Source organism: Rhizobium moroccans (assembly GCF_057559155.1).
In genome coordinates this window covers 299,472-356,931 of the sequence record NZ_JBHFJG010000048.1, presented here as the reverse complement: position 1 = coordinate 356,931, position 57,460 = coordinate 299,472, and the positions used below count along the sequence as shown (strand labels likewise).

At 61.8% G+C, this 57,460-nt stretch carries 50 protein-coding genes and 1 other RNA gene (1 of these 51 running past the window's edge); 14 read left to right on the top strand and 37 right to left on the bottom strand.

Annotated elements, in window-relative coordinates:
* The 7 genes from recN to ACE04I_RS24425 all read right to left on the bottom strand — a co-directional run.
* A protein-coding gene (recN, locus tag ACE04I_RS24455; RefSeq protein ID WP_046795209.1) for a DNA repair protein RecN crosses the window boundary here: on the bottom strand, positions 1–238 show its 5' end (the start). 1,436 nt of this gene lie to the left of the window's left edge; 238 of the gene's 1,674 nt are visible here — the first part of the coding sequence; the start codon lies at positions 236–238; its stop codon lies beyond the left edge, outside the window.
* Positions 239–255: 17 nt separating this feature from the next.
* Positions 256–1,122: an outer membrane protein assembly factor BamD gene (locus tag ACE04I_RS24450; protein WP_082118372.1), complete on the bottom strand. Its 867-nt coding sequence runs from the start codon at positions 1,120–1,122 to the stop codon at positions 256–258.
* 204 nt (positions 1,123–1,326) lie between these two features.
* The gene (lpxC, locus tag ACE04I_RS24445; protein WP_046795211.1) at positions 1,327–2,280 is read right to left on the bottom strand and encodes a UDP-3-O-acyl-N-acetylglucosamine deacetylase; all 954 of its coding nucleotides are present in this window, start codon (positions 2,278–2,280) and stop codon (positions 1,327–1,329) included.
* 265 nt (positions 2,281–2,545) lie between these two features.
* Positions 2,546–4,300, bottom strand: a complete 1,755-nt coding sequence (gene ftsZ / locus ACE04I_RS24440; protein ID WP_046795212.1) for a cell division protein FtsZ — start codon at positions 4,298–4,300, stop codon at positions 2,546–2,548.
* A gap of 89 nt (positions 4,301–4,389) precedes the next feature.
* On the bottom strand, positions 4,390–5,721 hold the full coding sequence (gene ftsA, locus ACE04I_RS24435; RefSeq protein WP_046795213.1) for a cell division protein FtsA: 1,332 nt from the start codon (positions 5,719–5,721) through the stop codon (positions 4,390–4,392).
* A complete protein-coding gene (locus ACE04I_RS24430; RefSeq protein WP_046795214.1) occupies positions 5,718–6,647 on the bottom strand; it encodes a cell division protein FtsQ/DivIB in 930 nt (309 codons plus the stop codon). The genes ftsA and ACE04I_RS24430 overlap by 4 nt, the downstream gene beginning before the upstream one ends.
* Positions 6,635–7,561, bottom strand: a complete 927-nt coding sequence (locus ACE04I_RS24425; RefSeq protein ID WP_046795215.1) for a D-alanine--D-alanine ligase — start codon at positions 7,559–7,561, stop codon at positions 6,635–6,637. Before ACE04I_RS24425 ends, ACE04I_RS24430 begins: the two co-directional genes overlap by 13 nt.
* Before the next feature lie 397 nt (positions 7,562–7,958).
* On the opposite strand from ACE04I_RS24425, the gene ACE04I_RS24420 reads away from it, so the two are divergent.
* Positions 7,959–9,263 (top strand): MFS transporter, encoded by a 1,305-nt coding sequence (locus tag ACE04I_RS24420; RefSeq protein ID WP_046795216.1) that lies wholly within the window; start codon positions 7,959–7,961, stop codon positions 9,261–9,263.
* 82 nt (positions 9,264–9,345) lie between these two features.
* Here the strand turns inward: ACE04I_RS24420 and aqpZ are convergent, their stop codons facing one another.
* The 19 genes from aqpZ to ACE04I_RS24325 all read right to left on the bottom strand — a co-directional run bounded on the left by aqpZ (position 9,346) and on the right by ACE04I_RS24325 (position 29,887).
* Positions 9,346–10,074: an aquaporin Z gene (gene aqpZ / locus ACE04I_RS24415; protein ID WP_487207662.1), complete on the bottom strand. Its 729-nt coding sequence runs from the start codon at positions 10,072–10,074 to the stop codon at positions 9,346–9,348.
* Between the two features lie 242 nt (positions 10,075–10,316).
* Complete coding sequence (gene murB, locus ACE04I_RS24410) at positions 10,317–11,291, bottom strand: UDP-N-acetylmuramate dehydrogenase (protein WP_046795217.1); 975 nt, start codon at positions 11,289–11,291, stop codon at positions 10,317–10,319.
* Positions 11,292–11,293: 2 nt separating this feature from the next.
* Positions 11,294–12,703, bottom strand: coding sequence for a UDP-N-acetylmuramate--L-alanine ligase (gene murC / locus ACE04I_RS24405; protein WP_046795218.1), 1,410 nt, complete (start codon positions 12,701–12,703; stop codon positions 11,294–11,296).
* The gene (gene murG, locus ACE04I_RS24400) at positions 12,700–13,824 is read right to left on the bottom strand and encodes an undecaprenyldiphospho-muramoylpentapeptide beta-N-acetylglucosaminyltransferase (protein ID WP_046795219.1); all 1,125 of its coding nucleotides are present in this window, start codon (positions 13,822–13,824) and stop codon (positions 12,700–12,702) included. The genes murC and murG overlap by 4 nt, the downstream gene beginning before the upstream one ends.
* A 7-nt stretch (positions 13,825–13,831) precedes the next feature.
* Positions 13,832–14,986, bottom strand: coding sequence for a putative lipid II flippase FtsW (gene ftsW / locus ACE04I_RS24395; protein ID WP_046795220.1), 1,155 nt, complete (start codon positions 14,984–14,986; stop codon positions 13,832–13,834).
* Positions 14,987–14,989: 3 nt separating this feature from the next.
* Positions 14,990–16,396, bottom strand: a complete 1,407-nt coding sequence (gene murD, locus ACE04I_RS24390; protein WP_046795221.1) for a UDP-N-acetylmuramoyl-L-alanine--D-glutamate ligase — start codon at positions 16,394–16,396, stop codon at positions 14,990–14,992.
* Between the two features lie 5 nt (positions 16,397–16,401).
* Complete coding sequence (mraY, locus tag ACE04I_RS24385) at positions 16,402–17,505, bottom strand: phospho-N-acetylmuramoyl-pentapeptide-transferase (protein WP_046795222.1); 1,104 nt, start codon at positions 17,503–17,505, stop codon at positions 16,402–16,404.
* A gap of 23 nt (positions 17,506–17,528) precedes the next feature.
* The gene (locus ACE04I_RS24380; RefSeq protein WP_046795223.1) at positions 17,529–18,962 is read right to left on the bottom strand and encodes a UDP-N-acetylmuramoylalanyl-D-glutamyl-2,6-diaminopimelate--D-alanyl-D-alanine ligase; all 1,434 of its coding nucleotides are present in this window, start codon (positions 18,960–18,962) and stop codon (positions 17,529–17,531) included.
* Positions 18,959–20,434 (bottom strand): UDP-N-acetylmuramoyl-L-alanyl-D-glutamate--2,6-diaminopimelate ligase, encoded by a 1,476-nt coding sequence (locus tag ACE04I_RS24375; RefSeq protein ID WP_046795224.1) that lies wholly within the window; start codon positions 20,432–20,434, stop codon positions 18,959–18,961. Before ACE04I_RS24375 ends, ACE04I_RS24380 begins: the two co-directional genes overlap by 4 nt.
* Before the next feature lie 69 nt (positions 20,435–20,503).
* Entirely contained in the window at positions 20,504–22,252 is a 1,749-nt protein-coding gene (locus ACE04I_RS24370) for a peptidoglycan D,D-transpeptidase FtsI family protein (RefSeq protein ID WP_046795225.1), read from the bottom strand.
* Positions 22,252–22,722 (bottom strand): cell division protein FtsL, encoded by a 471-nt coding sequence (gene ftsL, locus ACE04I_RS24365; protein ID WP_046795226.1) that lies wholly within the window; start codon positions 22,720–22,722, stop codon positions 22,252–22,254. Before ftsL ends, ACE04I_RS24370 begins: the two co-directional genes overlap by 1 nt.
* A gap of 3 nt (positions 22,723–22,725) precedes the next feature.
* Entirely contained in the window at positions 22,726–23,751 is a 1,026-nt protein-coding gene (rsmH, locus tag ACE04I_RS24360; protein ID WP_046795227.1) for a 16S rRNA (cytosine(1402)-N(4))-methyltransferase RsmH, read from the bottom strand.
* Between the two features lie 14 nt (positions 23,752–23,765).
* Positions 23,766–24,200: a division/cell wall cluster transcriptional repressor MraZ gene (gene mraZ / locus ACE04I_RS24355; RefSeq protein ID WP_046795228.1), complete on the bottom strand. Its 435-nt coding sequence runs from the start codon at positions 24,198–24,200 to the stop codon at positions 23,766–23,768.
* 428 nt (positions 24,201–24,628) lie between these two features.
* An RNA gene (gene rnpB / locus ACE04I_RS24350) (RNase P RNA component class A) lies at positions 24,629–25,060 on the bottom strand.
* Between the two features lie 54 nt (positions 25,061–25,114).
* Positions 25,115–26,305 carry an FAD-dependent oxidoreductase gene (locus tag ACE04I_RS24345; protein ID WP_046795541.1) on the bottom strand — a complete coding sequence of 397 codons (1,191 nt, stop codon included), beginning with the start codon at positions 26,303–26,305 and terminating at the stop codon, positions 25,115–25,117.
* 14 nt (positions 26,306–26,319) lie between these two features.
* Complete coding sequence (locus ACE04I_RS24340; RefSeq protein WP_487207661.1) at positions 26,320–27,507, bottom strand: NAD(P)/FAD-dependent oxidoreductase; 1,188 nt, start codon at positions 27,505–27,507, stop codon at positions 26,320–26,322.
* Between the two features lie 105 nt (positions 27,508–27,612).
* Complete coding sequence (locus ACE04I_RS24335; protein ID WP_046795230.1) at positions 27,613–28,140, bottom strand: lytic transglycosylase domain-containing protein; 528 nt, start codon at positions 28,138–28,140, stop codon at positions 27,613–27,615.
* A 239-nt stretch (positions 28,141–28,379) separates the two neighbouring features.
* Positions 28,380–29,147, bottom strand: coding sequence for an N-acetylmuramoyl-L-alanine amidase (locus tag ACE04I_RS24330; RefSeq protein WP_487207660.1), 768 nt, complete (start codon positions 29,145–29,147; stop codon positions 28,380–28,382).
* Positions 29,144–29,887 carry a J domain-containing protein gene (locus ACE04I_RS24325; RefSeq protein WP_046795232.1) on the bottom strand — a complete coding sequence of 248 codons (744 nt, stop codon included), beginning with the start codon at positions 29,885–29,887 and terminating at the stop codon, positions 29,144–29,146. Before ACE04I_RS24325 ends, ACE04I_RS24330 begins: the two co-directional genes overlap by 4 nt.
* 367 nt (positions 29,888–30,254) lie before the next feature.
* On the opposite strand from ACE04I_RS24325, the gene ACE04I_RS24320 reads away from it, so the two are divergent.
* The 3 genes from ACE04I_RS24320 to ACE04I_RS24310 all read left to right on the top strand — a co-directional run bounded on the left by ACE04I_RS24320 (position 30,255) and on the right by ACE04I_RS24310 (position 33,254).
* A complete protein-coding gene (locus tag ACE04I_RS24320) occupies positions 30,255–31,466 on the top strand; it encodes a pyrophosphate--fructose-6-phosphate 1-phosphotransferase (protein ID WP_046795233.1) in 1,212 nt (403 codons plus the stop codon).
* A 47-nt stretch (positions 31,467–31,513) separates the two neighbouring features.
* Positions 31,514–32,149: a LysE family translocator gene (locus ACE04I_RS24315; RefSeq protein WP_046795234.1), complete on the top strand. Its 636-nt coding sequence runs from the start codon at positions 31,514–31,516 to the stop codon at positions 32,147–32,149.
* A gap of 100 nt (positions 32,150–32,249) precedes the next feature.
* Positions 32,250–33,254 (top strand): lytic transglycosylase domain-containing protein, encoded by a 1,005-nt coding sequence (locus ACE04I_RS24310; protein WP_046795235.1) that lies wholly within the window; start codon positions 32,250–32,252, stop codon positions 33,252–33,254.
* Positions 33,255–33,268: 14 nt separating this feature from the next.
* On the opposite strand, the gene ACE04I_RS24305 is transcribed toward ACE04I_RS24310, so the two are convergent.
* A complete protein-coding gene (locus ACE04I_RS24305; protein ID WP_046795236.1) occupies positions 33,269–34,615 on the bottom strand; it encodes a serine hydrolase domain-containing protein in 1,347 nt (448 codons plus the stop codon).
* Positions 34,616–34,782: 167 nt separating this feature from the next.
* Here ACE04I_RS24305 and ACE04I_RS24300 point away from each other — a divergent pair, with 167 nt between their 5' ends.
* The 5 genes from ACE04I_RS24300 to ACE04I_RS24280 all read left to right on the top strand — a co-directional run bounded on the left by ACE04I_RS24300 (position 34,783) and on the right by ACE04I_RS24280 (position 39,952).
* Complete coding sequence (locus tag ACE04I_RS24300; RefSeq protein ID WP_137326503.1) at positions 34,783–36,027, top strand: BtaA family protein; 1,245 nt, start codon at positions 34,783–34,785, stop codon at positions 36,025–36,027.
* Complete coding sequence (locus ACE04I_RS24295) at positions 36,027–36,695, top strand: class I SAM-dependent methyltransferase (protein WP_046795238.1); 669 nt, start codon at positions 36,027–36,029, stop codon at positions 36,693–36,695. The genes ACE04I_RS24300 and ACE04I_RS24295 overlap by 1 nt, the downstream gene beginning before the upstream one ends.
* Before the next feature lie 126 nt (positions 36,696–36,821).
* Entirely contained in the window at positions 36,822–37,604 is a 783-nt protein-coding gene (locus ACE04I_RS24290) for a glycoside hydrolase family 25 protein (protein WP_046795239.1), read from the top strand.
* Positions 37,605–37,723: 119 nt separating this feature from the next.
* Positions 37,724–38,923, top strand: a complete 1,200-nt coding sequence (locus ACE04I_RS24285; protein ID WP_046795240.1) for a lytic murein transglycosylase — start codon at positions 37,724–37,726, stop codon at positions 38,921–38,923.
* A 99-nt stretch (positions 38,924–39,022) separates the two neighbouring features.
* Positions 39,023–39,952 (top strand): DMT family transporter, encoded by a 930-nt coding sequence (locus tag ACE04I_RS24280; RefSeq protein ID WP_082118373.1) that lies wholly within the window; start codon positions 39,023–39,025, stop codon positions 39,950–39,952.
* Between the two features lie 415 nt (positions 39,953–40,367).
* Here the strand turns inward: ACE04I_RS24280 and metF are convergent, their stop codons facing one another.
* The 3 genes from metF to ettA form a co-directional block, all read right to left on the bottom strand.
* Positions 40,368–41,261: a methylenetetrahydrofolate reductase [NAD(P)H] gene (gene metF, locus ACE04I_RS24275; RefSeq protein ID WP_046795241.1), complete on the bottom strand. Its 894-nt coding sequence runs from the start codon at positions 41,259–41,261 to the stop codon at positions 40,368–40,370.
* Between the two features lie 3 nt (positions 41,262–41,264).
* Positions 41,265–42,275 carry an ArsR/SmtB family transcription factor gene (locus ACE04I_RS24270; protein WP_046795242.1) on the bottom strand — a complete coding sequence of 337 codons (1,011 nt, stop codon included), beginning with the start codon at positions 42,273–42,275 and terminating at the stop codon, positions 41,265–41,267.
* Positions 42,276–42,452: 177 nt separating this feature from the next.
* Complete coding sequence (gene ettA, locus ACE04I_RS24265) at positions 42,453–44,102, bottom strand: energy-dependent translational throttle protein EttA (RefSeq protein ID WP_046795243.1); 1,650 nt, start codon at positions 44,100–44,102, stop codon at positions 42,453–42,455.
* 90 nt (positions 44,103–44,192) lie between these two features.
* On the opposite strand from ettA, the gene ACE04I_RS24260 reads away from it, so the two are divergent.
* The 4 genes from ACE04I_RS24260 to ACE04I_RS24245 all read left to right on the top strand — a co-directional run bounded on the left by ACE04I_RS24260 (position 44,193) and on the right by ACE04I_RS24245 (position 49,068).
* Positions 44,193–45,137: an alpha/beta hydrolase gene (locus ACE04I_RS24260; protein ID WP_046795244.1), complete on the top strand. Its 945-nt coding sequence runs from the start codon at positions 44,193–44,195 to the stop codon at positions 45,135–45,137.
* A gap of 106 nt (positions 45,138–45,243) precedes the next feature.
* The gene (locus ACE04I_RS24255; protein ID WP_046795245.1) at positions 45,244–46,209 is read left to right on the top strand and encodes a DMT family transporter; all 966 of its coding nucleotides are present in this window, start codon (positions 45,244–45,246) and stop codon (positions 46,207–46,209) included.
* Positions 46,210–46,216: 7 nt separating this feature from the next.
* Positions 46,217–47,422: a succinate--glutarate CoA-transferase gene (gene caiB / locus ACE04I_RS24250; RefSeq protein ID WP_046795246.1), complete on the top strand. Its 1,206-nt coding sequence runs from the start codon at positions 46,217–46,219 to the stop codon at positions 47,420–47,422.
* Positions 47,419–49,068 carry a thiamine pyrophosphate-binding protein gene (locus ACE04I_RS24245; protein WP_487207659.1) on the top strand — a complete coding sequence of 550 codons (1,650 nt, stop codon included), beginning with the start codon at positions 47,419–47,421 and terminating at the stop codon, positions 49,066–49,068. The genes caiB and ACE04I_RS24245 overlap by 4 nt, the downstream gene beginning before the upstream one ends.
* Before the next feature lie 169 nt (positions 49,069–49,237).
* Here ACE04I_RS24245 and ACE04I_RS24240 read toward each other — a convergent pair whose 3' ends face one another.
* From ACE04I_RS24240 to ACE04I_RS24230, 3 genes are all read right to left on the bottom strand, one after another.
* A complete protein-coding gene (locus tag ACE04I_RS24240; RefSeq protein ID WP_046795248.1) occupies positions 49,238–49,579 on the bottom strand; it encodes a RidA family protein in 342 nt (113 codons plus the stop codon).
* Between the two features lie 67 nt (positions 49,580–49,646).
* On the bottom strand, positions 49,647–49,985 hold the full coding sequence (locus tag ACE04I_RS24235; RefSeq protein WP_046795543.1) for a protein tyrosine phosphatase family protein: 339 nt from the start codon (positions 49,983–49,985) through the stop codon (positions 49,647–49,649).
* 82 nt (positions 49,986–50,067) lie between these two features.
* The gene (locus ACE04I_RS24230; RefSeq protein WP_046795249.1) at positions 50,068–50,907 is read right to left on the bottom strand and encodes a DUF4432 family protein; all 840 of its coding nucleotides are present in this window, start codon (positions 50,905–50,907) and stop codon (positions 50,068–50,070) included.
* A 196-nt stretch (positions 50,908–51,103) separates the two neighbouring features.
* Between ACE04I_RS24230 and ACE04I_RS24225 the strand changes: the two genes are divergently transcribed.
* A complete protein-coding gene (locus ACE04I_RS24225) occupies positions 51,104–52,486 on the top strand; it encodes a L,D-transpeptidase (protein ID WP_046795250.1) in 1,383 nt (460 codons plus the stop codon).
* Between the two features lie 72 nt (positions 52,487–52,558).
* On the opposite strand, the gene ACE04I_RS24220 is transcribed toward ACE04I_RS24225, so the two are convergent.
* The 4 genes from ACE04I_RS24220 to ACE04I_RS24205 all read right to left on the bottom strand — a co-directional run bounded on the left by ACE04I_RS24220 (position 52,559) and on the right by ACE04I_RS24205 (position 57,420).
* A complete protein-coding gene (locus ACE04I_RS24220) occupies positions 52,559–53,278 on the bottom strand; it encodes an AAA family ATPase (RefSeq protein WP_046795251.1) in 720 nt (239 codons plus the stop codon).
* Between the two features lie 206 nt (positions 53,279–53,484).
* Entirely contained in the window at positions 53,485–54,630 is a 1,146-nt protein-coding gene (locus ACE04I_RS24215; RefSeq protein WP_046795252.1) for an iron-containing alcohol dehydrogenase, read from the bottom strand.
* The gene (locus ACE04I_RS24210) at positions 54,627–56,012 is read right to left on the bottom strand and encodes an aldehyde dehydrogenase family protein (protein ID WP_046795544.1); all 1,386 of its coding nucleotides are present in this window, start codon (positions 56,010–56,012) and stop codon (positions 54,627–54,629) included. Before ACE04I_RS24210 ends, ACE04I_RS24215 begins: the two co-directional genes overlap by 4 nt.
* Positions 56,013–56,049: 37 nt before the next feature.
* Positions 56,050–57,420: a glutamine synthetase family protein gene (locus ACE04I_RS24205; protein WP_046795253.1), complete on the bottom strand. Its 1,371-nt coding sequence runs from the start codon at positions 57,418–57,420 to the stop codon at positions 56,050–56,052.
* Between the last annotated feature and the right edge of the window lie 40 nt (positions 57,421–57,460).

The window sequence follows — 57,460 nt, the reverse complement described above, 5'->3', positions numbered from 1 at the left end:
GAAGCAGCCGTGCGGCATGGCCCGGCGGAACGTCGAAGACCGCCGTCACCTGCCCCTTCTCCTCCCCGTGGCGAACGAGGCCGCCATCGCCGCGCCCGCCGAGGGCAAGCGAAAGACTGTCGAGAAGAATGGATTTGCCGGCGCCCGTTTCGCCGGTCAGTACCGAAAGGCCGGATTCGAAGGCAAGATCCAGCCGCTCGATCAGAACGATATCCCGGATCGACAACTGGATCAGCATGTTTCCTCGATCTTGGCTTATGCGCCGATGAGACGAGCCCCGGCACGCGAAATCCAGGAACCGCGGTTCTCACGTGGCTCTACGCCGCCGGTCTGCAGAAGCTTGTAGGAATCCGCATACCACTGGCTGTCCGGATAGTTGCGCCCGAGAATGGCAGCAGCCGTCTGCGCCTCCTCGACGATGCCCATCGCAAAATAGGCTTCCGTCAGACGAGCCAGGGCCTCTTCCACCTGATTGGTATTGGAATACTGCTCGACCACGGTGCGGAAACGCGTAATCGCGGCGAGGTATTCCTTGCGCTCAAGATAATAGCGGCCGACCTGCATTTCCTTGCCGGCGAGCTGGTCGCGAGCGAATCGGATCTTGGCCTGCGCGTCCTCGACATATTCCGAATCCGGATAGTCGTTGACGACCTTGCTCATCGCTTCGATGGTGCGGCCGGCAGCGCGCTGGTCCTGCGTCACGTCAGCGATCTGCTTGGAATAGGAAAGCCCGACGAGATACTGCACATAGGCAGTATCCTTGGATTGCGGATATTGGGCCAGATAACGGTTACCGGTCTTGATGGCCTCGTCGTTCTGGCCGAGCCGGTACTTGCTGAAAGTGCTCATCACCAGAGCCTTGCGCGCCCATTCGGTGAACGGATGCTGCCGGTCGATGGAGTCGAACTTGCGGCTCGCTTCGGCGATGTTGCCCGCCTTCATATTGGCGAGACCCTGGTTATACAGGGTTTCCGGCGGATCGCTTTCAAAGCCGAGCTTGGTGATGTCGATGTCCTTGTCGGACTGGCACGCGGTCACGCCGAAACCGGCGCCCATGAGCATCAGCGAAACGAGCGCCAACCGCGCCGTTCCACGCATTCCAGCAGACCTTGCATAAGTCATTCGATACTTCCCGCTCGTCCCGCGCTTAAAAGCCCTCTGCTCTAGCCATAAAAGCAAAGAGAGAGCAACGCAATGATGGCGCATTAACGCAATTTTGTGGCATTCGTAACCCTTTGAGGCCTCAAATGGCTACATCCAAATACTTCCACACAAAAGAAAAGGCCGCTTCCGGGGAAGCGGCCAGGTCTACTGCGGCGAAACTTATCAACCCGCCCAGGGGGCGAATTCCGGCATGCTGACCGGCACGAACTCCCCTGCCCGCACACGCTGGCTGCGCGACGGAGCCTCGACCACCTCGTAAGCGGTCGGGTCGCTCAGCAGCGCCTTCAATGCATTGGCGTTCATCTTGTGGCCGCCGCGATAGGAACGGTAGCAGCCGATGAACTGCGCGCCGGCAAGTGCCAGGTCGCCGACGGCATCGAGCGTCTTATGACGCACGAATTCGTCCTCGAAACGCAGGCCTTCGATGTTGACGACCGTATCGTCGTCGGAGATCACGACGGAATTCTCAAGCGAAGAGCCGAGCGCATAGCCGGCTGCCCACAGGCGCTCGACATCACGCATGAAGCCGAAGGTACGGGCGCGGGCCAGTTCCTGCTTGAAGGTTGCCGCCGTCAGGTCACCCTTCCACGTCTGCCGGCCGATCAGCGGGGACGCAAAATCGATCTCCACCTCGAAACGGGTGCCGTCATAGGGACGGAACTCCGACCAGGATGCGCCCGATTCGATACGCACCGGCTTCACGACGCGAATGTAGCGCCGCTTGATGCCGAGATTGACGATTCCGACCTGCTCGATCGCCTCGATAAAGGGATGGGAACTGCCGTCCATGATCGGCATTTCGCCGCCATCTACCTCCACGACGACATTGTCGATGCCGAGCGAATAGAGGGCGGCCATCACGTGCTCGATGGTCGCAACCGAGCGAGCCAGCGAAGTGCCCAATACGGTGCAAAGATCGGTGTTGCCCACCTGCGAGGAAACCGCGCGATATTCGGCGACGCTGCCATCTTCGAAGTTACGGCTGAAGACGATGCCGGTACCGGCTTCCGCAGGCTGGAAGGTAATGCCGACGGAGCTTCCCGAATGAACGCCGATTCCCGTCAAGGTGACAGGTGCGGCGATTGTCGTCTGGAAACCAAGTAGTCCGATGGTCATTACTTACTGCCTTCTTTTTGCCGGCCCGAGAGCCGGAATTCTTGTCACCCGGTAATCACCCCAATCTGAGGACTTGCTTTTCCGGGCCCTTTTTCAGGCTCCTACATACGCACCCGCTTCGGACATTCCAAATCACTGTTCGTTTCGGATTGTAACGTTGCTAACCCACGAAGCCGGCTTTGCTTTTCGGCGTGGGCGAAAGCTTCAATGACAAAGGCCCGGATACGTGATCCGGGCCTTTGCGCAATAGCGGAGAAGACGTTTCTCAGTTCGACTGGCGGCGCAGGAACGCCGGGATTTCGAGCTGGTCGTCATCGTGATGGCTGGCCGCCCGCGGAACCGCCCGGCCCTGATCGTCGAGCTGGCCGCGACGAGGAGCGTAAAGGCTCGCTTCCGGAGAAAGCGACCGGCGTTGCTGGGAGGCGGCGCTCGGAGCCGGAGCAGTCATGTCGGCGTTGACCGGCTCGTCCTCGCGGCGTCCGAGCGAATTCGTGATTCGCTTCAGGAGGCCCATCGGACCACGCTCTTCCTGAACATGCTGCACGGGATGAGCGCGATGCTCCATCTCAGCCTTAACCACCGGCGGGAAGTCCTCCACCTTCGGCATGCGGACCGGCTCCACGACCTGCGAGACAGGAGCCGTAGCTTGCTCATGATACGGCTGAGCCATCCGCGGAGCCGGCTGCGCCTGCATGTGATGAGCCTGAGCAACGGAAGGCTGCGGTGCCGGACGGTTCATGACCGGAGCCGGTGCGGGAGCTTCGGCCGGAGCCGCGGCAGCGAAGATCCGGCTTTGCGGACGGAACTCTTGCTGCGGCTGCTGCATGACGGGCTGCGGTGCGGCAGGCTGAGATGCTGCGGCGATGGCAAGCTCCCGTTCCATGTCGGCCTCTGCCTGACGGATGGTTTCGGCAATCGGGTCGACGGTCTTGGGTGCCTGCGTCATCGTTGCAGGCTGCACTGCGGCCGATGCCGGAGCAACGGCCGCGGAAGGACGGATAATCGGCTTGGCGGCCGCACGCATTTCCATCGCGTGGAGATCGTTTTGGCTGGCGTTGCGATCGATGCCGGTTGCAACGACGGAGACGCGGATCAGGCCTTCGAGCGCCTCGTCGAAGGTCGCGCCGAGGATGATGTTGGCATCCGGGTCGACTTCTTCGCGGATACGGGTCGCGGCTTCGTCGACTTCGAAGAGGGTGAGGTCGCGACCGCCGGTGATGGAGATCAGCAGGCCCTGAGCGCCCTTCATCGAGGTTTCGTCGAGCAGCGGGTTGGCGATTGCGGCTTCCGCGGCCTGCAGCGCACGGCCCTGGCCGGATGCTTCGCCGGTACCCATCATCGCGCGGCCCATTTCACGCATCACCGAGCGAACGTCGGCGAAGTCGAGGTTGATGAGGCCTTCCTTGACCATGAGGTCGGTGATGCAGGCGACGCCCGAATAGAGCACCTGGTCCGCCATCGCGAAGGCATCCGCGAAGGTGGTCTTGTCGTTGGCGATACGGAAGAGGTTCTGGTTCGGAATGACGATCAGCGTATCGACCGACTTCTGCAGTTCCTGAATACCCTCTTCGGCGAGACGCATGCGGCGGCCGCCTTCGAAGTGGAAAGGCTTTGTAACGACGCCGACCGTCAGAATGCCCTTGTTCCGGGCCGCCTGCGCAACGACCGGAGCCGCGCCCGTGCCGGTGCCGCCGCCCATGCCGGCGGTGACGAAGCACATGTGCGTGCCGGAGAGGTGATCGATGATCTCATCGAGGCATTCTTCGGCTGCAGCGCGGCCGACTTCCGGCTGGGAGCCGGCGCCGAGACCCTCGGTAACCTGCACGCCCATCTGAATGATGCGCTCGGCCTTCGTCATGCTGAGCGCCTGAGCATCCGTGTTGGCGACGACGAAATCGACGCCCTCAAGGCCTGCGGTGATCATGTTGTTGACGGCGTTCCCGCCGCCACCGCCGACGCCGAAAACGGTGATCCGTGGCTTCAGCTCGGTAATATCAGGCTTCTGCAGCTTGATGGTCATGTTACCAGTTCCTTCTTTTTTCTGGCCGCGTCGCCAATCGGGCCAATTCGTTCAACTCTTCTCTGACGTCCGAACGCCACTCCGGCACGTCAAAAACTCTCTTTCAGCCATTGGCCCATGCGAGCCAGCCGGCCGTTCCCGTTGCCGAGCGAGGCGATGAGCCCGCTCTGCGAAGCATGTGTTTCCAGTTCCGCGACCTGCGGATAGATCATCAGCCCGACGGCCGTCGAAAACGCCGGCCCCTTGGCGGCAGCCGGAAGACCCGAGACGCCCATCGGACGGCCGATTCGGACATTGCGGGCCAAAATCCTGCGGGAGGTTTCCGCAAGGCCGGTCAACTGGCTCGCTCCTCCGGTCAGCACCACGCGCTTGCCGACGATCGGGCTGAAACCCGACTTCTGGATGCGGTCGCGAATGAGCTCCAGCGTTTCCTCGATGCGGGCACGAACGATCCGCGTCACCAGCGACCGCGGAACCTGGGTCGGCTGATCGCGATCGTCCTCGCCGATCGGCGGAATGGAGATCAGGTCGCGCTCGTCCGCACCGGCGGAAAGCGCCGAACCATGAACGACCTTCAGACGCTCCGCATCCTCGATGCGGGTCGACAGGCCGCGCGCGAGATCGGTCGTCACGTGGTGACCACCAAGACCGATGGCGTCGGTGTGAACGAGCCGGCCTTCTGCAAAGACCGAGATCGTCGTCGTTCCGGCACCCATGTCGATCGCCGCGCAGCCAAGCTCGACTTCGTCATCCACGAGTGCCGCAAGCCCGCTTGCGTAAGGCGTGGCCACGATGCCCTCGACCGAGAGATGCGCACGGTTGACGCAGAGCTCCAGGTTCTTGAGCATGGCCTGTTCGGCCGTCACCACATGCATGTCTACGCCCAGGATATCGCCGAACATCGACTGCGGATCGCGAATGCCGCGCTCGCCGTCGAGAGAAAAGCCGGTCGGCAGCGAATGCAGTATCGCACGCTCCTGGCGGCGCGACTGCTGGCTGGCGGCCACCAATACCTTGCGCAGGTCGGCCGCTTCGACCTCCTGTCCGCCGAGATCGATAGTGGCGGTGTAGACGTCGCTCGCCAGACGGCCGGCCGAAACATTGACGATGAGACTGTCGACGGTGAGCCCGGCCATGCGCTCGGCGGTGTCCACCGCCAGCCGCACGACGCCTTCCACCGCATCGAGGTCAGCGATCACGCCGGACTTCACGCCCCGCGAACGCTGGTGCCCGATGCCGATGATCTCGACGCTATGCGTGCGACCGGGCAGGATTTCGCTTTCCTGGCGCGGCGTCAGCCGACCGATCATGCAGACGATCTTGCTCGAGCCGATATCGAGTACGGAGACCACGTGGCTGCGCTTGGAAGACAGCGGCTTCAAGCGCGGCAGACCGAAATGGGAAGACCCGAAAAGGCTCATGACTGCCCCGCCTTCTTGAGTGCCTTGGTACGCGCGTCGAGCGCCTGCTTGCGCCGCTCGTCGGCACTCGCCGTCAACTGCACGGTCGTGCGGTCGTCGAGCCTGAGATCCACGGCCGCGATATCACGCTCCAGAACCCCCTGCTCCGCCTCCAGGCGGGAGAGAACGGCAAGCGCCTTGTGGATGTTGCTTTCCGGCAGCTTCAGGACGATGCCGTTGTCGAGATGCAGATCCCAACGGCGGCCGGCGACGCGAACATAGGCGCGCACCCGCTGCCTGATTTCCGGCCACCCGGCCAGCTCCTCCTCGAAGGAGGCCGCAGCCTGCTCCGCATCGCGGCCGACGAAAAGCGGCAGGGAAGCGAACTTGCTGTCCCGCAGCGGCGCGATCACGCTGCCATTGCGCTCGATCAGCGAAAGCTCGGAGCCGTGCTGCCAGATCCCGAACGCCTGACGCTCCTTGAGGGTGACCTCGATGGTCCTGGGATAAACCTTGCGAACCTCCGCATACTCTACCCAGGGAAGCTCCGAAAGCTTGCGGCGCGCAGCCTCGACATCGAGAGCCAGCAGCGACGTCGTGCCGTCGAGCCCGAGAAGCTGGAGAATATCGATCTCCGAAGTCTCGTTGTTGCCGGAAACCCGAACGTCTTCGATGGCGAACCCGGCCGAAGCGGTCAAAGCCTGAGCAACAGACTGACCATGCCCGCCGACCGACATGCCATAGAGACCAGTCGCGCCGAGAAAGGCAAACGTGGCAACGGTTCCGGTATGCGCCGGGATATGGATGCGGCCAGTCGCGAGGCTGACACAGAAGCGAACGACGCGACGCAGCGGACGCGGCAGAACCCGACGATCCTCACCACCCACATAGGCCTCTCGATTACGGCTGCGCGGTCCGCCCGCCCTTTTGCCGATCAACGCAAGCACGACGCGTCCTCCACCATCCAACGGACAAGTTCACCAAAGGAGTGGCCAGCATGAGCGGCCATTTCAGGCACCAGCGACGTCGGGGTCATGCCGGGCTGCGTATTAATCTCCAGCCAAATGACCTCACCACTCTCGGAGAAACGGTCGTCGTAGCGGAAATCGGAGCGGCTCACGCCCCGGCAACCCATCGCCTGATGCGCCTTGAGAGCCAGTGTTTGTATCTTTTGGTAAATATTCGGTGAAATCTGCGCCGGAATGACATGCTTCGAGCCACCCGCCGCGTATTTCGCATCGTAATCGTAGAAGGCGTTGCCGACCGGCACCACCTCGGTGACACCGAGCGCCACGTCACCCATGACGCCGCAGGTCAACTCGCGCCCATAGATGTAGCGCTCGACAAGGACGCGATCGCCGTAGCGCCACTCCGACGAGGTAATGACCTGCGGCGGATGAGACTGATCTTCCTTGACGATCACGACGCCGAAGGAAGACCCCTCCCGGACCGGCTTCACCACATAGGGAGGCTTTATCGGATGGGTATTGCCGATATCGAAGCGGCTCATCGCCTTGGCCTCAGCAACCGGAACACCCGCCGCCCTGGCAACATGTTTCGCCTGATGCTTGTCCATGGCGAGCGCCGAGGCGAGCACGCCGGAATGCGTATAAGGAATTTCGAGATATTCGAGGATGCCCTGGATCGTCCCGTCCTCTCCGAAAGGACCATGCAGCGCATTGAACGCGACATCCGGCTTCAGTTCGGAAAGAACCGCCGCAACGTCGCGACCGACATCGACGCGGGTGACGCGATAACCTTCTTCCTCCAGCGCCTTTGCGCAGGCATTTCCCGATGACAGGCTGACGGGCCGCTCGGAGGAAAAGCCTCCCATCAAAACAGCCACATGCTTGTCAGTCATCGATCACTCCCCGAGAAAAAAGGACCACGCTTGTACGCTGCCGCTCTTGCGTCAACCTGTCCGGAGATTGCGATTCCCGCCGCCCTTCAGACATGGCTGCATTAGTGCCCGAATATGGTTAACAAATCGTTTACCTTGGTTAACCACGCACCCGAAGCCAATGAAATGAAAGGGCAAATTCCGCACCGTTCAGACGAGACCTTAAATGGGAACCGCCAGGAGCGGTCGAATCCCTCAAGGCAGGGCCCGCGCATGTGCCGGAGCGATTCCTGACACGATCGCGCGCTTTTTCTTTTCTCTTATTGCGTCTTTTCTATTTTGGTTTTCGAAAAATTGCGCTATGGCCGACCCGGCCCTCCCAAGAGCCGCCTACAATCCCTCTTAATTGGATACAGCGATGACCAATGCGATACCGACAGTATCGCCGTCCGCTGAGCCGTTAGAACCTGTTGCATTGAACTCCCCTGCACGAGTCCTGACGGCCAGTCTGGTCGGCACGACGATCGAATTTTTCGATTTCTATGTTTACGCCACGGCCGCAGTGCTGGTTTTCCCGACCCTGTTCTTCCCGAACAGTGACCCGACCACCGCACTTCTCGCCTCCTTCGCGACATTCTCGATCGCTTTCTTCGCCCGCCCGCTCGGCGCGATCGTCTTCGGGCACTTCGGCGACCGCATCGGTCGCAAGACGACACTCGTGGCCGCCCTGCTCACCATGGGTATTTCCACGGTCGTGATCGGCCTTCTGCCGTCCTATGAGACGATCGGCGTGGCCGCGCCTCTGCTTCTGGCGCTTTGCCGGTTCGGTCAGGGCTTCGGCCTCGGCGGAGAATGGGGCGGCGCAGTTCTGCTCGCCACGGAGAACGCACCTCCCGGCAAGCGGAGCTGGTACGGCATGTTCCCGCAGCTCGGCGCGCCGGTCGGCCTCTTCCTCTCCTCGGGTATGTTCTGGGTGCTGCTGCACTTCATGTCGCAGGAAGCGCTTCTGAGCTGGGGCTGGCGCGTGCCCTTCCTGGCCTCCATCCTCCTGATCGTGCTTGGCCTGTGGGTCCGGCTTTCGATCACCGAAACGCCGGCCTTCCAGAAGACGATCGACAGGCAGGAGCGCGTGGAAGTGCCGGTCGCGGAACTCTTCCGCAATCACAAGCGCAGCCTCGTGCTCGGCACTTTCGTGGCGCTCGCCACCTTCGTGCTCTTCTATATCGGTTCGGCCTATCTGCTCTCCTACAACGTCAAGATATTGCAGATGCCGTTCATCGAGGCGCTCGAGGTCCAGATCCTCGGCTCCATCGTCTTCGGCATCTTCATCCCCATCATCGGCAAGCTGGGCGATCGCTTCGGCCGTCGCGAGATGCTGATTCTCACGACCGTCCTGATCGGCATCTTCTCGTTCTTCCTGCCGGGGCTGATGACTGGCGGTGAAGCATCGATCTTCGCCTTCTCGGCGCTCGCCATGCTGCTGATGGGTATGACCTACGGCCTGATCGGGACGGCGCTCGCCGCACCTTTCCCCACCGCCGTGCGCTATACCGGCTCGTCGATCACCTTCAACTTCGCCGGCATCTTCGGCGCCTCGCTGGCGCCCTATGTCGCCACCTGGCTGCAGGCGAATTACGGCATGACCTATGTAGGCTATTATCTCGGCCTTTCGGCGGTCATCACGCTCGCCTGCATCCTGCTCTCCGGCAAGGACGAAGTCTAACTCAAAGCCGGATTCAAGATAAAAGAAAAGCCCGCGAAACCATTGGTATCGCGGGCTTTTTTCTTTAAGCGGAGCGCCTTCTTCAAGCGGAGCGTGGAGCCCCGGTAACCTTCGCAGCCGCCACTTCTTCGCTATCATCCACCAGTTTCCAAGCCACCGCGCCGAGCACCGCACCGACGATCGGCGCAACCCAGAACAGCCAAAGCTGGCCGAGCGCCCAGCCTCCGGCAACCACCGCCACACCGGTCGACCGAGCCGGATTGACGGAGGTGTTGGTGACCGGGATCGAGATCAGATGGATCAGCGTCAAAGCGAGGCCGATCGCGATCGGAGCAAAGCCGGCCGGAACCCTGGAGCCCGTAGCCCCGAGGATGATGAAGATGAAGAAGCCTGTAAGGACTACTTCCGCCACCAGCGCGGAGGTCAATGAATAGCCACCGGGCGAATGTTCGCCATAGCCATTGGACGCAAAACCGCCGAGCTGGAAATCGGCCTTACCCGAAGCGATCAGGTAGAGCACGAAAGCTGCGACCACAGCCCCCACCACCTGGGCGATGATGTAGGGTACGAGGCTAGCTGCCGGAAATCTGCCGGCCACCGTCAGACCGACCGATACCGCAGGATTGAAATGACCACCGGAAATGCCGCCGACGGCATAGGCCATGGTCAGGACTGTGAGGCCGAAAGCCAGGGATACGCCTACAAAACCGATACCCAGATCGGGATAGGCGGCGGCCAAGACGGCGCTCCCGCATCCCCCGAATACAAGCCAGAATGTACCAAAGAACTCAGCAGAAAGCTTCTTAAACATCGAGAACCCCCACATAGTGTGCCCCTCCGGCTCACGCCGGGGAGAGGGCACGAGTCGTCACTGCCTCATGACTATGCAACAAGATTGACGAAATGCAACTTGGACAGGCAGCGGGTGGCTTTCGGCGAAGCGGAAACTTGGAAAAGTGCTAAGGAGTTTCGTTAAGAAACCCCGGCAACGAACTGATTCGATTCATCTAAGAATTATCGATGCCCCGGTAACCGAGGCATCGGCAGCGTTACTTATTCGCTGGTCGCGCCCTGGAACGGCTTCACTTCACGCCCCGGCATGAAGATACCGAGTCGCCTGATCTCCCATTCGAGCTTGATTCCCGAATGTTCGAAGACGCGCTGGCGCACCGTCTCCCCGAGATATTCGAGATCGTAACCGGTGGCGTACCCGATATTGATCATGAAGTTGCAGTGAAGCGAGGACATCTGCGCTCCACCGCTCATGAGCCCGCGCCCGCCAGCTTCGTCGATGAGCTTCCAGGCAGAATGGCCCTCTGGATTCTTGAAGGTCGAACCGCCGGTCTTTTCCTTGATTGGCTGCACCGTTTCGCGATGTTGACGGACAGCATCCATATCAGCGCGGATCTTTGCACGATCTTCGGGATAGCCCTCGAAGACCGCATGGGTGAAAATCATGTCCGTGGCAGCCGAGGAATGGCGATAGCTATAGCCCATGTCGGCGTTGGTGAGCACATGCTTGTTGCCCTTGCGGTCGACCGCATGGACCTCGACGACCCGTTGGGAGGTCTCGCCGCCGTTGGCACCGGCATTCATGCGCAGCGCTCCGCCGATCGATCCGGGAATGCCGTAGTAGAATGCGAACCCGCCGATACCATTGTCCATCGCCATGGCGGCAATGTGCTTGTCGGGGCAGATCGCACCCGCCTGGATGCGGTTCTCGCCGGCGAGATCGACCTGGCCGAACCCCTTGGCGGAAAGCCGCAGGACCACACCCGGAATACCACCGTCGCGAACCAGCAGGTTGGAGCCGACGCCCACGACCGTCAGCGGTACGTCTTTGGGAAGAATTTTGAGAAAAGCGACGAGGTCATCGACGTCGTGCGGCTGGAACATCAGCTCCGCAAGGCCGCCCGCCTGGAACCAGGTCACGCGATCCATGGGAGCGTCCGGCGTCAGACGTCCACGCAATTCCTTGACGCCTTCTCCAAGCGACGCCAGCAGTTTTTCCCCGTTCACCTGTTTCATTCTCACTGTCCCGAAATACTTTCCAGTTCCCTTGGCAATGCCGCCGCCCACTGCGTGATATTGCCAGCCCCCAGAAGAACCACGAAATCACCCGGTTCCGCAATGCCTGATACAATCGATGCGAGTTCCGCCGGAGAGGATATATATCGCACATCGCGATGACCGCCCGATCGGATACGCGTGACCAGCGCTTCGGAATTGGCGCCTTCGATCGGCTCCTCGCCGGCCGCATATACCGGCGCCAGTATGATGCTATCGGCATCATTGAAGCAATTGGCAAAATCCTCGAACAGGCTCGCGAGGCGCGTATAGCGATGCGGCTGGTGCACCGCGATGACGCGGCCCTGGCAGGCTTCGCGTGCTGCTTTCAGCACCGCTTTGATCTCTACCGGATGATGGCCGTAGTCGTCGAATACCTGGACGCCGTTCCAGCTTCCCGTGAGCGTGAAACGCCTTTTGACACCGCTGAAGGCGGCAAGCCCCTTGCGAATGCTTTCTTCCGGAATACCGAGCCGATTGGCGACAGCGATCGCCGCCGTGGCATTGGAAATGTTGTGCCGGCCGGGCATCGGCAGTTTCAGGTCACTGAATTTGAAGACCTCGCCCGTGCGGCGGCGGCGTATTTCCACATCGAAGATCGAGAGCGTTCCCTCCATGCGGACGTTGGAGAAGCGCACATCCGCCTGCGGATTTTCTCCATAGGTGATGATCTTGCGATCCTCGATACGTCCGACGAGCGCCTGTACCTCGGGATGATCGAGGCAGAGCACGCCGAAGCCGTAGAAAGGCACGTTCTCGACGAATTGCCGGAAGGCCGCTCGCACCGCATCGAAATTTCCGTAATGGTCCAGATGTTCGGGGTCGATATTGGTGACGACCGCGACATCCGCGGGCAGCTTCAGGAAGGTGCCGTCCGATTCGTCGGCTTCCACCACCATCCACTCGCCCTCGCCCATGCGGGCATTGGTGCCGTACGCATTGATGATGCCGCCATTGATGACGGTCGGGTCGAGCCCGCCTGCCTCCAACAGCGCACCCACCATCGAGGTGGTGGTCGTCTTGCCGTGCGTGCCGCCGATGGCGATCGCATTGCGGAAGCGCATCAGTTCGGCGAGCATTTCGGCGCGACGGACGATCGGCAGCGATTTTTCACGCGCGGCGACGAGTTCCGGATTATTCTTCTTGATGGCGGTCGAGACGACGACCACTTCCGCATCGCCCAGGTTTTCCGCCTGATGTCCCACGAAGACCGGAATGCCCTTGTCGCGCAGTCGCTGCACGTTGGCGCCGTCGGCCTGGTCCGATCCCTGCACGCGGTGGCCGAGATTGTGCAGCACTTCGGCAATGCCGCTCATGCCGATCCCGCCGATGCCGATGAAATGGACGAGCCCGATGGCCTTCGGCAGCTTCATGCATGTACTCCTTTGATAACTGAAATCGGCTTACGCTCGGCAATAGCCACAACCATGTCCGCCAGCAAGCCCGTCGCGTCGGGTCGCCCTGCCTGCTTTGCCGCGGCCGCCATCTTTTCGAGACGTTCCGGGTCTTTCATGGCCGCCGAGATCATCGCGGCAAGCCGATCCGGAGAAAGATCGGATTGCGCCACAACTTCGGCACCTCCGGTCGCGACAAGCGCCGCCGCATTGGCCGCCTGATCATGATCGAGCGCGTAAGGATAAGGAACGAGAATGGCGGGGCGGCCAATCACCGAGATCTCCGACACCGTCGAGGCCCCGGAGCGGCAGACCACCAGATGCGTCGCCGCAAGACGTTCTGCCATGTCGGTGAAGAAGGACGACACTTCCGCCGGCGCCTGCAGCTTGGCGAAGCAGGAATTCACCCGGTCTGCATCCTCCGGCCGTGCCTGCTGCGTAACCACGAGACGCTTGCGCTCCGGCTCCGCAAGCAGGCTGAGCGCCGTCGGCACGGCGGAGGAGAAGAACTGCGCACCCTGGCTGCCACCGAAGACGACGAGCCGGAACGGCTCATCCCCGCGTGATGGCGCATAGGGTGTCTTTGCTGCCTCCAGCACGGCGGGACGTACAGGATTGCCGGTGGTGACGGTCTTGGCTGCATAGGGCCCGGTGTTTTCCGGGAGGAACCCGCCGGCGATCGCCTGCACCTTGCCGGCCAAAGCCTTGTTCGCCCGGCCCATCACCGCATTCTGCTCGTGGAGCATCGACGGAACGCCCATGGAGGTCGCCGCCATCAGCGGCGGCACCGTCGGATAGCCGCCGAAACCGACCACGGCGACAGGCTTCAGGCGCCCGATCAGCCGGCGCGCGACGCGCAGCCCCGTCCAGAGCTTCCAACCGGTCCGAAGCAGCGCGACCGGATTCTTCGACGCGAGCGTCGCCGACGGCACGACATGGATTTCGTCCGCCGGAAACTTGCCGGCAAAACGTTCCGCACGGCTGTCCGTGACGAGGTGAACGGAATAACCCCGCGCCCTGAGCTCGTGCCCTAGGGCCTCGGCGGGAAATACATGGCCGCCGGTGCCACCGGCGGCAAGCAGGATGATGCCTTTGGTCATTGTTCCTTTACTCCGCCGGAACACCGTGGCCGACGCGGAAAAGGCTCCGCTCTTGGGCCCGTTTTTCGGGGCGGTGACGCGTCAGCGCGAGAATGAATCCGGCCGTCACGCAGATCGCGATCATGGACGAGCCGCCGTAGGAGATCAGCGGCAAGGTCATGCCCTTGGCAGGCATAAGCTCCAGGTTGACGCCGATATTGATCATCGATTGCATGCCGATCTGCAACACCAGGCCCGCGACCGCGAAGCGGTTGAAGTCATCGCGCTCCTTGAAGGCGTGATTGAGGCCGCGAAGCACGATGAAGGCGAAAATCGCCACCAGCGCCATGCAGAAGACGATACCGAACTCCTCCGCGGCCACGGAGAATATGAAGTCCGTATGGCTGTCCGGCAGGATGCGCTTGACGACGCCTTCGCCCGGTCCCTGCCCGAACCAGTCTCCCCGGATGATGGCGTCGCGCGCCGTCTCCACCTGGAAGCGATCGCCTTCGCCGGTCAGGAACTTGTCGAAACGGGAGGTCACGTGCGGCAGCATGTAGTAAGCCGCGAGAAGACCGCCGGCCCCGAAGCCGCCGAGCACCACGATCCAAAGCCAGGGCATGCCGGCCATGAAGAACATGCCTCCCCAGACCACGCTCGTCAGAATGGTCTGGCCGAGGTCCGGCTGGGCGACCAGCAGGGCAGCGACGATGCCGAAGAGGATGATGGCGAAGAGATTGCCGGGAATTTCCGGTTGCCGCGCATGCTCGGCGAAAAGCCAGGCGCAGACCACCACGAAAGCGGGTTTCATGAATTCCGATGGCTGAATGGAAAAGCTGCCGATCGAGATCCAGCGCCGCGATCCCTTGACCTCGACGCCGAAGAACAGCGCCAGCACCATCATGCTGATGGAGACGATCAGCAGGATGATCGCCGCTCGCCGCACCTGCCGGGGCGACATGAAGGAAAGGCCGATCATCACCACCAGCGACGGTATCACAAAAACGGCATGCCGCTCGACGAAGTGGAAGCTATCGAGGCCGAGCCTTTCGGCAACCGGCGGAGAGGCCGCGAAGGAAAGCATGAAGCCGAGCCCCATGAGCAGCACGAAGGCGGCGAGAAAGAAACGGTCGATCGTCCAGAACCAGTCTGCGAGCGGCCCACGGTCTGCGCGGCTTACCATCTGTCAGTTCCCCTTTCCCGTCTCGATCAGCATCGTGACACCGTCCAGGCCTGCGACATGCTTGACGAAGGCATCGCCACGCACTTCGAAATTCTTGTACTGATCGAAGCTCGCGCAGGCCGGCGACAACATGACGGCAGAAGCCTCGCCGTTACTCTCCGCATCCGCGGCCGCATGAGCAACGGCGCGTTCAAGCGTACCGGATATCTCGTAAGAAACCGTTTCGCCGAGCGTTGCTGCAAAGGCCGGCGCAGCCTCCCCGATCAGATAAGCCTTGACGATACGTGGAAAGAGTGGAGCGAGGCTTGCGATCCCGCCCTCCTTCGGCAACCCACCGGCAATCCAGTAGATGCGGTCATAGCTGGAAAGTGCCGGGGCTGCAGCATCGGCATTGGTGGCCTTGGAATCGTTGACGAAGACGACATGGCCGCGCCGACCGACAGGTTGCATGCGGTGCTTCAATCCGGGGAAGGATTTCAGTCCAGCGCGAATGTCCTCCGCGGAGACGCCGACGGCAAGGCAGGCTGCGATCGCCGCAGCGGCATTCTGAGCATTATGGCCGCCCTTGAGGGTCTGGATGCCATCGAGATCGATGAAAAGCGAAGACGTTCCGCCATGCGCCTCGATGATCCGGCTGCCTTCCGCATAGAGCCCTTCGGCGGTCACGTTGCGTTTCGAAATCCGCCGGACCGGCACGCCGGCACGCTCGATGCGGTCGGCGATCAGCGCCGAGTAGCTGTCATCCACCCCGATGACGGCCGTCGCGCTGCCTGCAACCAGCCGCTCCTTGATGTCCGCGTAATGCTGCATGGTTCCATGGCGGTCGAGATGGTCGGGCGTCAGGTTGAGCAGGATGCCGGCGGTGGGATTCAGCGTCGGCGCAAGATCGATCTGATAAGAGGAGCACTCGACCACGAAATAGCGCTCCGCCTTCGGCGGATCGAGGGTCAGGATGGCGGTGCCGATATTGCCGCCGAGCTGCGTGTCTCGCCCGCTCGATTTCAGGATATGGGCGATCAGGGCAGTGGTCGTGGATTTCCCATTCGTGCCGGTGATCGCGATGAACGGGCAATAGGGCGCATGCGCCCGGCGCTCGCGCACGAAAAGCTCCACGTCGCCGATGATTTCGACGCCCGCGGCGCGCGCCAGGTCGACACTCCAATGCGGCTTGGGATGAGTGAGTGGCACGCCGGGAGAGAGCACGAAGGCGGCCATGGCCGGCCAGTCGATGGTGCGAAGATCCGCGGTCCCGATCCCCTCGCCCGCCGCCTTGGCGACGCTGTCCGGATTGTCGTCCCAGGCGACCACTACGGCTCCGCCTGCAACCAGCGCCTTGGCAGTGGCAAGGCCGGAACCGCCGAGCCCGAAGAGAGCGACTTTCCTGTCCTTGAATGTCGTGACCGGGATCATCGCTCTTACCGCAGCTTGAGCGTCGAAAGGCCGAGCATGGCGAGCCCGACGGCGATGATCCAGAAGCGGATCACCACCTGGCTTTCCGTCCATCCCAGTTTTTCGAAGTGGTGGTGGATCGGCGCCATCAGGAACACCCGCCGCCCGGTCATCTTGAAGAAACCGACCTGGATGATGACCGAGAGCGTCTCTATCACGAAGAGGCCGCCGATGATCGCCATGACGATCTCATGCTTGGTTGCGACCGCAACCGAACCGATGAGGCCGCCGAGCGCCAGCGAGCCGGTGTCTCCCATGAAGATCGCGGCCGGCGGCGCGTTGAACCAGAGGAAACCGAGCCCCGCGCCGATCACCGCACCGAGGATCACGGCGAGCTCTCCCGTGCCGGGCACGAAATTGATCTGCAGATAGTTTGCGAAGACGGCGTTGCCCGAAAGATAAGCGATGACGCCGAATGAGGCGGCAGCGATCATCACCGGCACGATGGCGAGGCCGTCCAGCCCGTCCGTGAGATTGACCGCATTACCGGCCGCTACGATGACGAACCCGCCGAACAACATGAAAAAGATGCCGAGATCGATCAGGAAGTCCTTGAAGAAGGGAAAGGCGATCGACGAGCCGAGGGTCGGATTGGCGGATTGCCCGGTGGCAAGCGCCACGCGCATCATGAAGAAGACCGCGATCGCGGCGATCACGAACTCGATGCCGAGACGAGCCTTGCCGGAAAACCCCTTGTCGCTCTGCTTGGTGACCTTGAGATAGTCGTCATAAAAGCCGATGGCCCCGAAACCGAGGGTCACCAGCAGCGTCGCGACGACGTAGACGTTGGAAAGATCAGACCACAGCAGCGCCCCGCCGACGATGCCGGTCAGGATCATCAGGCCGCCCATGGTCGGCGTGCCGGCTTTCTTGAAATGGGTCTGCGGACCATCCGCCCGAATCGGCTGACCTTTTCCCTGGCGAATGCGAAGGGAGGCGATCATCCGGGGGCCAAAGAGGAAAACGATGAGGGCCGAGGTAAAAAGGGCGCCACCGGTGCGGAAGGTGATGTAGCGAAAGAGATTGAAGAATTGAAAGCTATCCGCCAGTTGCACAAGCCAGATCAGCATGAAGGCCCTTTCTCGAAGCCGTTTTAATGTTGGCGCTCCGTGTCGGAAAATGCCGGATAGTTGTCAAGCAGCGCCGCAACGATCTTGCCGAAACCGAGACCGAGCGACGATTTGACCATCACCACGTCTCCGGGAATGACCGAACGGACGATAAAATCCACAAGCTCCGCCGTGGTCGGGCGGTATTCCACATGAACGCTCTCGGGAAGCGCGTCTTTGAGCGCAGCCATTTCCGCGCCGGCGAGCCAGACATGCTCGATACCGGCAGCGAGCAGCGGCCCCGCCAGATCCTCGTGGACGCGGGCGGAATGTTCACCCATCTCCAGCATATCGCCGAGTACCGCGATTCTCCGGCCGGTAAGCTCCGGCTCGGTTGCCGCAAGCAGGGCTATGGCCGCCCGCATGGATGCGGGGTTCGCATTGTAACTTTCGTCGATCAGCGTCAGATGTCCTTCGCCGATACCCAGGCGATGCCGCTCTCCCCGGCCCTTGACCGGCCTCAGTTGCTCGAGCGCTTCCGCGGCCTTCGCCATGTCGGCGCCGACCAGCATGGCCGCACCGAGCGCCGCCATCGCATTTTCGGCGATATGACGACCGGGAGCTCCGATATGGACCTCCATGGTGTCGCCGGAAATCGTGGCCCAGACGGTCGAGCTTTCGGCATTCCCGTCGAAATCCGCCAGCCGGAAATCGGCCTTGGCATGCTGGCCGAAAGTATAGATGCGCGCGATCCCCGCCTCCTGGGCGGCCTTTTCCAAGAAGCCGAATTGCTTGTTGTCACGGTTGAGGACGGCCGCCCCGCCCGCTTCGATACCTTCGAAGATCTCGGCCTTGGCGGCAGCAATCTCCTCCAGGTTATTGAAATGGCCGAGATGGGCGGCGGCGATGGTCGTGACGATCGCCACGTGAGGACGCACCATCTTCACCAAGGGGCGGATTTCATCCGGGTGATTCATGCCGATCTCGAAGACGCCGTAGTCGGTGTCCGCGGGCATGCGGGCGAGCGTCAAAGGCACGCCCCAGTGATTGTTGAAGGATGCGACCGCCGCATGCACCTTGCCGGACGGAGCAAGCACATGGCGCAGCATCTCCTTGGTCGTCGTCTTACCGACCGAGCCCGTGATCGCCACGATATGCGCGCGGCTGCGCTCCCTTGCCGCGATCGCCAGTTTGCCGAGCGCCGCGAGCACGTCCTCCACGACAATCATCGGCACGATGATGCGGCCAAGCGCCGGCAGTTTGCCTTCGCTGACGACGATCAGGGATGCGCCGTTTGCCACCGCGATGCTTGCGAAATCATGGCCGTCGACCCGATCGCCCTTGATGGCAAAAAACGCCTCACCCGCGCCGATCGATCGGCTGTCTATCGAAATTCCGGTGATTCCGGCAGGCAACGAGCCAACCGGACGGCCATCCATGATGGCCGCCATCTCCTCAGAGGTCCACAACCAGCTCATGGTTTCAGCTCCTCCAGTGCCTTGCGTACTTCGACATGATCCGAAAACGGCAGGACTGTGCTGCCGATCGTCTGGCCCTCCTCATGGCCCTTGCCGGCCACGATCAGCGTGTCGCCCGAATGCAGCATGCCTATGGCGTGGCGGATCGCTTCCGCCCGGTCGCCGATCTCGATGGCACCGGGCGCGGCCGCCATGATCTCCGACCGGATGACCTCAGGAACCTCGGAACGCGGATTGTCGTCGGTGACGATGACGACATCGGCCAGCCGGGTCGCCACCTCGCCCATGATCGGCCGCTTTCCCTTGTCGCGGTCTCCACCGCAGCCGAAGACCACGATCACACGGCCCGTGGTGAACGGCCGAACGGAGGCCAGCACATTTTCCAGGGCATCCGGCTTATGGGCATAATCGACATAGGCAAGCGCCCCGTCTGCGGTATGTCCGACCAGCTCGAGCCGCCCGGAAGCGCCCTGCAGTTTCTCGAGCGCGGCAAAAGCGACCGAGGCCGGAACCCCGGTGGAGATCGCAAGTCCTGCCGCCACCAGGGCGTTCGCAACCTGGAAATCGCCGGCAAGCGGGATATCCACCTCGAAGATATCGTCGCCGAGGTGCACTTCCGCCATCTGTTTGTGTCGGAAATGCTCGACCCGCTTCAGGCTGAGATAATCTCCTTTGCGGCCGACCGTGCGCACATCCAAGCCGGCAGCCCTGGCCACCCGGACCGCCTCGTCCGACCAGGCATCGTCCGACCAGGCATCGTCGGCGAAGATGACCGCCGGCGCGCCTTTCGGCAGCAGCGTATCGAACAGGCGCATCTTCGCCGCCATGTAGCTTTCGACCGTCGGATGGTAATCCATGTGGTCGCGGCCGAGATTGGTGAACGCACCCGCAGAAAGACGCACACCGTCGAGACGGCTCTGGTCGAGACCGTGGCTGGATGCCTCCATCGCCGCGTGGGTGACGCCCTCGGACGCCAGTTCGGCAAGAAGCGCCTGGAGCTCGATGGGATCGGGTGTCGTCAGCGAGCCATAAATGTTGCGGAGCGGGGAAATGACGCCGGTGGTGCCGATCTGGGCGGCGGCAAGACCGGCATGCGCCCATATCTGGCGCGTGAAGGAAGCAACGGATGTCTTGCCGGCCGTGCCGGTCACCGCCACCATGGTCTTCGGCTGCGCACCGTAGAAGCGCGCGGCGGCAAGCGCCAGAAGCCTACGGGGATTGGCAACGGAAAGCACCGGAATGCCGATATCGCTGGCATGGGCGGAAAGCACTACCGCAGCACCACGTGCTGCCGCATCGCCGATATAGGACGCGCCGTCCGCCTTGCTGCCGGCCAGCGCGGCAAACAGCATGCCCGGTTTGATCTTGCGACTATCCGAGGAAAGACCGGTGATGTCGATATCGCCGACCGGCCCCGAAAGCGAACCGGCTATTTCGGGGAAATCCTGTCCGGCAAGGTCTCGCAATTTCATCGGCTGCACTTCCATTTTCCCAGCGGAGAAACCGCTCACCCGCGAATCGTCCGCTAACTTTGTTATCTCCTAATAAGACACAAGCAGGGCAGAACCGTCATCGCCGAATTTGGGCTTTACACCGAGAATAGCACCCGAACGGCTGATGATGTCGTGCGCCATCGGAGCCGCGGAGGTACCGGCAAGTGCCGCGCCGTTGCCCTTGTCGGTCTTCGGTTCGTCGATGAAGGTCAGCACGACATATTGCGGATTGTCGATCGGAAAGGCGGCAAGGAAGGCGTTGAAGTTCTTGTCGTGGACATAGCGGCCATTGACGACCTTGTCCGCCGTGCCGGTCTTTCCACCGACGTTGAAGCCTTCGACGCGAGCGTTCCTGCCCGACCCCTTGATGCCGTTCCAATGAAACAGATAGCGCATCCCATCACTGGTGGATGGCTTGAGTACCTGAGTGGCGACGAGATCGGCCTGCTCACGCGTGCGCGGCAGGAAGGTCGGCTCGACCAGCTTGCCGCCATTGACCAGGGCCGCACCGGCAACCGCCGTCTGCAGAGGCGTAGTCGAAACCCCGTGGCCGAAGGAGATCGTAATGGAGTTGATCTTCTTCCAGGTTCGCGGCTGGCTCGGCTGGGCCACTTCCGGCAACTCGGTCTGCATCTTGCTGAGCAGGCCGATCTTGGTCAAGAATTCCTTGTGCCCCTCGATGCCGACGACGTCCGCCATTTTCGCGGTGCCGATGTTGGAGGAGTACTGAAAGACTTCCGGAACGGTCAGGAACCGGCCCTTGCCGTGGAAATCCTTGATGGTGAAGCCGCCGATGCGGATCGGATATCGCGCATCGAAGCTGTCGTTCATGTTCACCTTGCCGGAATCGAGCGCCATGGCGATCGTGAACGCCTTGAAGGTGGACCCCATTTCGAACGTGCCGTTCGACATGCGGTTCAACCATCCCTCCTCCGCGCCCGCGGCCGGGTTGTTGGGGTCGTAATCCGGCGCGGACGCCATGGCGAGGACCTCGCCGGTATGAACGTCGAGCACGACCGCACCGGCGCCAATCGCCTTGAACTTGTCGATCGAGGACATGATGACTTCGCGCACGATCGCCTGGACGCGCAGGTCGATCGAAAGCTTCACCGGCTCCAGCGGCTGGTCCGAGGTCATGCCGACGGCTGCAAGGTCGGCAAGCCCCTGGCTGTCGACGTAACGCTCCATGCCCGCCACGCCGCGGTTATCGATGTTGACGTGCCCAACCACATGCGCCGCGGTCGCTCCGCCCGGATAGAAGCGCCGCTTTTCCGGCCGGAAGCCGATACCGGGAATGCCGAGCGCGAGAATCTGGCTCTGCTGCTTCGGCGTGAGCTGACGGCGCAGCCATTGGAAGCGCGAATTGCTCCTGAGTTTGGAGTAGATGGATTTGGCGTCCAGATCCGGCAGGACCGTGGAAAGCTTTTCGATCACCTCGTCCGCATCGACGATCTTGTGCGGCTCGGCAAACAGCGAGACCGTGCGGATATCGGTGGCCAGTACCTCACCGTTGCGGTCGAGGAGATCCGGACGCGAGGCCATCAGCCGGTCTGCGGGCAGGATGCTCGACGTCGTTTCAGGTTCGGTGAGGCCGTACTGCACCAAGCGGCCGCCGATGATGCAATAGAAGGCGGCAAACCCTAGGATCATGAGGCCGACGCGGTTCTTCGCTTGGGCAGCCTTCCGCTTGCGTGTTCCCTCGAAGGAAGAACCGGTTTCGGCCGGACGCCGTCCGCGTCCACCGGCGGAAAAATGCGCCCGGCTCTTCAAGACCATGATGCGGGAGAGGAAAGACATCAGCGATTCACCGATCCGGTTGAGATGATATCGACGGGGAAGCCACCGCGCGGCAACGGCACCGGTATGCGCGGCTGGGGAGCGGATTTGGCGGCGGCGTCAACGCCCTTGATGGCTGCCGCCACTTCGCCGCCGGCGCTGGCGATCAGGTCTTCGATCGTGGTTTCAGGCTGCGGAAGCTGCGATCGCGGCATGGGCAGTTCCGCAGGCATGGCCAGTTGCGTCGGCTGGGTGGGCACGAGCTGCAATTCGGAACCATAGACATTGACGAGGCGATGCAGCCGATTGGGCTGGGTCAGCAATGCCCAATCCGCTTTCAGGAGATCGATAGTGTCCTTTTCCAGCCTGATTTCGGTCTCCAGCCGGCGAACCTCCGCCAGCTTCTCGTCGGCGCGGTGCTTGATCGTATAGGTGACCACGGCTGCCGCCGTCATGACACCGATAAGAACGAGATCGAAGCTTCTGAGCATGGTTCAGGCCCCCATCTTTGCAAGGCTGGCGAGGTCGGGAAGATCGAAGATGGAAAAATCGGCAGCACGGGCCGCAGCCGCGGTGCGGATGCCGGCGCGCAGCTTTGCTGAGCGGGCGCGCGGATTGATCTCCGCCTCCGCTTCGCTGGCCGCAACCGGAGACTTGCCGACCGGTTCGAAGATCGCGGGCTTTTCCTCGACCATGGGCATGTGCCGGGACCCGGAGGCGCGGCCGGAGCGATCGGCGAAGAACTTCTTGACGATCCGGTCTTCCAGCGAATGGAAGGTAACGACCACGAGACGCCCGCCCGGCTTCAGCGCCTGCTCGGCGGCGAACAGCGCCTCGGCGAGTTCGCCAAGCTCATCGTTGACGAAGATGCGCAGCGCCTGAAACACCCGCGTCGCGGGATGAATCTTGTCCTTGGCCTTGCGCGGATTGACGCTCTCGATGAGGTTGGCGAGATCCCGGGTGGTCGCAAACGGCTCGCTTGCCCGGCGCTTCTCGATAGCGCGGGCAATACGGCCGGCCTGCCGCTCCTCGCCCAGAAAGCCGAAGATGCGGGTCAGGTCGCCGGACTTGGCGCGATTGACCACGTCCGCCGCAGATACGCCTGACGCCGACATACGCATGTCGAGCGGGCCGTTCCTCTGGAATGAGAAACCGCGCTCCGCTTCGTCGATCTGCATGGAGGAAACGCCGATATCGAGCACCACTCCATCAAGCCCGCCATCCGGCGCGAAGCTTGCAAGTTCGGAGAACTGCGAATGATGAAGGGATAACCGTCCGCCATGGGCGGCAATCATGGACTGCCCCGCCGAGATCGCCGTGGGATCGCGATCGAGCGCGATCACCTCTGCTCCGGCGGCGAGAATGGCCGCGGTATAACCGCCGGCGCCGAAAGTGCCATCGAGGATGATCTTGCCCGGCGCAGGCTCCAGCGCCTCCAGAACTTCTTTCAAGAGAACCGGAATGTGGCGAACCGGTCCGCCATCGGCATCGGTTGTTCCGCCGCCTGGATTCGCCGCCATTCCGCTCCCCTGTATTACGCGGGAGGCAGACCGAAGCGCCCCTCCCTTGCCGCCGCCTGCGCGTCCAAGAACGCCTGCGGCCGCCATAGCTGAAAATGATCCGAGCGCCCGACGAAGGTAATCTCCGAAGTGATTCCCGTGAAGTCCCGGATGAAATCCGTGACCATCAACCGGCCTTCCGCATCGAGCCTCATGAAGACGCCGCCGCCATGCACGAGCAGCGACATCCGGTTCGCTTCCGGCGAAAACGGATCGAAAGCCGCGATCTGCCGTTCGTAGCGATCGAGCAGATCCGGACCTCCGACGCTGATCGCCGGATAGACGAAATCCTGGAGACAGTAGAGCTCCTGGATTTCGCGCGCCACCAGCACGGAACGAAAGCTCGCGGGCACGGAGACCCGTCCCTTGGCATCGATCCTGTTGGTCGCATTCGACAAGAAGCGGTTCATAACGCCCGACGTCCGCCCCTACCCTTCCGACGGCGAACAAGCGCCCGTCAGTACACATTGAACCAGACGGAGCCCCACCCTCCGAGCAGGCATGCGCCCACCCGGCCGAAAAGCCGGAACTCCTTGATTTCCGGGCGCTCAAGCGCCCCTGTTCAGTACACTTTTGGGATAACATGGGACCATATGGGCGTCAATGGGAAGCAGCCCGGCAAGCGGGCCGCAACGGTATTTATTTATGAGCTGTTAAGTTTAACAAAGGATTAGCGAGGGCTTCCAAGAAGCCACCTCATCAGGCCTTTTCAACCCACCTGAAAAGCCCCGAAAATATCCTGAAATCCCCACGAAACAGGCCACTCCAAATCGGCTCAGCGCCCGGAGGACGCCAAGCTTCGGGCCCTTTCGAGCCGGATGTCTCATAAAGGATTAGAAGAGCCAGTCGGCCTGTAAGCCGGGTTCTGTATGGCTCCGATGCAAGCACCGGAACGTGGCAGCCATTCATCTGGGACGATGCTTGCACACCGCCTCACGCAACCCACCCGGATGACTGGCCCAGAAACCGGCTGTAGACGCGCTTTCGCACGTCCCTCGTCATCCCTATTCGGTCTTGCTCCCGGTGGGGTTTACCGTGCCGCCTCTGTTGCCAGAGGCGCGGTGGGCTCTTACCCCACCCTTTCACCCTTACCCCGCCATTTCGGCCGCTCGACGAGCGGTGGAAAAAGCGGGGCGGTCTGCTTTCTGTGGCACTTTCCCTAGGGTCGCCCCCGCCGGATGTTATCCGGCACCGTGTTTCCGTGGAGCCCGGACTTTCCTCACCTCACCGCCTTTCGGCATTGGTGAAGCGCGGCTGCCCGGCCGACTGGCAAGCGGTACATAATGGAGATGCGCCCGGATTGCCACCACAATTGCCTCGAATTTCAGAGGAAATCAGCTTTGAAATCCGTTTGATAAGCTTCGTCCTCGATCCTGCCGCGGAAAATCAGCTCGGCACCCAGCCGGCCGATCTCGTCGGAACTCTTGGCGGCGGTACCGCATCCCCCGCTCAGGACGCCGATGCGATCGGACTTCGTCATGGAGATCGCCGGATAGTTAGTCGGCGTGAACGAGGTCACGCAGGCGGCCATCGAGGTGCGGGAAAGGTCGAGCTTCGGCATCAGCCGGCCCATGATTTCGGTCAGGTGCCGGTGGGTGCTCGCCCGCCCGCCGGAACGAAACCAGGCCCGCACCTCCGGCTCAGTCGAAAGCAGAAGGTCGTCCGGATCGCCGCCGATCTTCAGATAGATCCTGCCATCCGGATAGCGCACCGGCGGCAGCAGATAGATGCCGTCCTCGCCCTCGTGCCATTTCCAGATGAGCGACGGCGTCCCGCCCCAGAACTCCATCGCGGCCTCGTCCACCTCATAGAAGGCGACCGTGCGCGCATAAACCTTCAGATCAAGACGCGCGCCCAAGAGATTCTCATTGATGGAGAATCCGCCGGCGGCGACCAGCACCTTCTCCGCCGAATAGACAGCGCCCTCGACGGTCGTGACGACTACTCGGCCCGCCTCCTGGCGAACGGAGGAAACAGTCTCGGAAATGATCGCCGTCCCCTGCCGTCCCGCAAGCAGGGCCTGCGCCTTCACCAGCCGGCGCGGATTGATGTGGCCGGCGTTCCGCGCTTCCCAGACGCCTTCGCTTTCCGCGGGAAAGGAGAAATAGGGAAATCGCCGCGCGAGATCGGCATCACCGAGCATCTCGGTCGAAACGCCAAGACCATTTGCGGCGTCGAGCACCTTTCCGACATAGGAAGGTGCTGCGGTTCGCTTCGGGCCGACGACCAGGCAGCCGGCCTCGGAATAGAAATTCACGCCGCTTTCGCGCGCGATCTCGTCATAGCGGGCGATAGAGCGGTTGGCGAGCAGCGCCCAGACGGGATCGGGATCGATCGTCCGGGTGATGCGAGCCTCGTCGTAATGGCTGGCGAAGACGCCCTGATGCGTCTTGTAGTCGGCCGGCTCGCCCGGACCGATCAGGGCGACGCCGTCGGTCCATTGCGACAGGTGCCGCGCTGCGGCCGCTCCCATCATTCCCCGCCCGATGACGATGTATTTGTAGTCGGTCGCCATTTCCCAATCCCACCTCATCGAAACGCCGGCGCAAGCCGGCTGCCGAAATCGCTTTCCGGAATCTCACCGTCCCGTAGGAGAACGGCACCCAATCGCCCCAACTCATCGGAGGATTTCGCGGCGACGAAATTGCCGCCCGTCAGCACCGCAATGCGCCGCGACTGCGTATAACCGATATAGGGATGGCTGGATGGCGTGAAGCTTGCGACGCAAGGAGCCGAGGTGACCGGGCGACCGGCAAGCGCCGGCATCAGCTTTTCCGCGATTGCCGCGAGCTTCTCCCGTTCGACGGAATCGCCCTCCGAGTGGAACCAGGAAACGATGTCCTCGAGCCGCTCGAAGCTCCGGGATTCCGTATCCCCGCCGAGCTTGAGATAGGTCCTTCCATCCGGATAGCGCACGGGAGGAAGGATGTAGACGTGATCCTCGTCCGTTTCGCCGAAGACGATCGTCGACGGCATGCTGCCGAAAATCGCCGCCTCCCGATCGCCAAGCTCGTAGAAAACGACGGTGCGCGGCGCGACGCGCATATCGACCGGGCGCGGCAGCAAACCATTGAAATTGGTGAAGGCGCCGGCCGCGACCAGCACTTTCTCCGCCGTATGGATTTCATCCCCGCAGATCACCTCGACATGCGATCCCGCGTCACGCACCGAGGTCACGGTCGCATCGATGAGGGTCGCCCCATTGCCGGCGGCAAGCTTGGCCTGAGCCTTGATCAGGGCGCGCGGATTGATGTGCCCTGCCCTGCGATGCTCATAGAAGCCTGCAAGGTGCGGGGCGAAGGAAAATTGCGGAAAGCGCGACTGGAGATCGGATGGCGCGATCTCCTCGACCTCGAGGCCGAGCGTATCGCTGACGTCGAGAGCACGCCGCAGGTAATCCGTGGGGCGTTTCGGCTCCGGGCCGGCGAAGAGACATCCCGCTTCGGTATAAAAGCGAATGCCGCTCTCCTCTTCGATTGCGGCATATCGATCGAGCGAGCGGGCCGCAAACGTTCCCCAGGCGAGGTCGCCATCAAACGTGCGGGTGATGCGAGCCTCGTCGTAATGGCTCGCGAAGACCCCGTCATGACCCAGGCGGTCTTCTGGTTCCGGCGGACCGATGAGAGCCGCGCCATCGGTCCATTGCGACAGGTGCCGCGCGGCGGCCGCTCCCATCATTCCCCGCCCGATGATGATATATTTGAACCGCGCCGCCATGCCTGTCCTCTTCGGCGGAAAACCGCTTTCCGCCGAAGTACTTCTATCCGTTTCCGGAATCAAAATGCCAGAGACAAAGAGGCGCAGCTACGTTTCGGAAATCCGTCAGGACGCGAGAAACGCCTGAACTTTCCCGCAATAGCGCTTGGAAACCGGGTTCATGCGCTTGGCGCCGTGGCCGGCATTATATTTCAGGATGGTGCCGCAGATCTTTCCGCCGCCGAGCTCATGGGCGGCAGCCAGATATTTCATCCCGAACTTGATATTGGTCTCGGGATCGTAAAGCCCCGTCGCCGAGCCGCCATAGCCCATCATGCGCGCGGTGGCCGGCTTGATCTGCATGAGACCGATCTCTCCCGCGCTGCCGCGGGCCTTCGGATTGAAGTTGCTTTCGATCCGCACCACAGCGTGGGCGAGACCGACAGGAACCCCGTATGTCTTGGCGTATTTGGAGATCAGGCTGGAATAGGGATGAACAGAAAAGCGGCCTGGAGAAGGATAGCCTGCGGTACGTGTCTGGGTTTGCAGCGTTACGGTTTTCCTCTTCGCGGCGCCCTCCCCGGCAAACGAAGCTCCGGGAGCGGACACAAGCATTCCAATGCTTGCCGCGACGGCAATAATCACTCTTTTCATTCTTGAAGAATTCTCCGGACCGCAAAGGGACGCAGCAGCCATCGCGCTGCGCCGAGAAGCGCAACGTCAGATTGACGGCATGTCTGCTGGGAACGTCCCCGCCTGTTGACATTTACGGGCGACGACCCCGTCGATCGCCACCGTTTGATGCCCAGTTTTTAAAGGGTTCATTAAGGAAATCATGTGGCACTGCGAAACTTTTTCGCCGCGCCTATGGAACCTGGCCTTCCAGCGGGGCGTCAGCCAGGGTTGTATTTCGACAGCGAAGACAGGAGCCGGTGCAGCGTGTCTATCGTGGAAATATCGGCGATTCCATCGACGCGCGCCGGGCGGAAATGCCGCTGAAACGCCTCCACGGCGCCCTTTGTCCTGTCGCAGAATTCCCCTGTAACATCAACGTCGTAGCCATAAAGCGACAGCATGGACTGCAGTGCCTCGACCGGTTGCCCGCTTTCGCCACGTTGAAAGAAGCGGCCTCCGCCCACCGGCGCCGGCTCGACCCAGTGACCGACCCCCTGCCGATGCAGTTCGTCCCAGGGGAAATTTTCCCCCGGATCGACCTTGCGAATGGGCGCGACATCGGAGTGCGCAAGCACCCTTTCCGGCGCTATGGACCACCGATCGACACAGTTCCGACACAATTCGACGACCGCCGCGATCTGGGCTTCCGGGAAAGCCGGAAGGCCTCCCGGATGCCCGGCATTGGCGATTTCGATGCCGATGGACCGGGAATTGACGTCCGTTTCCCCCGCCCAGAAGCTTTTGCCCGCATGCCAGGCGCGGCGCGCTTCGGGCACGAGCTGCAGCACCTGCCCGTCCTGATGGACGAAATAGTGACAGGAAACCTGGCTACGCTCGTTGCATAGCCAGGAGAGCGCCTGATCGTCGTCCGGCATTCCGGTATAATGCAGGACAAGTATATCCGGCCCGCAGCCACTCACGCGTTCACCGTGGTTCGGCGACGGCATTGCCGACGCGCCTTCATAGTCAACGGTGAAGGAGGTCATGCAGCGCGGCGCTCTTTCGCGATCGCGGCATAGGCGGCGTTGAGGGCAGCCATACGCTCGTTGGCGGCGGCATGCAGCGCCACCGGAACGCCACGGGCAATCAGCCGGTCGGGATGATGCTCCGAGACCAGCAGCCGATAGCGCTTGCGGATTTCCGTGAAATCGTCATCCGGGGAAACGCCGAGGACAAGATAGGGATCCCGACCGTCCATATGCACATGACGAGCCATGATCCGGCGGAAATGCATTTCGTCTATGCGGAATATCTCCGCGATGCGGCCAAGGAAGACCAGTTCCTTCTCATGCACCAGTCCATCCGCCTTGGCGATATGGAACAGACCGTCCACGACATTCTCCAGCATCGGGCAGTTTTCCGAGGCTCCCGAACCGCAGAGATTGGCGAGCTTGTTGGCATAGGCTTCATAGCCGGCGACGTCCTGCCGGGCGAGATTGTAGAGGCGGGCGACATTGCGCGCCTCCTCGTCGGGGAAGTCGAATATCTGCTGAAACGCCCTGACCTCAGCCTCGGTCACGATGCCGTCCGCCTTTGCCATCTTGGCGGAGAGCGCGATGATGGCAACCGAGAACGACACCTGCCGGCGCGTTTCCGGATCGCCTTCGAAAAGGGTCCGGATGGCCTCCACGACCCGACCGAGCACGCTGCCCGCGGCGTCGCCGATGGCGCCGAGAAGCCGTTCCCAGAGGGAGGAGATATGCAGGCAGGTGAAATCGAAAAACATTCCCCTAAATGACCAGATTAGCAGGGTAATTGCAAGGAGTCCGACGTACCGCGGAAGATTAAACTATGTTCATGTTTTCCGAACAATCCGCCAGCCAAGCCGCTTGCGCAGTTGCCTCTCAACTGTCGAGAATGCTCGGCGTTCCCCCCTTCGCCCGTGGCGGATCGACGCCGGCGATGGTGATTGTGCTTTTCCACAGCCACGCCTCACGAGAGGGTCTGAATTGAAACGATTATATTCGCCTTGAGACCTGACCGGTGCCGGAAATGCCCGTTTTTCTTGAGAAATTCACTTTACAGGAGCCTGTTCCCTGTCGCATCCATTCCCATCCCGATCGAATGAGTGAAGCTTCATAAGGAGGAAAACGATGGCGAAACAGAAAGTGGCAATGCTGACCGCGGGTGGCCTCGCACCTTGCCTTTCCTCTGCCGTAGGTGGTCTCATCGGGCGCTATACGGATGTCGCGCCGGAACTCGATATCATCGCCTATCGCTCCGGCTATCAGGGCGTGTTGCTCGGAGACCGGATCGATATCACGCCCGACATGCGGGAGAAGGCGTACCTTCTGCATCGCTACGGTGGTTCCCCCATCGGCAACAGCCGCGTGAAGCTCACCAACACCGCCGACTGCGTGAAGCGCGGCCTGGTGAAGGAGGGCGAGAACCCATTGAGAGTGGCGGCCGAGAGGCTTGCCGCCGATGGCGTCACCATCCTTCATACGATCGGCGGGGACGACACCAACACCACCGCCGCCGATCTGGCGGCCTATCTCGGCGCCAACGGCTACAATCTCACGGTCGTCGGTCTTCCGAAGACGGTCGACAACGATGTCGTGCCGATCCGTCAGTCGCTCGGCGCCTGGACGGCGGCGGAAATCGGAGCGCATTTCTTCGACAACGTCTCCAACGAACAGAGCGCTGCCCCTCGCACACTTGTGATCCATGAAGTGATGGGTCGGCACTGCGGATGGCTGACCGCGGCGACTGCTCGTGCCTATATTCAGAAGACGAAAGGCAACGAGTATGTCGAAGGCTTCATGATGAATACGGCTCTGAAGAACATCGACGGCGTCTATTTGCCGGAGACGGCCTTCGATCTGGAAGGCGAAGCCGAGCGCCTCAAGGCGATCATGGACCAGCGCGGCTTCGTAACCCTGTTCGTTTCCGAAGGCGCCGGCCTCGACGCCATCGTCGCCGAGCGGGAAGCAGCCGGTGAGACGGTCAAGCGCGATGCCTTCGGGCACGTGAAGATCGACACCATCAATGTCGGGAACTGGTTCCAGAAGCAGTTTGCCAGCCTTATCGGCGCCGAACGCTCCATGGTCCAGAAATCCGGCTACTTCGCCCGCTCCGCGCCGGCCAATTCCGACGACCTGCGTCTCATCCAGAGCATGGTCGATCTTGCGGTGGAAAGTGCCCTGAACAAGGTCTCCGGCGTTACCGGACACGACGAGGACCAGAACGGAAAGCTCCGCACCATCGAATTCCCGCGAATCAAGGGTGGAAAACATTTCGATCTATCGGCAAAATGGTTTGCAGAAATGATGGACTTCGTCGGCCAGCCTTTCCAGGCGGCCTGAGGCAAGGCGGGTGATCGGGCCGGGTCCGACGCCCTGGAGGAAAAGGAATGACGGCTGAAACCTGGTTCGCTTTTGTCGCGACCTCCATACTTCTCGCCGCGCTTCCGAGTCCCCTCGCCTGTCTTACCGCCGGCTATGCTCTACAGCGTAGCCGGGCAACGGCCATCGCGACGATACCGGGCGTCAGCCTCGGCCTGACAACCGCCTTCCTGATCGCGACGGTGCCGCTCGGCCTGCTCGCCATCGTCCTGCCGCGCGTCATGGACGTATTGTCATGGGTCGGCGCCGCCTACCTGATGCTTTACGTGCTCTGGTCGTTTCAGGATCCGAAAATCGTCGGACCGATCGCGGACAACGACAATCTTCCGGAAAAGCGCCTCGCCCGGGTATTCGCCTGTCTCTTCGGCAAGAGCGTATTCGGACCGCGCTACATCATCCTGTTCTCGGTTTTTCTTCCACAGTTTCTCGATCCTTCACAGCCCGTCATTCCCCAGGTTCTGCAAATGCAGGCCGCCTTTCTCGCCTGCGCCGCGCTCGGAGCGACCATTCACGTGCTGTTTCCGCGTCGGACGCTGAACCGCATGCGTCGCCCTGCCCGCTTCACTCCCGCCTCTCGCAAGCTGCGGACGCAATTCATCTCCAGGCGCGCGGTCAGCGCCGGTTATCGTCGGATCGCCGCGTGAACGGCACCGTCTTGCCCGGCAATGCCCAATAGGTTAATGAAAACATTCGTTCGGAGGCGTGTTGGGCGGGCGGGACAACCAATTTCATGAAAGCGACCCCATGGCGATAAACCGGTTCTTCGGCCGCAAGGCGGCGGTGGCCTTTGCCGTATCGACGACGCTTGCGGGTTGCTCCAGCGTCGAGCCTGCAAAGGAAACGAAGCTTTCGGCGGCCGAGACTGCGGCCCCGGCCCAGGGCTCCGATCAGCCCTCGGCCCAGTCAGCGGAAACCGCCGGCAAGCCGCCGGAAGGACCGCAGAGCGCGGTACTCGCCAAGACCGGCCGCCTTCAAATCGCAGTCCCATCGAACGAAACCGTAGCCATTGCCCAGGCCGCCGCCATGGCCTCGCCTGAAATGGCGCCGCAAGTCGCCTTTGCCGCCGATCCGGTCCCGCCCACAGCCCCTGCGGCTGCCGCGCCTCTGCAGACCGCGGCGCTCACCCCGACAACCTCAACCAAAACCGCACGGATTACCCAAGCCGTGGCCAATGGAGAAATATCGCCGGCCGCAGCTCAGGCGGTTGCCCCAGACGAAGAAGAACTGACGCCGGACATGGCCGTCCTGCAGAGCGCCATCCCGACGCCGCGGCCCGACACGACGACGCTCGCCTATGCCGCCGGCCCGAAGGCGGTGGCAGCGATATCCGCTCTCGAATCCGCCAAGGATTTCCCGCCCGCACCGGGCGACCCGTTGCCGACAACGGCCTCCGATAGCCCGCCGGAGCTTGCCAAGCTCATCAGGCGCTATGCCGGCATATACGGCGTTCCCGAATCGCTGATCCATCGCGTCGTTCATCGCGAAAGCCGCTACGATCCCAAGGCCTATCACAAGAACGGTTACTGGGGCCTCATGCAGATCAGCTATCCGACCGCAAAATCCATGGGCTATCAAGGCCCGCCGCAAGGCCTGCTGGATGCCGAGACCAATCTGAAATACGCGGTCAAATACTTGCGCGGCGCCTGGCTCGTTGCCGACAACAGCAACGACAACGCCATCCGCCTCTATGCCCGGGGCTATTATTACGATGCGAAGCGTCGCGGCATGCTGCACGTTCTGGAGAAATAGGGGCGGCGGCCCGGTCAGGGCAGCGCCTTGGCCACTTCGGCGATCAGCCGGTCCGGATCGTAGCCGTTCCAGCTCGGTGTGAGGCCGAGCCGGATGACCGCCAGATCGAGCGAGGGGATGATTGCGATCGTCTGTCCGTCATGCCCTTGCAGGAAGAACGTATCGGCCGGGACGCCTTCGTCGTCGCTGTCGGCAAGCCAGGTCTGCATCCTCGAGTAATGTTCGGTCGTGCCGTTCGGCTGCCGCATCATCGCGACGAAACCTTCCGGCAGCAGCCTTTCCCCGTTCCAGACGCCGTCGCGAAGCAGCAGCAGCGCAAAACGCGCCCAATCGCGGGCCGTCGCATACATGTAGGAACTGCCGACGAACGTGCCCGCGGCATCGGGCTCCATGATTGCGCTCGTCATACCGAGGGGACCGAACAGCGCCTCGCGCGGATAGCTAAGCGCAGTCCTCTCGTCGCCGATCTTCGCAATCCATATCCTGGAAAGCATTACCGACGTGCCCGAGGAATACTTGAAGCGCGTTCCCGGTGGCGCTTCAAGTATCGCATCGGCGGCAAAATTCGCCATGTCCGATTCCAGGTAAAGCATACGGGTCACATCGGCGACGGTGCCGTAATTCTCGTTGAAGGCCAGGCCGCTTTCCATGGCGAGCATATCTGCGAGACGGATCCCGCTGCGCTCGTCGCCTTGCCATTTCGGAAAGAGGTTTCTTTCTTCCAGCGACAATCGCCCGTCGCGGATAAGCGTCCCGATAATGGCGGCATTGATGCTTTTCGTGATGGACCAGCCGAGCAGCGGCGTATCGCTCGAAAAGCCGGCGCCATAGGTCTCTCCCACGATCCGCCCGCCCTTGACCACTACGACGGCACGCATTCCCGGACCGGTGAGAGCTGAATCTGAAAGAACCCTTGCAACCGCCTGATTCGATTCCATTCCGCCGCCTTCCGGCCAGGGAAGATTGGCATCGGCGACAGGCGGCGGCTCCGGATTCACAGCGACCTCCGCCGGGTTGACGGTCCCATCAGGCGTCACGGTGCAACCCAGCCCCTCCCGATAGACCGCGTCATTGCCGGCGATGAAGCCGAGCAGCGCCGCATGAACGCGCTGTTCCTCCCGATCCACCGAAACCCGCATCAGTTTCAGGAGCGGATGACCGGGCGCCTGGACATCGACGGCCAGCACCTCGTCCTCATTTCTGCCGGCAAGAAAGACATTAGAACAGACGATCTTCGCGGAATAGCCGCTGCCAACCCTGAGCAGGGTCGGCGGGACGAAGTAGAGCCAGGAAAGAAGGCCTATGATGCAGATGAGAACGATACCCAAACCAATCTTCAGCAGCCGGGCCACGATCCGCATTCTCGTCCTCCTTCGGTGGAGCCGCATGCAAGCAGGAAACCTGCGCGGAAGAAAGTGGCTTTCGCCGACTTCCGAGGAAAGGGGCAGCCTTCACACAGGCTTCGTCATCAATCTGTAGCAGAGGGGGGTTACACGCGGCGAAACTCACGGCGAGGCGAGATTCGACGATGGCCGAAATTGCACAGGAAGCTGGTTTTCTGAAAAACCAGAAGCTGAGACAGGCTCTTCTGCAGCACAAAGCCCTCTCGGCGAAAGGTTTTTCGGAACGCCTTTTCGGCCTGCTGTTCTCGGGACTGGTTTACCCGCAGATCTGGGAAGACCCGGAAGTCGACATGACGGCCATGGAGCTCGCGGAAGAGCACAGGATCGTCACCATCGCCTCGGGCGGCTGCAACATGCTCGCCTATCTCTCCCGCGGACCGCAGAAGATCGATGTGGTCGATCTCAATCCCCATCATGTAGCCCTGAACCGACTGAAGCTCGCCGCTTTCCGGCACATGCCCGCTCATTCCGATGTCGTCCGTTTCCTCGCAGAGGAAGGCGGCGGCACCAACAGCAAAGACTACGATGCCTTCATCGCCCCCCATCTCGATGCGGCCACCCGCGCCTATTGGGAGAAGCGTACGATTTCCGGCCGCAGGGTGGAGGTGTTCGATCGCAGCATCTACCGGACCGGTCTGCTCGGCCGCTTCATCGGCGCCGGCCACCTGATCGCCCGGCTGCACGGCATCGACCTGACCGAGATGGCCAAGGCCCGCTCGCTGCGCGAACAGCGCCAGTTTTTCGACGACCGCGTCGCCCCGCTTTTCGACAAGCCGCTCATCCGCTGGATAACAAGCCGCAAGAGCTCGCTTTTCGGCCTCGGTATTCCGCCACAGCAATATGACGAGCTGGCAAGCCTCGCGGGAGACGGATCGATCGCGCCGGTGCTGCGTCAGAGGCTCGAAAAGCTCGCCTGCCATTTTCCGCTGCGAGAGAACTACTTCGCCTGGCAGGCCTTCGCCCGCCGCTATCCCACGGACGAGGAAGGTGTGTTGCCGACCTACCTGCAGGCGGGCAACTACGAGGCGATCCGTAAGAACGTCGATCGGGTCGCGGTCCATCATGCAAGCTTCACCGAACTGCTGGCAGGCAAGTCCGCGGCCTCGGTCGATCGCTACGTGCTGCTCGATGCCCAGGATTGGATGACGGACCCGCAGCTGAACGACCTCTGGTCAGAAATCACCCGCACCGCCGCACCCGGCGCCCGCGTGATCTTCCGCACCGCCGCCGAAAAGAGCGTCATCGAGGGCCGCGTTTCCGAAACGGTTCGCAATCATTGGACCTATCTCGAAGACCGCTCCAACGAACTGAACCTGCAGGACCGTTCCGCCATCTATGGCGGCTTTCACATCTATGCGAGGAACGGCTGATGACGGTGGATATGGCGGGCGATCCCCTCTCCGGCAATCATGCCGAGCGCATGGACCGGATGTATCGCTACCAGCGGCATATCTACGATCTCACCCGCAAATACTACCTCTTCGGCCGCGACCGGGCGATCGCCGGCCTCCGGATGCCGGCTGGAGGAACGCTTCTCGAAGTCGGCTGCGGCACCGGCAGGAACCTCTTGCTTGCCCATCGGCTCTATCCGGCGGCGACGCTCTACGGCCTCGATATCTCCTCCGAGATGCTGGAAAGCGCCCGTGCCAATTTCCGCCACAAGACGGAGAAGCCTACCTTCCGCGTGGCCGACGCGACCGCATTCGGGCCGGAAGAATTCGGCGTGGCGGGCTTCGATCGCATTCTGATCTCCTATGCCCTCTCGATGATCCCGGATTGGGAAAAGGCCGTGGACGCGGCACTTGCCGCACTCGGACCGAACGGTTCGCTGCATATCGTCGACTTCGGTCAGCAGGAACATCTGCCGGGCTGGTTCGGCCGCTTGCTGAGGGCCTGGCTTACCCGTTTCCACGTCACGCCTCGTCCCAATCTGCACGACGTGCTGGAAAGCAGGCTCGCCGCCGCCAATGCCGACATGATCTTCGAGGAAATCGGCCGCGGCTACGCCTGGCATGCCGTCATTCGACGGCGCGGTTGAAATTCTGCGCGCCTGCTACTTGCCCTAACCGATTTTTTACGGCGATATGGTGAATGAGGAGTTCACTCCTTCCCGTCCCCTCAGTGGGACAAGGGGGATTTGGGAACGGGCAAACGCGGGACACACATGCCTCGACTTCTTTTCGCAATCCTTGCGACAGCGACCCTGCTGGCAGGCTGCAGCGCCACGGATTACGACCTGATGGAAACCGCCTCGGTCGCAACGCCCCGTTTCCACGACAACGACCCGCAGGATTTCGGCTACAATCACCCGCATCGCCATGAAGTCCATGGCATCGACGTCTCCAAGTGGAACGGCGACATCGACTGGCGAAGTGTGAAGAAATCCGGCGTTTCCTTCGCCTTCATCAAGGCGACCGAAGGCGCCGACAGGATCGACCCGGCCTTCGAGAGCAATTGGCGTAACGCCGCCGCCGCGGGCGTTCCACACGCGCCCTATCACTTCTATTATTTCTGCTCGACCGCCGATGCCCAGGCCGACTGGTTCATCCGCAGCATCCCGAAGTCCTCCATGCATCTTCCGCCGGTGCTGGACGTCGAATGGAACCCGAGTTCTCCGACCTGCAAATACAGGCCGCCTGCGGCTGTCGTTCGCGCCGAGATGAAGAAGTTCATGGATCGTCTCGAGGCCCATTACGGCAAACGGCCGATCATCTACACATCGGTCGATTTCCATCGCGACAATCTGATCGGCCATTTCGACAACTATCATTTCTGGGTTCGCTCGGTCGCGGCCCACCCCAAGGATATCTACGAGGCCCGCCGCTGGGCTTTCTGGCAATATACCTCCACGGGCATCGTACCGGGCATCAAGGGCCAGACGGATATCAACGTCTTTTCCGGAACGGCGAAGAACTGGAATCAGTGGGTCGCCTCGGCTGGCAAATGACGATGGAATTACGTGAGCGGTTGCGATAAAGAGTGCGCCTTCTCGCCCGATCTCCCATGTTTCGTCACAAATTTCGAGGAAATCAGGCGATCACCTGAACCCTGCTAGGAAAACTTCGAATGTCCCTCGCCTTCGCTCGCCGTCTCGGCCTTGCATCCATCCTTGTCGGCTGCCTTTCTTCCACCGCGCTCGCTCAACAGGCGCCCGCCTGCGGCGGTGATCTCGGCGTCTTCCTGGAAGGCGTGAAGGCGGAGGCAATCGCCAAGGGTATTCCCGCGGAAGCTGCCGACAAAGCGCTTGCCGGAGCGCAGATCGACGAGAAGGTTCTTTCGCGTGACCGGGCCCAGGGCGTGTTCCGACAGACCTTCCTTGAGTTCTCCCAGCGCACCGTCAGTCAGGCCAGGCTCGACATCGGCCGCCAAAAACTGAAGCAGTATGCGGACGTCTTCGCACGGGCCGAGCGCGAATTCGGCGTGGCGCCGGGCGTCATTACCGCCTTCTGGGCCATGGAGACGGATTTCGGAGCCGTGCAGGGCGATTTCAACACGCGCAACGCCCTCGTGACGCTTGCCCATGACTGCCGCCGGCCGGAACTCTTCCGCCCGCAGTTGATCGCGCTGACCGAAATGGTGCAGCACGGCGATCTCGACCCCGCTACCAATACCGGCGCCTGGGCCGGCGAGATCGGCCAGGTACAGATGCTGCCGAAGGATATCATCGCCTATGGCGTCGACGGCGACGGTGACGGTCATATCAACGTCAAGCAGAGCGCGCCGGACGCGATCCTGACGGCAGCGAAATTCATCCAGAGCCTCGGCTTCCGTCGCGGCGAACCCTGGGTCCAGGAAGTCTCCCTGCCGGAAAACCTGCCCTGGGAGAAGTCTGGCCTCGGAAACGAAGTTCCCGCGAGCGAATGGTTCGCGCTGGGCGTAACTCCGCGGGACGGCAACACCTCCCTCGGCAACCTGCCCGCCGCCCTCATCCTGCCGCAGGGCCGCAAGGGGCCAGCCTTCCTTACATATCCGAATTTCGCCATCTATCTCGAATGGAACCAGTCGTTCATCTATACGACCTCGGCCGCCTATTTCGCGACCCGGCTTTCCGGCGCGCCGCCCTACCTGAAGGGCACGCCGGACCAGGGCCTTGACGACAGCGGCATGAAGGCGCTGCAGGCGAAGCTGCAGGGCCGTGGCCACGATGTCGGCAAGGTCGACGGCATTCTCGGCTCCGGCACCCGCACGGCCGTGCAGAAGGAACAGGCGCGGCTCGGCATGCCCGCCGATGGCTGGCCGACCGCCACGCTGCTGGGAGCCCTGTAAGCTCCCCGATACTTTGGCCGGCAAACCACCCGGCTCCGCAGGATTCGGGTGGCAATCGCCGGTGAGGCGGATTATCCCCTGGATAAAGGGAGAAATCGCGTGAATACAGCCGCCATCCAAAGACCCGGCGCCAAAGCCTGGGCCCTGCTTTTTCTGCTTGGCCTCATCTGGGGCGGCTCCTTCTTCTTTGCGCGCGTGGCGGTGCTCGAAGTGCCGCCCTTCACGCTGGTCTTCCTGCGCCTCGCGCTGGCCGCGCTGGCGCTTCATATCTATCTCCACGGCCGCTTTGGGCTATATGCGACGCTCCTTGCCAACTGGCGCCCCTTCCTCGTGTTGGGCTTTGCCAACAACGCCCTGCCCCACACGCTGATCTTTTTCGGCCAGACGGAGATCGGCGCGGGTCTCGCCTCCATCCTCAACGCCACTACGCCGATCTGGACCGTGCTGATCGCCAATCGCTGGACGAGCGACGAGAAATTCACGGCCGCCAAGCTTTCCGGCTGCCTTGCGGGCCTTGCCGGAACGGCGGCGCTGATCGGGCCTGGAGTGTTCGATGCGGCTTCAGCACCCCTCTGGGCGCTGGTGCTGCCCGTGCTCGCGGCCGTCTCCTATGGTGCGGCCAGCACTTATGGCAAACGCTTCCGCGATCTTCCCGCCCCGGTCACGGCGACAGGCCAGCTTACCGCCTCCTCGCTGATGATGCTGCCGGTCGCATTTATCGCCGATCAGCCCTGGCTGCTTCCGATGCCCTCCGCCGGGGTGATCGCTGCCATTCTCGGGCTGGCGCTTCTTTCGACCGCTTACGCCTATCTTCTCTTCTTCCGCATTCTGACACTGGCAGGCGCCACCAATACCTCGCTCGTGACGCTTCTCGTGCCGCCCAGCGCGATCCTTCTCGGCGCGATTTTCCTCGGCGAACGTCTGGCGCCGAGCCATGTCGGGGGCATGCTGCTGATCGGATTCGGGCTGCTTTTGCTCGATGGAAGGCTGTTTCGCAAGCGCGTCAAAGCCGGCAGCAAAGTGTCCTGATATGTCGCTAAGGAGGCCGGAACCTCACAAAACGTAACGAATATTAACAGCCCGAGAAGAGTTTTTTAACCCCCAGAAACTTGGATCTTCTGGATTTTTTTAGCTTAATATCAGCTACTTAATAGAGATTTTGAAAACTTATCCCCAGGACCATGCTGCGCCGCAGCATAAAAAGCGGCTTCCCATTTGCCACAAAACCGACATACACTCTAACGGTCAACGCAAGGAGGCAGACATGGGACGTGTTTATTCTCTCAATGTCCTGGTAGTCGGTGCAGCGTTTGTATTCGTGGCGTCAATGCTCTTCATCTAGGCGCCACAGGTTCTCCCCGCTACCAACCACTCTCGCATCCGTGAACGCTTGATACATCCAGCACTTTTCTGAAAACGCATGCTCCTTGGAGCATGCGTTTTTTCATGCGGCGGCCCCGGCCTTCTCTTCCATCCGGCGGCGTCCGAGCCTTTCGAGCACGGCGGAAACGAGCGGCGCGCGGTTCATCGTATAGATATGGAAATCGCGGATACCGCGGCCCATCAAATCCTCGATCTGCTCGGCAGCAATATCGGCCGCGATTTCTGCACGCTCCTCGGGCTTGTCATCATAGCCCTCGAACCGATCGTCCAGGAATGACGGGACGGACGAGCCGCAGCGTCGCGCAAAACGCTTCAACTGCGTGAGGTTCTGTATGGGCATGATTCCCGGAACGACGGGAATGGTGATGCCGGCCGCCGCTACCTTTTCCAGGTAACGCTCGAAGATGTCGTTGTCGAAGAAGAATTGCGTCAGCGCCCGGTCAGCGCCCGCGTCCGCCTTGCGCCGCAAGGTCTCGATGTCGGCGGAAAGATCAGGGCTTTCGGGATGCTTCTCCGGATAGGCGGAAACGGAAATATCGAAATCGCCGAACTCGACCAGAGCCCGCACCAGATCCGCCGTGTCAGAATAGCCTTCCGGATGCGGAGCATAGGCCGTGCCGATGCCGCCCGTCGGATCGCCACGCAGCGCCACGATACGGCGCACACCCGTGGCGCGGTACTCATCCACGACCGCACGCACTTCTTCCCGGGAAGCGTCGACGCAGGTCAGGTGGGCCGCCGTCGCAAGCGGTGTTTCATGGATCAGGCGGCGCACGGCCTCGATCGTCGGCGCCTTGGTGGAGCCGCCCGCGCCATAGGTGACCGAGACGAAATCGGGGTTCCAGGAAACGAGCTTCTCGACCGTATCCCAGAGCTGGGCCTCCATCTCGTCCGACTTCGGCGGGAAGAATTCGAAGGAGACGCCGAAGGCTTCGCGCGCGCCGGTGGATTTCATGGTTCAGCTCCCGGAAAGAACGGAAAGGGATTCCGCCGGCGCGGTGTCGGCGATCAGCAGGCGGCGGTCGCGCGCAAGCCAGACGGTGGCGGTGAGCGCCGGAGCGCCCTGCTTGCCGGAGGCGAGGTCGATCGCCTCCTGCACTTCGAGGCCCACCTTCTCGAGCCATTCGGCCATCGTCTGATGCGAAAAGCCAAGGCGCACATGCGCATGTTCGTCGCGCAGGTATTCGAGCGCATGCGGCGCCAGATCGACGATCACCAGCCGCCCGCCGGGGCGCAGAACGCGCGCTGCTTCCGCAATCGCCAGCTCCGGCTGATCGAGGAAATGCAGCACCTGGTGGATGATGATGAGATCGAAATCCTGGCCCTCGAGCGGCAGGTTGAGGATATCGCCATGCCGCACCGAAGCCTTGACGATGCCCGCCTTGTCGAGATTGGCGCGCGCGACCGAGAGCATGTCGCGGCTCGCATCGATGCCGACGGCGCGACGGTAGATATCCGATAGCAATTGCAGGATGCGGCCGGTGCCGGTGCCGAGATCGAGAAGTGCGTCCACCGGAGTCCGGCCAATCATGCGAACAAGCGCCGCCTCTACGGCCGCGTCGCTCACATGCAGCTTGCGCAATTCGTCCCACGCGGAGGCATTCAGGCTGAAATAGGTCTGGGCGCGCTCGGCGCGCTGGCGCTTGACGGTCGCAAGCCGCTCGCCATCGCGCAACAGCACCGGGTCCTCCTCCGAAGCTGCAGCAAGAAGCGTGCGCACCAGCGCAGCAGCCTCCCCATCATGCTTCAGCCGGAAATAGGCCCATGCGCCTTCCTGATAGCGGTCGATGAGATTTTCTTCGGTCAGAAGCTTCAGATGCCGGGAAATGCGCGGCTGCGACTGGCCGAGGATCTCGGTAAGATCGGTGACCGTCAGGTCGCCGGCAGCCAGCAGCGCCAGAAGCCGGAACCGTGTCGGTTCGCCGGCTGTCTTTAGAACATCCACCAGGTTGTCGAGGGCCATTCCCATACGGCGCGTCCTCACCAATCAACATATAAAGATATGTTTATGTGATTTCGGAATTTTGCGCAAGCGATAACTGGAACCTTGCACATGACAAAAGGGCGATGCCGAGCATCGCCCTTTTGTCATTATCGATCGTTCGCTTGGCACCCTCGGCTAAGAAGCCAAGGGCATGGCCGAAACTTACCGCGTCAGCCGCTTGTAGGTAACGCGCTTGGGATTGACCGATTCCGGGCCCAGGCGGCGCATCTTGTCGTTCTCGTAGTCCTCGAAGTTGCCTTCGAACCACTCGACGTGGCTGTCGCCTTCGAAGGCGAGGATATGCGTCGCGAGACGGTCGAGGAACATGCGATCGTGGCTGATGATGACCGCGCAGCCGGCGAAGTTTTCCAGCGCATCCTCCAGCGCACCAAGCGTTTCGGTGTCGAGGTCGTTGGTCGGTTCGTCGAGCAGGATGACGTTGCCGCCGGATTTCAGCATCTTGGCGAGGTGCACGCGGTTGCGCTGGCCGCCCGAGAGATTGCCGACCTTCTGCTGCTGATCGCCGCCCTTGAAGTTGAAGGCGCCGCAATAGGCGCGCGAGTTCATCTCGAACTTGCCGAGCTTGAGGATATCGTTGCCGCCGGAGATTTCCTCCCAGACGGTCTTCGATCCGTCGAGATGGTCGCGGCTCTGGTCCACATAGCCGAGATCCACGGTATCGCCGACGCGGATATCGCCGGAATCCGGCTTCTCCTGCCCGGTGATGAGCTTGAACAGCGTCGACTTGCCGGCGCCGTTCGGACCGATGACGCCGACGATGCCGCCGGGCGGCAGCTTGAAGGAGAGATTTTCGAAGAGAACCTTGTCACCATAGGACTTGGAGAGGTTCTCCGCCTCGATGACCACCTGACCGAGGCGTTCGCCGACCGGAATGATGATCTGCGCTTCGCCGGGACGGCGGTTTTCCGCTGCAGCGACCAGCTCGTCATAAGCACGGATACGGGCCTTGGATTTCGCCTGGCGGGCCTTCGGCGAGGATGCGATCCACTCCTGCTCGCGGACGAGCGCCTTCTGGCGGGCGCCTTCTTCACGCTCCTCCTGCGCCATGCGCTTCGACTTGGCCTGCAGGTAGGCGGAATAGTTGCCCTCGTAAGGAATGCCGCGGCCGCGGTCGAGTTCGAGGATCCAGCCGGTGACGTTGTCGAGGAAGTAGCGGTCGTGGGTAACCATCAGGATGGCGCCCGGATATTCGCGCAGGTGCTTTTCAAGCCATGCGATGGTCTCGGCGTCCAGGTGGTTGGTCGGTTCGTCGAGCAGCAGCAGGTCGGGCTGGCGCAGCAGGAGTTGGCAGAGCGCGACACGGCGCTTTTCACCGCCGGAGAGATTTTCGACCGAGGCGTCGCCGGGCGGGCAGCGCAGCGCATCCATCGCCATCTCAACCTGGCTTTCCAGATCCCAAAGGTTCTGGCTGTCGATGACGTCCTGGAGCTTGGCGCCCTCTTCCGCCGTCTCGTCGGAATAGTTCATCATCAGCTCGTTGTAGCGGTCGAGGATCGCCTTCTTGTCGGCTACCCCTTCCATGACGTTTTCCATCACGGTCTTGGACGCATCGAGTTTCGGCTCCTGCGGCAGATAGCCGAGGGTGGCGCCTTCCGCCAGCCAGGCCTCGCCGGTGAATTCCTTGTCGAGGCCGGCCATGATCTTGAGGACGGTCGACTTACCGGCGCCGTTCGGGCCGAGAATGCCGATCTTGGCATCGGGATAGAAAGAAAGGTGGATGTTTTCCAAAACCTTCTTGTTGCCGTAGGACTTGTTGAGCCCGGCCATGTGATAGATGAACTGACGTGCCATGAAGAGCGCTCCGCGAGGGGGAATTTTGGGTTTGCCGCTATGTAGGCGAAGAAAGCCGCAGGGGCAATGCGTCTGCTGGGGAGGAATGGGATGTTCGAGGAAACGAAATGGTTCTCCAGCCCGACTGGCGCAAGCCTCGCCTATCATTATCAGCCGGCAGCGGCGCCGCCGCGCGGCATCGTCGTGGTCAGCCATGGGCTTGCCGAGCATTCCAAACGCTACCGCGATTTTGCCAGGGCAATGGCGAGCAATGGTTTCCACGTCTACGTCCACGATCACCGCGGCCATGGCGAAACCGCTGCACCGGATGCATCGATCGGCCGCTTCGCGCGGCGAGACGGCGCGCGCCGGGTGATCGAAGATGTGAAGGCAATACGCGATATGGCCGTGGCGGCGCATCCGGGCCTGCCGGTGCTTCTCTTCGGCCATTCCATGGGCGGGCTCATAGCGCTCAATGCGGCCATCGAATACCCAGGGGATTTCGCTGCCCTCGCCGTCTGGAACTCCAATTTCAATCCCGGCCTTGCCGGCCGGGCTGCCCAGGCGATCCTGCTGGCAGAAAGGGCACTGAAGGGTTCGGACGTCCCGAGCGGCCTTCTGCCGAAACTGACTTTCGCCGCCTGGGGAAAATCCATCCCCGGCCATCGCACGCCGTTCGACTGGCTGAGCCATGATCCGGCGATCGTCGACGCGTATATCGCCGATCCCCTCTGCGGCTTCGATGCCAGCGTATCGCTCTGGCTCGACCTCTTCGAACTGACTTTCCGCGCGCCGAAGCTTGCGCGCCGCCTGCCGAAGGATTTTCCGATCCATCTCGTGGGAGGCGCTGAGGACCCAGCGACAAATGGAGGTCGGGAAATTCTCTGGCTTGCCGACCGCCTGAAGAGACTCGGCTTCACGGATGTTTCCGTGAAAATCTGGCCGGCTACCCGCCATGAGACCCTGAACACGACCGTGCGCGCGGAAGCGTCCGCCGAACTTGCGGAATGGACAAAGCGCGTGCTGCCGGTGCTAGCGCCGGCCGCGACGGAATGAGTTCATGACATTTATTCAAGTGCTTCCGGCTGAACTCCCGGCTATAGAAATTTCAGGCGATCGGCAGGAGGAACGGTCGATCGTCTTCGCGTGAAAGTGGAGCAGCATGACTTCGCCAGCCGGCAATCCTGCCAATATTTCCGCCCCGTCGACCGGGATCGCCAACGGCCTCGGCCTGATGGTGCTGGCGATGCTCATCGCACCGCTGATCGACACTTTCGCCAAGCTCGCGACGGTTAGCGCATCGCCGACGGTCATTACCACCGCCCGCTTCTTCTTTCAGGCGGTCTTCATGCTGCCGCTGGTGCTGTGGAACGGCTCCTGGCGCAATTTGTCATGGCGGATGAGCGGATTCCATGCGATCCGCGCAGCGCTCATCACGCTTTCCATGGTCTGCTTCGTCGCAACGCTTGCCGTCATGGAAGTGGCCGATGCGGTCGCGATCTTCTTCGTCGAACCGATCATTCTCACCGTGCTTTCGAGCATCTTCCTGAAAGAGACGATCGGTTGGCGTCGCTATACCGCCTGCTTTGTCGGCTTCATCGGCGCGATGATCGTCATCCGGCCGAGCTTCGAGGAGATCGGTTACGTCGCTCTCCTGCCCATCGTCACCGCCTTCTGCATTGCGATCTTCGCCTTGATGACACGGGCGCTTGCCCACCGGGAAGACCCGTGGTCCATGCAGTTCCAGATGGCGCTCTGGGGCCTGCCGATCTGCGGGCTCTTGCTGGCGTTCGGGCACATGGCCGATATCGATGTCCTGAGGCCGTCGCTACCCGATTTGCGTATCTGGACCCTTCTTGCCGGCGTCGGCCTCGCGGCCGCCGTCTCGGGCATATTGTCGGTCTATGCCTACCGGGCGGCCCCGGCATCCGTGCTGGCGCCGCTGCAATATCTGGAGATCGTCTCGGCCACCCTGTTCGGCTGGCTGGTTTTTGGCGACTTCCCGGATGCCGTGAAATGGCTCGGCATAGCCATTATCATCTGCTCCGGCCTCTACATCATCTGGCGGGAGCGGCGCGTCGCATCCAAACCCGTGACCCGCTCCAGCGAAACATCCGTGAACCCTTAAAGCCGATATGATCGATAACCACCAGAAACAACCGCCGCTTTCCGGAATTCGTGTCATCGAGCTTGCCCGCGTGCTGGCCGGCCCCTGGGCGGGGCAGATTCTGGCCGATATGGGCGCCGATGTTATCAAGGTGGAGCATCCGGAGGGCGGCGACGATACCCGCACATGGGGGCCGCCCTTCGTGGAAGGCAAGGACGGCGAGAACCTTTCTGCCGCCTATTATCACGCCACCAATCGCGGCAAGCGTTCCATCGCGATAGACCTGAAGACGGAGGAAGGCCAGCAGACCGTCCGCCGCCTTACCGCCACCGCCGACGTGCTGATCGAGAACTTCAAGCTGGGCGGTCTCGTCAAATACGGGCTCGACTACGAAAGCCTCAGAAAGATCAATCCGAAGCTCGTCTATTGCTCGATCACCGGCTTCGGCCAGAACGGCCCCTATGCCAATCTCGCGGGCTACGATTACATCGTGCAGGGCATGTCGGGCTTCATGTCGATCACCGGTGAGCCGGACGGTCAGCCGATGAAGGCGGGCGTTGCGATCGCCGACATCTTCACCGGAATCTATGCCGTCACCGCCATCCAGGGCGCATTGATCCATGCGATGAGAACAGGTGAAGGCCAGCTCGTCGACATGGCGCTTCTCGACGTCCAGGCCGCGGTGCTCGCCAACCAGAACATGAACTATCTGGTCTCCAGCAAGGCGCCCACCCGCCTGGGCAACGCTCATCCCAATATCTCGCCTTATGAAGTGGTTCCCGCGGAAGACGGGCACCTGATCCTTGCAGTAGGCAATGATGGCCAGTTCCGCCGGCTCTGCCGCATCCTGGGCATGGAGGCGATGGCGGATGACGCGAGATTTGCCACCAACAAAGCGCGCGTCGCCAATCGCGACGAAGTGCGCCGCCTGGTGACCGCCGAGACCGCGAAGTGGAAAAAGGTCGACCTGCTGGCGGCCTGCGGCGAGAATGCCGTGCCGGCCGGACCGATCAACTCCATCGAGGAGATGTTCGAGGACCCGCAGGTGAAGGCCCGCGAATTGCGTGTCGATCTCGAAGCGGCGGATGGCACGGTTATTCCCGGCGTCCGAAGCCCGATCGTTCTGTCGGAAACGCCGTTGCACTATAGCCGCCCGAGCCCGAAACTCGGGGAACACACGGCCGAAGTGCTGGCCGAACTCGCTCAACTGGAAAACAAGGGGAAACAGGCATGAAGACCGGAGGCCAACTCATCGTCGAAACGCTGAAGGCGAACGGGGTCAAGCGCGTCTCCTGCGTGCCGGGAGAAAGCTATCTGGCCGTGCTCGATGCGCTTTACGATAGCGGCATCGATGCGCTCGTCTGCCGTCAGGAAGGCGGCGCGGCGATGATGGCCGATTGCTGGGGCCGCCTCACCGGCGAGCCGGGCATCTGCATGGTGACCCGCGGGCCCGGCGCCACCAATGCTTCTGCCGGCCTGCATGTCGCAATGCAGGATTCCGTTCCGATGATCCTCTTTATCGGCCAGGTCGGCCGCGACATGAAGGAGCGCGAAGCCTTCCAGGAGGTCGAGTACCGCCGCGCCTTCACCGAGTTCGCGAAATGGGTGGGCGAGATCGACGATGCCCGCCGCATTCCGGAATTCGTCACCCGCGCCTTTGCCGTGGCGACCTCCGGCCGTCCCGGTCCCGTCGTTCTGACGCTTCCCGAAGACATGCTGACGGACGAGGTCGAAGCCCCGGCAGCGCGGTCCTATGCTCGCGTGGAGAGCCATCCGGGCAAAAGCCAGATCGCGGCCTTCGAGGCGATGCTGAAGGAAGCCGAGCGCCCGATGTTCATCCTCGGCGGCACGCGCTGGAACGAACGGGCGGTGGCCGATTTCCAGGCTTTCGCTAGCCGCTTCAAGGTTCCGGTCGGCTGCTCCTTCCGCCGACAGATGCTGTTCGACCACCTGCACCCGTCCTATGCCGGCGACGTCGGCATCGGCATCAACCCGGCGCTCGCCAAGGAGATCAAAAACGCCGATCTGCTCGTCCTCATCGGCAGCCGCATGTCGGAAATGCCCTCCTCCAGCTACACGCTGATCGACATTCCCTATCCGAAGCAGAAGCTCGTCCACGTCTTCCCCGATCCGGAAGAACTTGGCCGTCTCTACCGCCCGAACCTCGCGATCTGTGCCGCCCCTGCCGAATTCGTCGCAGCCATTAAAGAGCTGGAACCGCCGGCCCTGCCGCTCTGGGCGGAACGCAAGTCGGCCATGCATGACGCCTATCTCAAATGGTCGACGCCGCCCGAGAAAGGTCCCGGCGCCGTGCATATGGGGCCGATCATGCAATGGATCGAGGAGAATGTGCCGGACGACGCGATCTTCACCAACGGCGCCGGCAACTACGCCACTTGGCTGCACCGCTTCCACCGCTTCCGGAAATACAATACCCAGTCGGCGCCCACGTCCGGCTCGATGGGCTACGGCCTGCCGGCGGCGGTCGCGGCCAAGCAGCTTTTTCCCGAGCGTGAGGTCGTCTGCTTTGCCGGCGACGGCTGCTTCATGATGCACGGCCAGGAATTCATCACCGCCGTTCGCTATGGGCTGCCGATCATCACCGTGCTTGTCAACAACGGCATCTACGGCACAATCCGCATGCATCAGGAGCGGGAGTATCCGGGCCGCGTCAGCGCGACAGACCTCGTCAATCCGGATTTCGTCGCCTATGCGCAGGCTTTCGGCGGGCATGGCGAACTGGTGGAAAAGACGGAAGATTTCGGCCCGGCCTATCTCAGGGCGCGGGCAAGCGGCAAGCCGGCAATCATCGAGGTGAGGCTCGACCCGGAGGCGATCACTCCGGCACGTACGCTGACGCAGATCAGGAACAAGAGCTGAGCGGTGAAATAGAATTGAAAAAGCCGGCGGAAACGCCGGCTTTTTTCATGATTGGAGCCTTGCATCTCTCTCGGCGTCATCCTTGGGCTTGTCCCGAGGATCTAATCACGTTTGACGTGGACAGATGCTCGGCACAAGGCCGAGCATGACGGAGGGGGTCTGCTCGAAATCAGACCGCGGCCGTGACGATGAACTCGACCTTGTACTTCGGCGCGGCGAGCTTGGCTTCGCTGGTGGCGCGGGCCGGCGGATTGGCCGGGTCGATCCAGGCTTCCCAGACGGCATTCATCTCGCCGAAATAGGACATGTCCGAGATGTAAATGATCGTCTGCAGGATCTTGGACTTGTCGGAGCCGGCAGCGGCAAGCAGGCGATCCACTTCGGCAAGCGCCGACTTGCACTGATCGGTGACGCTCTCGCCTTCGCCGACCTGTCCGGCCAGATAGACGGTGTTGCCGTGAACGACGGCACCGCTCATGCGGGCGCCCGGCTCGATGCGCTTGATGGTCATGGATATGCTCCTGAATTTATGTGCTGCGGGGAAAGCCTCGCGCCAAGGCACGAGGCATGAGAAGATATCAGCCGCGGATGTGCTGGCTCTTTTCGTAGATGGCCGTGGAACGCGCGCCGGAGCGGCAGAAGCCCAGCATCGGACGCGGGAATTCGTCGAGCGCGTCGACCATTGCGTTGACGCTCTCGGCCTCCACGCCCATGCGACCGACCGGGATGTGCCGGATGTCGAGGCCCAGCTCCTTCGCGCGCGCCTCGATCTCGGCGAAGTGCGGCTGGCCGGGTTCCTCGTCGTCCGGACGATGGCAGACGATCGATTGAAATCCCATCGCCTTGATCTGATCCAGGTCCTCGACCGTGATCTGTCCGGTAACGGAATACTCGTCGTTGATCTGGCGGATGTCCATGGCAATGCCCTCCGGCTTTTCGATGAGGCCCAACCCATTACGATGACGCCGCCGGGGCGTCAATCACGCTCTTGGATAAGCATCAGACGAAGCAGAAACGCAGAGCGTAGTCGATGCTGCGGCCGGGCTTGAGCAAGTGGAGTTCGCCCTTTTCGGCAAGCTCGTAGCGGCTCACCCAGCGATGGGAGACCGGCTCTATGCCGAGCACATGCGCGGGCGCCTGCTGATTGCGCCAGATCTGCAGATGCGGCAGCGTGTCGGTGCGGAACTTGACCTTCAGCGTCAATCCGCCGATGGCCGCGATCGGGCCAAGAGCGATCTGCGCCCACTGTTCGCCGGCCTCACTCGCCGGCACGCAGAAGACGCCGCCGGGATCCTCGCCGAAGCTCCAGGGAAAACCTCCGCCTTCCAGCATCCTGCCGGTAAGCTTCACATGGTCGTCGAAAAGCCAGGCGCCGATGTTCATATGGTACATGTGAACCGGCGCGAATGCCTTCGTGCCCGTATTCGTCAGCTTGTCGGCAAGGGAGACCTCGCCCGTCGCCCCGTCGATCCGCCAATGACGCTCGAGGAGCGCCGTCCCGCCATTCGCCATGGTGACCGGCACCCGCGCGCGGCATTCCGCGCCCTCCTCCTGCGCGTCCCAGAAGACGATTTCGGCCGGATGCGAGGAGAAAGAGCCATGCAGCGGATATTTCTTTCCGTCCGCATGTTTCTCGATCGGCTCCGGGTGGCGGATATGGTCCGGCCCGCAGGTAAAGAGGAACCCTTCGAGCGAATGATCGATTCGCGGATCGCCGTCGTCGGGGATGGCCCGGCCGGGCGCGAGATCGACCCCGCCTATCCAACATGAGCCGATATCGAGAACCGACGCCTGGTCCAACATCAGCTTCGGTCCGGCAGCCGCGGAAAACGCCTTCATGTTCGCTCCATTTTGGTCACTACACATAGGTGGTTACGCATTAGATGGAGGATTTTAAGGTTCTATTCACGGCGAATTCATTTTTTCCACACTACTGTCAAAATTACTTTGTCTGTGGCTGGAACTGCACGGATACGGAACCAATCCTATCCTTCAGGTTTTGTGGCTGAAAGCATCTTAAGGAACTGGTGTCATCGTGAAGCGCTTCTATCTAGCAGGCCTCGCTCTCGCCCTCGCGGCGGCGCTTCAAGGCACGTCCTCGGCCGAGGCTCAGGTCCGATACTATGACCGGTATCCGTCCGACGCGGTTCTCGTCGCACCGGATGGCGCGATCCTCGACTATATACCGGAAGAGGGTGAAGTAACCATCCGCCAAGATCGCAGGGGACGCCGGGTCTTGGTCGATGCCTACGGCAATGTCGTAGCGACCGAGATGCGTCGGGAGGGTTCCCGCCCGCGTGGCGTCGACGAATACCCGCCTCCTCCCGGCGGCTATCGGGATTATGGTGGGGGTGGTGGTGGCGGCTACCGGGATTACCGCGAGTACCAGCCGGGCGACCCGGATGTGGTCACCGGCTCCGTTCCGCGCTACGATTCCGTCACCCGTATGCCGCTGGAAGAATCGCCGCCGCCCGGCGTCGACGCCCCGAACGGAGACCTGGCCTCGATCGAACCGGAAGAGCAGCGTCGCGAAGCGCTGGAGCCGGAACAGCCCATCATTCCGGTGACGAAGAAACCGCGCGCGGAAATCGCCGCCCTGCAGGTATTCCTCGACCGTGAAGGCATCTCGCCGGGCGTCATCGACGGCCATCTTGGCGGGAACGTCAACAAGGCGATCGCCGCCTGGCAGGAAATGACCGGCGAAACGCTCGATCCGAACAATTCCGAAGACATCATGCGCCGGCTTTCCTATTCCGGCGGCCTGCCGATCGTCGACTACACGATCACGGCAGCGGATGCGGCCGGTCCCTACGTGGCATCGATCCCGGAAGACTATGCGCACAAGTCCCAGATGCCGGCCATGTCGTTCACCTCGACGAGCGAGAAGCTGGCCGAGCAGTTCCACATGGACGAGAGCTATCTGAAGGCGCTCAACCCCGGTGTCGACTTCACCATTCCCGGCACGATCATCAAGGTCATCAATCCCGGTCAGCCGAAAGCCGGTTCCGTCACCCGCATCGTGGCGGATAAAAGCAAGAAGCAGGTCTTCGCCTACGGAGCGGACGGCAATCTGATCGCCGCCTATCCGGCAACGATCGGATCGACGGACACCCCCTCCCCGACCGGCACGCATACGGTGCAGCGCATCGCGCTCGATCCCGGCTATACCTATAACCCGAAGATCAACTTCAAGCAGGGCGACAACGACAAGATCCTGCAGATCCCTCCAGGCCCGAACGGTCCCGTGGGCACCGTCTGGATCGCGCTTTCCAAACCCACCTACGGTATCCATGGCACGCCGGAGCCCTCCAAGATTGGCAAGACCAACAGCCATGGCTGCGTACGCCTGACCAACTGGGATGCGACCGAGCTTGCCAAGATGGTGAAGCCCGGAACCACGGTCGAATTCACTGAGTGATGCGTTCCGCCAAAATGCTCAAAACGAAAGGCGCCCCGATCGGCGCCTTTTTCCTTTCTGTCGATAACGGTCTCAGGCGGCGTCGCGCTTCAGCCCCAGAAGTCGGGATGCTGCCGAACGAGCCGTTCTGACGGGCATCATCAGGCGTAAAACCTCCTTGGCGAAGGCGTCGGCATTCTCCCGCGCCTTGTCGAGATTGCTGACCTTCGCCACATCGAGCGTATGGAGGCTACCGCCGGCCTCGAAGAGTTCCCTGAAGGCGACACGCTCGCCGATCGGCGTGTTGAGCACGTTGACGCCTCGCGCCGCAAGCAGGCCCTTGATGGTGAGGAGCGCCCTCGTCGTCACCATGGAGGTGACGCGCGTAAGCACGACCGAATGGGAAATGGAAAGGTTGGCCTTCTCCTTCAGGAAGGACAGAAGATCGAGGATCTGCGCCGCTCCCTTGGCATCCATTGCCGAACCCTGGACCGGGATCATCACGTGATCGGAAAGGCTGATCGCCGTCGTGACCAGCGCGTCGCGCGCGCCGGCGAGATCGACGATGAAATAGTCGGTCGTTGCGGCCATCTCGCGGAGATGACACTGCAGCGAGGGGATGGTCACTTCCGATATGACCTCGATATTGCGCACCCGGCCGGAGGTCTCGTACCACTGGCTGATCCACTGCTGCGGATCGGCATCGATGACGGTGACGCGAAAGCCCTGATGGGCGAGCTCGGTGGCCAGCAGAAGCGCTGCGGTCGTTTTACCGGCGCCTCCCTTGGCATTGGCGAAGGATATTACGGGCATTTTCATTTCCTTGAAGGAAGCACGAGCGGCATCGCTCGAAGAGACACCATCGCATGGTGCCGATAGCCCATATCCTTTCCAAACATGGTTAATGATTTATTAATTTAGGGCATAAAGGACTCTGCTTCGCAAATCTCCATCCCCTGAAAACCAAGGCGGCGCGCCGGATTGACCGTCGCACCGCCTTGCCCCGCAACGCCTTCAGCTCAGAAGCAATCCAGGAAAAGCTGTCTGGTATTTTCCTTGGTCATCGGCACCGGATTGCCGCCGCAGCTCGGGTCCTCGATCGCCATGGCGGTCAGCTCGTCGATTCGATCCGGCTTGATCCCCATCGCCGTCAGGTTCTCGGGAACGCCAAGCTCCGAGCGCAGCGACAGCACGTAGTCGTAGAAGCCGTCGAAACCGCCGGAAATTCCGAGATAGGCTGCAGCCCGCGCGATCTTCTCTTCGATCGCCGGACGGTTGAAGCGCAGCACCGGCGGCATGACGACCGCATTGGTCATGCCGTGATGGGTATTGTAGACCGCGCCGATCGGATGGGAGAGGGAATGGATCGCGCCCAATCCCTTCTGGAAGGCGACCGCCCCCATGGCCGCAGCCGACATCATGTTGGTGCGGGCTTCGAGATCCGCGCCGTCCTTGAAGGCGCGCGGCAGGAATTCCTTGACGAGCCGCATGCCCTCGAGCGCGATGCCGCCGGACATCGGATGATAGAAGGGCGAAGAATAGGCTTCCAGGCAATGGGCGAAGGCATCCATGCCCGTGCCGGCGGTGATCGCCTTCGGCATGCCCATGGTCAGTTCCGGATCGCAGATCACCACGCCCGGCAGCATCTTCGGATGGAAGATGATCTTCTTCACATGGGTTTCCGAATTGGTGAGCACCCCTGCCCGGCCCACTTCCGAGCCTGTGCCGGCCGTCGTCGGCACGGCGATGATCGGCGCAATCTTGGCGGCATCCGCGCGCGTCCACCAGTCGCCGATATCCTCGAAATCCCAGACAGGCCGCGTCTGGCCGGCCATGAAGGCGATCAGCTTGCCGAGATCGAGGCCCGAACCTCCGCCGAAGGCCACGACGCCGTCATGGCCGCCCTCCCTGTATGCCCTGATGCCGGCTTCGAGGTTCTTCTCATTGGGATTGGGATCGACCTCGGAAAACATCGCCCGTCCAAGCCCGGCCTCATCCAGGATATCCAGCGCATGCCCGGTGATCGCCATGGAGGCAAGTCCTCGGTCGGTGACAAGCAACGGCTTCCTGAGCCCCAATGTCTTGCAGGCGTCCGCCAGCTCCTTGATCCGCCCACGGCCAAGTTTGACGGCGGTGGGATAGCTCCAGTTCGCGACGATATTCATTGGGCTGCTTTCTTCAGATGATAGGATTTCGGGCGTGTCAGGTTGTGGAAGCCGAGCACCGAAAGAGATCCCCCTCGCCCGGTTTCCTTGACGCCCGTCCAGACGAGCGCCGGGTCGAGATAATCGGCGCGGTTCATGAAGACGGTGCCGGTTTCGAGCTCGCGACCGATCTTCGCCGCACGCTCGGCATCCTTGGTCCAGAGCGAAACGGTCAGCCCGTACCGGCTGTCGTTCATGAGGCCGATCGCCTCGTCATCCGTCTTCACCTTCATGATCCCGACCGCAGGTCCGAAGGTTTCCTCGCGCATGAACGGCATGGAATGATCGACATCCACGAGGATCTGCGGCGCGAGATAGGCGCCGCCGTCATCGGCCGGGAAGAGCTTCGGATCGATGAGCGCCTTGGCACCCTTCGAGACGGCATCGGCGAGCTGCTCGCGCACCACCTTGGCAAAGCGCTTGTTGGCCATCGGTCCGAGCGTCGTTTCCTTGTCGAGCGGATTACCCAGCTTGTAGTTGGACACCCACGCGACCGACTTCTCCACGAAGTCGTCATAGAGCGACTCATGCACATAAATTCGCTCGATGCCGCAGCAGCACTGGCCGGAATTGTAGGTCGCGCCGTCCATCAGCACATCCACCGCCGCGTCGAGATCGGCATCCCCCATCACATAGCCTGGATCCTTGCCGCCAAGCTCCAGTCCGATGCCGGTGAAGGTACCGGCGGCTGCCCGCTCGATCGACCGGCCGCCCTCGACCGAGCCCGTAAAATTGATGAAGTTGAACAGGCCTTGCGAGATCAGCTTCGCAGTCGTCTCGTGATCCAGGAAGATGTTCTGGAACACGTCTTCCGGCACCCCCGCCTCGGCGAAGGCGCGCACCATGCGCTCTCCGACCAGGAGCGTCTGCGCGGCGTGTTTCAGGATAACGGTATTGCCCGCCATCAATGCCGGAGCGACGGTGTTGATCGCCGTCATATAGGGATAGTTCCAGGGCGCGATGACGAAGACGACGCCGTGCGGCTCGCGTTCGATGCGGCGCTCGAAACTCGCGCTGTCCTCGACGCGCAGCGGAGCGAGCGCATCGGCGGCGATCGAGGCGACGTAATTGGAGCGCTCGTTGAACCCCTTGAACTCGCCGCCATAACGCACCGGCCGGCCCATCATCCAGGCAAGCTCGGGCACCACTTCCTCGACCATCTCGTTGAGACGCGCGACGCCTTTCAGCACGAGATGGACACGCTCTTCGAGCGGCCGCTTCGCCCAGGCCTTCTGCGCTTTCCGCGCGCGCTGCACGGCCTCGGTCGCCGCCTCCAGCGACATCGCCGGACGCTCGGCATAGACCGAACCGTCGACCGGCGAGATACATTGGATCATCGTCATGATCGAAATTCCCATTCTTTCGTTGGATGTGGGCGATTTACGCCCGTTCGAACCCGCGCGCCACTTCCCAGTCGGTCACGCGGCGGTCGTATTCCTCCTGCTCCCAGTTGGCTGCACGCACGTAGTGGTCGATGACGTCGTCCCCGAAAGCCTCCCGCAGCAGCTCGGAATTGTCCATCAGTTCTGTGGCGTGACGCAGCGTGCGCGGAATCTCACGGACACCCTTGCCGCCATAGGCATCGCCGACGAAGGCCGGCTCCAGCTCCATCTTCTTCTCGATACCGTCTATGCCCGCCGCGATCAGCGCAGCCATGGCGAGATAGGGATTGAGATCGGAACCGCCGACGCGGCACTCGACGCGGATGCCCTTCGTGCCCTCGCCGCAGAGCCGGTAACCGGCCGTGCGGTTGTCCTTCGACCAGATCGCCTTGGTCGGCGCAAAGGTCCCGGCCATGAACCGCTTGTAGGAATTGATGTAGGGCGCCAGGAAATAGGTGATCTCGCTGGCATGGCTGAGAAGCCCTGCCATGTAGTGTTTCATCGTGGCCGACATGCCGTATTCGCCCTCCTTGTCGAAGAAGAGCGGCGTGCTGCCATCCGCGCTCCAGAGCGACTGATGGATGTGGGAAGAGCTTCCGGCCGCGTTGTAATGCCATTTGGCGAGGAAGGTGATGGCCTTGCCCTTCGACCAGGCGATCTCCTTGCAGGCGTTCTTGATGATGACATGCCGGTCGGCCATGGCCAGCGCATCGGCGTAACGGACGTTGATCTCTTCCTGGCCGGCCGAGGCCTCGCCCTTGGAATTTTCCACCGGCACGCCTGCGCCCTGCAAGCCTTTGCGGATCGCCCGCATCACATCCTCTTCCTTGGTGGTCTGGAAGATATGGTAATCTTCGTTATAGCCGCTTGCGAGCTTCAGGTCGCGATAGCCGCTTTCTCTCGCCTGGTCATAGGTCTGATCGAACAGGAAGAATTCCAGCTCCGTCGCCATGAAGGCGGCCATTCCCATGTCTTCCAGCCGCTTCACCTGCTTCTTGAGAATGGCGCGCGGAGAATGCGGCACTTCCTCATGGGTATGGTGATCCAGCACGTCGCAGATGACCAGCGCGGTGCCTTCCAGCCAGGGGAGTCTCCGCAACGTCGAGAGATCGGGCTTCATAGTGTAGTCGCCATAGCCCTGCTCCCAGCTCGTCGCCTTGTAGCCGGAGATGGTTTCCATCTCCATGTCGGTCGCCAGCAGATAGTTGCAGCTATGGGTTTCCTTGTAGGCGCTTTCGACGAAATATTCCGCCTGGAACCGCTTGCCCATGAGACGACCCTGCATATCGACCTGGGCCGCGATCACGGTATCGATGCTGCCGGCGGCGACATCCTGCTTCAACTCATCGAAAGTATATGTGGCAGCCATGCCTGTGCATCCGTTCCTATGAAGATAACGTAAGGGAAGA

Excerpts from the sequence above, each read along its gene's own strand:
- murB (WP_046795217.1), bottom strand. The coding sequence starts at position 11,291 with ATGAAACAGGTGAACGGGGAAAAACTGCTGGCGTCGCTTGGAGAAGGC.
- ACE04I_RS24260 (WP_046795244.1), top strand. The coding sequence starts at position 44,193 with ATGTTCGAGGAAACGAAATGGTTCTCCAGCCCGACTGGCGCAAGCCTC.
- ACE04I_RS24295 (WP_046795238.1), top strand. The coding sequence starts at position 36,027 with ATGACGGTGGATATGGCGGGCGATCCCCTCTCCGGCAATCATGCCGAG.
- ACE04I_RS24290 (WP_046795239.1), top strand. The coding sequence starts at position 36,822 with ATGCCTCGACTTCTTTTCGCAATCCTTGCGACAGCGACCCTGCTGGCA.
- ftsA (WP_046795213.1), bottom strand. The coding sequence starts at position 5,721 with ATGAGCCTTTTCGGGTCTTCCCATTTCGGTCTGCCGCGCTTGAAGCCG.
- ACE04I_RS24235 (WP_046795543.1), bottom strand. The coding sequence starts at position 49,985 with ATGGACATCCGCCAGATCAACGACGAGTATTCCGTTACCGGACAGATC.
- ACE04I_RS24330 (WP_487207660.1), bottom strand. The coding sequence starts at position 29,147 with ATGACCTCCTTCACCGTTGACTATGAAGGCGCGTCGGCAATGCCGTCG.
- ACE04I_RS24270 (WP_046795242.1), bottom strand. The coding sequence starts at position 42,275 with ATGGGAATGGCCCTCGACAACCTGGTGGATGTTCTAAAGACAGCCGGC.
- ACE04I_RS24310 (WP_046795235.1), top strand. The coding sequence starts at position 32,250 with ATGGCGATAAACCGGTTCTTCGGCCGCAAGGCGGCGGTGGCCTTTGCC.
- ACE04I_RS24375 (WP_046795224.1), bottom strand. The coding sequence starts at position 20,434 with ATGAAATTGCGAGACCTTGCCGGACAGGATTTCCCCGAAATAGCCGGT.
- ACE04I_RS24380 (WP_046795223.1), bottom strand. The coding sequence starts at position 18,962 with ATGAGCTGGTTGTGGACCTCTGAGGAGATGGCGGCCATCATGGATGGC.
- ACE04I_RS24345 (WP_046795541.1), bottom strand. The coding sequence starts at position 26,305 with ATGGCGACCGACTACAAATACATCGTCATCGGGCGGGGAATGATGGGA.
- ACE04I_RS24450 (WP_082118372.1), bottom strand. The coding sequence starts at position 1,122 with ATGACTTATGCAAGGTCTGCTGGAATGCGTGGAACGGCGCGGTTGGCG.
- ACE04I_RS24220 (WP_046795251.1), bottom strand. The coding sequence starts at position 53,278 with ATGCCCGTAATATCCTTCGCCAATGCCAAGGGAGGCGCCGGTAAAACG.
- ACE04I_RS24325 (WP_046795232.1), bottom strand. The coding sequence starts at position 29,887 with ATGTTTTTCGATTTCACCTGCCTGCATATCTCCTCCCTCTGGGAACGG.
- ACE04I_RS24340 (WP_487207661.1), bottom strand. The coding sequence starts at position 27,507 with ATGGCGGCGCGGTTCAAATATATCATCATCGGGCGGGGAATGATGGGA.
- aqpZ (WP_487207662.1), bottom strand. The coding sequence starts at position 10,074 with ATGTTTAAGAAGCTTTCTGCTGAGTTCTTTGGTACATTCTGGCTTGTA.
- ACE04I_RS24320 (WP_046795233.1), top strand. The coding sequence starts at position 30,255 with ATGGCGAAACAGAAAGTGGCAATGCTGACCGCGGGTGGCCTCGCACCT.
- metF (WP_046795241.1), bottom strand. The coding sequence starts at position 41,261 with ATGAAATCCACCGGCGCGCGCGAAGCCTTCGGCGTCTCCTTCGAATTC.
- murC (WP_046795218.1), bottom strand. The coding sequence starts at position 12,703 with ATGAAGCTGCCGAAGGCCATCGGGCTCGTCCATTTCATCGGCATCGGC.
- murG (WP_046795219.1), bottom strand. The coding sequence starts at position 13,824 with ATGACCAAAGGCATCATCCTGCTTGCCGCCGGTGGCACCGGCGGCCAT.
- ACE04I_RS24370 (WP_046795225.1), bottom strand. The coding sequence starts at position 22,252 with ATGTCTTTCCTCTCCCGCATCATGGTCTTGAAGAGCCGGGCGCATTTT.
- ftsW (WP_046795220.1), bottom strand. The coding sequence starts at position 14,986 with ATGGTAAGCCGCGCAGACCGTGGGCCGCTCGCAGACTGGTTCTGGACG.
- ACE04I_RS24300 (WP_137326503.1), top strand. The coding sequence starts at position 34,783 with ATGGCCGAAATTGCACAGGAAGCTGGTTTTCTGAAAAACCAGAAGCTG.
- ACE04I_RS24255 (WP_046795245.1), top strand. The coding sequence starts at position 45,244 with ATGACTTCGCCAGCCGGCAATCCTGCCAATATTTCCGCCCCGTCGACC.
- ACE04I_RS24245 (WP_487207659.1), top strand. The coding sequence starts at position 47,419 with ATGAAGACCGGAGGCCAACTCATCGTCGAAACGCTGAAGGCGAACGGG.
- ACE04I_RS24230 (WP_046795249.1), bottom strand. The coding sequence starts at position 50,907 with ATGAAGGCGTTTTCCGCGGCTGCCGGACCGAAGCTGATGTTGGACCAG.
- ftsZ (WP_046795212.1), bottom strand. The coding sequence starts at position 4,300 with ATGACCATCAAGCTGCAGAAGCCTGATATTACCGAGCTGAAGCCACGG.
- ACE04I_RS24240 (WP_046795248.1), bottom strand. The coding sequence starts at position 49,579 with ATGACCATCAAGCGCATCGAGCCGGGCGCCCGCATGAGCGGTGCCGTC.
- ACE04I_RS24425 (WP_046795215.1), bottom strand. The coding sequence starts at position 7,561 with ATGACTGACAAGCATGTGGCTGTTTTGATGGGAGGCTTTTCCTCCGAG.
- ettA (WP_046795243.1), bottom strand. The coding sequence starts at position 44,102 with ATGGCACGTCAGTTCATCTATCACATGGCCGGGCTCAACAAGTCCTAC.
- ACE04I_RS24285 (WP_046795240.1), top strand. The coding sequence starts at position 37,724 with ATGTCCCTCGCCTTCGCTCGCCGTCTCGGCCTTGCATCCATCCTTGTC.
- murD (WP_046795221.1), bottom strand. The coding sequence starts at position 16,396 with ATGATCCCGGTCACGACATTCAAGGACAGGAAAGTCGCTCTCTTCGGG.
- lpxC (WP_046795211.1), bottom strand. The coding sequence starts at position 2,280 with ATGACCATCGGACTACTTGGTTTCCAGACGACAATCGCCGCACCTGTC.
- ftsL (WP_046795226.1), bottom strand. The coding sequence starts at position 22,722 with ATGCTCAGAAGCTTCGATCTCGTTCTTATCGGTGTCATGACGGCGGCA.
- ACE04I_RS24420 (WP_046795216.1), top strand. The coding sequence starts at position 7,959 with ATGACCAATGCGATACCGACAGTATCGCCGTCCGCTGAGCCGTTAGAA.
- mraY (WP_046795222.1), bottom strand. The coding sequence starts at position 17,505 with ATGCTGATCTGGCTTGTGCAACTGGCGGATAGCTTTCAATTCTTCAAT.
- mraZ (WP_046795228.1), bottom strand. The coding sequence starts at position 24,200 with ATGAACCGCTTCTTGTCGAATGCGACCAACAGGATCGATGCCAAGGGA.
- caiB (WP_046795246.1), top strand. The coding sequence starts at position 46,217 with ATGATCGATAACCACCAGAAACAACCGCCGCTTTCCGGAATTCGTGTC.
- ACE04I_RS24305 (WP_046795236.1), bottom strand. The coding sequence starts at position 34,615 with ATGCGGATCGTGGCCCGGCTGCTGAAGATTGGTTTGGGTATCGTTCTC.
- ACE04I_RS24315 (WP_046795234.1), top strand. The coding sequence starts at position 31,514 with ATGACGGCTGAAACCTGGTTCGCTTTTGTCGCGACCTCCATACTTCTC.
- ACE04I_RS24215 (WP_046795252.1), bottom strand. The coding sequence starts at position 54,630 with ATGAATATCGTCGCGAACTGGAGCTATCCCACCGCCGTCAAACTTGGC.
- ACE04I_RS24335 (WP_046795230.1), bottom strand. The coding sequence starts at position 28,140 with ATGAAAAGAGTGATTATTGCCGTCGCGGCAAGCATTGGAATGCTTGTG.
- ACE04I_RS24205 (WP_046795253.1), bottom strand. The coding sequence starts at position 57,420 with ATGGCTGCCACATATACTTTCGATGAGTTGAAGCAGGATGTCGCCGCC.
- ACE04I_RS24210 (WP_046795544.1), bottom strand. The coding sequence starts at position 56,012 with ATGACGATGATCCAATGTATCTCGCCGGTCGACGGTTCGGTCTATGCC.
- rsmH (WP_046795227.1), bottom strand. The coding sequence starts at position 23,751 with ATGGCGGCGAATCCAGGCGGCGGAACAACCGATGCCGATGGCGGACCG.